The organism is Paenibacillus aceris (assembly GCF_017874035.1).
GTDB lineage: Bacteria > Bacillota > Bacilli > Paenibacillales > NBRC-103111 > Paenibacillus_E > Paenibacillus_E aceris.
On sequence record NZ_JAGGKV010000040.1, the window covers coordinates 1 to 40,441 of the forward strand.

Below are 40,441 nucleotides of genomic sequence, written 5' to 3' on the forward strand. Positions count from 1 at the left end.
AGTTTTCAAGGCGCAAACTACGCTTTGACTGTTTGGTGATGATGGCGGAGGGGACCCACGCGTTCCCATCTCGAACACGACCGTTAAGCCCTCCAACGTCGATGGTACTTGAACCGCAGGGTTCTGGGAGAGTAGAACGTTGCCAAGCAGTTCGCCCCTTGTGGGTATTTTTTGCCCCCGATCGCGCGCTGCGCCTGGGGGAAGTTAGGCCCGTTGGTCAAGTGGTTAAGACACCTCCCTTTCACGGAGGTAACAGGGGTTCGAGTCCCCTACGGGTCACTATTATTGCCTTAATATCATGAACGCTTAGCTCAGCTGGGAGAGCATTACCTTGACAGGGTAAGGGTCGGCGGTTCGATCCCGTCAGCGTTCACCATTTAAACTGCTTTTTTCTAACGCGGAGCCGTGGTGTAGAGGCCTAACATGCCTGCCTGTCACGCAGGAGACCGCGGGTTCGAATCCCGTCGGCTCCGCCATTTTCACCAAAATCAAACAAGGCTCGGTAGCTCAGTCGGTAGAGCAGAGGACTGAAAATCCTCGTGTCGGCGGTTCGATTCCGTCCCGAGCCACCATTTTTACAACATCATATGCCGTTGTAGCTCAACTGGTAGAGCAACTGACTTGTAATCAGTAGGTTGGGGGTTCAAGTCCTCTCGACGGCACCACGCGCGTATGGCGGAATTGGCAGACGCACTAGACTTAGGATCTAGCGGGCGACCGTGGGGGTTCAAGTCCCTCTACGCGCATCACGCAAAAAGGTAAAACCATAAATGGTTTTACCTTTTTTTTCGTTTCATTGCGCAAGAAGAAAGCTCATTTCCCCGATATATCAAAGGAAATGAGCATTTGGATTTTTGCTAAATAAGGGGAACGACAGACCCCTATTTACCCATTTAGAGTAAATAGGGCCACATTTCCACTGAATCAAGATCCCGTAGTTCACCTTCAGAACGCGAACTCCCGTATTTCTCCGAAATAGCGTCCTGCAGCTGTTCCCGTAAGTCAATTGCTTCCACCAATCGAATACTCGCTATTGCTTTTGATTCAAGGCTGCCCCTACAAGGAGGCGTCCGTGGAGATTTTGGCAAGTTTCTGAATCACTTGATCCACTTTATGAATATGCTGCGACATTCTATCCGCTGCAAGGGTTTCATCCTGGGCATCGATGGCATCTACAATGTCACGATGCTCTTGAAGAAGCTTTTCAGCGGATGCACGTTCAGCGAAAAACCATAGACGGCGAGAAGCCTTCATGCTCACCTGCAGGCGTTCTGTTAAAGACTCCATCATTCCGATCATGAGGGAATTGTGGGAGGCTTTGGCGATTTCCAGGTGAAAGCGAATGTCGGCTTGCTCGCTTTCTTCCTCGTTGCCCAGCGCCTTTTCCATCGTCTGAAGAATGTCCCGAAGTGCCGCGACATTGGCATCCGTCCGCCGGCTTGCGGCAAGTGATGCGCAGCCGGCCTCGATGAATCTTCGCACTTCCTGCACCTCTTGCAGCGACTCGCTTTGATCGAAGAGGGACGTGCTGTCCACGGGCAGCGGATTGCTGACGAACGTGCCCCCGCCGTGTCTGATATCGACCCACCCGATCGCTTTAAGCGCGCTTAAAGCTTCACGGATCGTCGAACGCCCGACCTGAAAGCTCGCGGCGAGCTCAACAACGGTCGGCAGCTTGGAACCTGGCGCATAGGTTCCCGTCTCAATTTGCATTTTGATCTGCCCCATTACGATTTCCGAGCCCTTCTGCGGCCGTATCTGCTGAAATGCCATGCTAATTCCCCCATAAAAGATCTATACATCTATTCAATCATAAGCTAAAATATAAGAAAAGTCATCTGATCACATGATCACTTATAGAGTAAACATGAATAGTCCCGTGGGAGGCTGCTATGCTGGATAATCAAATTAGACAAAAACTGTTCAATATTGTAGGCGAAGCTTATTTCAAAGATGATATGGAGTCGCTCGTTACCCATTCTTACGATGGAACACCAATGCTCCAATCGCTGCCGGACGGCGTCATTTATCCAAAGGATACGGCGCAGGTTTCCGCGATTATGAAAGTGCTGAACGAGCACCGCATTCCGTTGATCAGCAGGGGCTCCGGCACGAATCTTTGCGGCGGAACGGTTCCCGTTCAAGGCGGCATTGTGATGGTGATGCACCGGATGAACGCAATCCTTGATATTGATATGCAGAATCTGACGGCGACCGTGCAGCCGGGTATCATTACGAAGCAATTCATCGAGCACATTGAGAGTCTGGGCTTATTTTATCCGCCTGATCCAAGCTCTATGGCTATCTCAACTATTGGCGGGAATATAGCGGAGTGCTCCGGAGGTCTTCGCGGTCTAAAATACGGCACGACTAAAGACTATGTGATCGGGTTGGAATGTGTATTGGCCAATGGCGAAATCATGCGCACAGGCGGCAAGCTGATGAAGGACGTGGCCGGGTATGATTTGACGAAGCTGCTGATCGGCTCGGAGGGTACGCTGGCGGTTATTACGGAAGCTACACTCAAGCTGATTCCGCCGCCAAAGTATAAGAAAACGATGCTGGCTATGTACAAAGATTTATACGGCGCAGCCCGCACGGTCTCCAAAATCATTGAAAGCCGCATCATCCCGGCAACGCTGGAATTCATGGATAATCCGACGATCCGCGTGGTGGACGACTTTGCGAAGTTAGGTCTTCCGCTGGATATGGCGGCGATCCTCCTGATTGAACAGGATGGCGATATGGAAATGGTAGAGCGGGACATTGCCCGCATTTCGGAAATTTGCCGCGAAGAGCAGGCAGATGAAGTCAGCATCGCGAGCAATCAAGAGGAAGCGCTGAAGCTTTTGACCGCTAGACGCAGCGCCTTCACTGCCCTTGCGCGTCTGCGTCCGACAACGATTCTGGAGGATGCCACCGTACCGCGCTCCAAAATTGCCGACATGGTGCTGGAGATTAACCGAATCGCGGAGAAGCATGGTGTACAGATTTGCACCTTTGGGCATGCGGGAGACGGCAATCTTCACCCGACAGCAACCACCGATGCAAGAGATCATGATGAAATCCACCGAGTGGAAGCCGCTTTTGAAGAAATTTTTGAAGCCGCAATCCAGTTGGGAGGCACGATTACCGGTGAGCACGGTGTTGGGCTGGTTAAAGCCCCTTTCTTGGAATGGAAAGTAGGAAGCAGCGGCATCGCGATGATGAAAGGGATTAAAGACGTGTTCGACCCTCATCATTTACTGAATCCAGGTAAAATGTTTGCCAAAGAATCCAGACGCAGGGTGGTGATCGACCGTGGCTAAAGGGGCAACTCTCCAGGAAACGCTAATTCAGAAGCTCGATTATAATCAATTGACGAACTGCATGCGCTGTGGCTTCTGCCTTCCTGTGTGTCCGACGTTTAAGGAAACAGGCATCGAGGCTGAATCTCCTCGCGGACGCATTTCACTTATGAAAGCAGCCGTGGATGGCATCATGGAACCGGGAATTTCCTTCGAGGATCAAATGAATCACTGCTTGGGCTGCCGCGCGTGTGAGCCGGCTTGTCCAGCGGATGTGAAATACGGGCAATTAATTGAGCAGGCCCGCGATGCGGTTGAAACCCATACGAAGCAGCATAGATGGTGGGTACGCGGCGTGCGCAAGGTGGTTTTCAAAGAGCTGTTCCCATCACAGCATAAAATGCGACTGCTGGGCTCAGGGATGCATTTTTATAAAAAATCAGGCTTGCAATCCGTTGTTCGAAAAACAGGCGTTGTCGGCTTATTTTCCAAGCAGCTGTCTGATATGGAGAAAATTCTCCCAGATGCTTCCGGAAAGGGTATTACACAGCTTCTCGGCACCTTCATCCCGGCCAAAGGCCAAAAGATTGCTACTGTCGGCATGTTCAGGGGCTGTTTGATGGATGTGATGTTCACCGAAACGAATATTAAAACCGTCAAGCTGCTGTCCGAAGCAGGCTTTGACGTTGTCATTCCGGAGACTCAGAACTGCTGCGGCGCCCTTCATGCGCACAGCGGTGAAAGCGATCAGGCCAAAATGTTGGCCAAGAACAACATCCGCGCTTTCCAAGAAGCCGGAGTAGACTATATTGTATCAAATGCCGGTGGTTGTGGCGCGATTCTTGTCGAGTACGATCATTTGCTGCATGATGAGCCGGAATGGAAGGAATCTGCGGGTTGGTTCGCTGCGCGGGTGAAAGATATTTCAACTATTTTGGTAGAAAAGGGACGTCCGCTTCAGTTCGTAGAAAACCAAGCCGGTACGGCCTCTACCCGTGTGACGTATCAAGATTCCTGCCATTTGCGCAATGTAATGAAAGGCAGCAATTCGTCCAGACAATTGTTGAAAGAAGTAGGCAATGTCACCTTTGTCGAAATGAAAGACGCGGGCTCTTGTTGCGGATCAGCCGGTATTTATAATGTGACGCAGCCAGAAATGGCGAATCAAATTCTTGAAGGTAAAATGGTTAATGTGAATGCCACCGAAGCCAGTTACCTAGTGACCAGCAACCCCGGCTGCTTACTGCAAATGAAGCTAGGGATTGATAAGCATGGGCAAAAAGGTCAAATGGAAGCCGTCCATATTGCCGACTTTTTGTATGATCGTGTAGTAAAAAATTAAAGGAATGCTTTACCTGCCAAGCAGGCTGATCTCGTTAGAGGCGGCTTGCTTTTTTGTCCTTTCATGCCGCTGTTTCTGCATTTTTTTGGTAAGATAGAAGGAATGGATATAGACTCGGTATTTCGGGCTGAGTGAGGGCCGTGGAGGGTAATCTATGTCATTAAAGGAAATGCTGTAGAGTGAACTTTTTATGCTTCATTTACGTTAGTAGTTGGGGGGATGTCTGCATGAACATTCTAGTTACCGGGGGAGCCGGTTTTATTGGATCGCATATCGTTGATGACTTGGTTCAGGCTGGGCATCATGTGCATATATTGGATAATTTGTCTACAGGGCTTAAAGAGAATGTCAATGCGAGCGCCGTTTTTCACCATGGGGATTTACTGGATCACAGGCTTGCCGAAGTGTTCGCAGCTGCGCAGCCGGAGGTTGTCATACACCACGCGGCGCAAATCGATGTTCAGACCTCGCTTACGAATCCCTTAGTGGATGCCAAAATCAACATTTTGGGGACCATTGCCCTGCTGGAACAATGCCGTGAGCATGGCGTGAGGAAGTTGATTTACGCATCCTCTGCTGCGGTGTATGGGACTCCGCAATATTTGAGCATAGACGAAGCTCATCCGGTCAGGCCGTTATCCTTCTATGGTATATCCAAGCATACGCCGGAACATTACATAGAAAACTTTGCTTTTCTTTATGGTATGGACTTTACAATCCTACGGTATGCGAATGTATATGGTGTTAGGCAGGACCCTAAAGGAGAGGGCGGGGTCGTCGCCGTTTTTGTAGACAAGCTTCTGGGAGGCAGGCAACCAGTCATTTATGGCAATGGGGAACAAACGCGGGATTTCATTTATGTCAAAGACATCGTAAGCGCAAATAGGGCCGCCTTGGACAAAGGCAGCCGTGGAATTTACAATATTAGTTGCAATGAACAAACAAGTGTAAACGATCTTTTGAAGGAAATGTGTTCGATTTGCGGCAGCAGCTTTAACCCTTCCTACGAGCCTGCCCGCACCGGCGACATCGTTCACAGTCGGTTGGATAATCGCGCAGCGCTTAAGGCACTCGGGTGGAGTCCCGCTTTCACGCTTAGGGACGGCTTGGGAGCAACCATTGCCTACTATAAAATGCAGTATCAAGCAGGATTTTAGTACACTTTTTTCGTGTACCCATCCGGAGCATCCATATGTATAAAATTCAACTTGCGAGCCTCTCTTCCGGGAGAGCTCTCTTTATGTAATGAGAGGGAAAAAACGGTTAATCCCTTCTTCTGTTCCTTTTGAAGCTTTTCCACGTTCGCCTTCATCCAGGTATCTTTCTTCCAATTGGCCCGCCAGTCTTCCCAAAGGAAGGCGTCGATAAGAGCGGCCGAATAATCCAGCGTTTCAAAGCCTCGATTTTGTATGATGGAGAGCTGTGGGTACTGTTTGCTCACGCTCTGGAGGAGGGTCACATAGGCTTCTCTCGTTTGCGTTTGGGCCGTTTTCTCTTTGATATAATCATCAATATCGCCAACGGTATCCAGGAAAACGCCATTCATCCCCTTGTCCGCTATTGAGGTTTGAATTTCAGCTAAGAGCACTTCACGATAATGTGCATGCCTCAAATCCATTAAATAAGAGTTCCATTGTGGAAAATGGACGCGCTCACCCTTTTGCCAGTAGTAATCTTGTGACTGAAGATTTTTTGAACGCAGCTTGTTCCAGGCAGGCGTCTCCATGACGCTGAGGTAACCGATGACAAGGGTACCCTTCGATTGGATATCCTTGATTTGTTCCCTGGTGAAGAGTTGAGGTTCAATAATAATAAGATCCTTCGTCTTTAATTTGGCTATGGCCTGCACAGTAGGATTCCCATAGTAAAGCGAGTAATTTTTCACATGTTGAAAAGGGCCGTTAGCCTGTGCATGCTGTTTGAACAAAAACGAGAACAGCGTGATAGAAACGACTATCGCTGTCGTGAATGACCAAGTCTTGCCCATCGTTTATACTGTCCTTCCTTAATATCCAAATTTGCTTACATTATATGATAAAAAATGACAGAGATATAGATAAAGTTGACGTAACAGAGCAATGCTATATTATGCGCGCCAATCGTTAGGAGCTGACATCTATGAATCACTTAGCCATTGTGGACGATGATTTCGTACTGCTCAATTTTTTGAAAGAGCTATTCGAAGCCAAAGGGCTGCATGTCTCGGCTTTCGAAGATCCCGTTCAGGCATTGCCAGCTATCAAAGAAATAGAGCCGGATGTCGTGTTAGCGGATGTGCTTATGCCTGAGATGAACGGATTTGATTTTTGCCGAGCACTCCGTTCGGACAAAGCCTTTACGAGAACACCGATATTTCTGATGAGTGCAAAGCATTCGATCGGTGAATTGTCGAAATCGATGATGGCCGGAGCGGACGATTACTTTATTAAGCCTTTTCAAACGGATGATATTTATACGCAAATGCTGCAAACCTATACGAAAAAAAATAATCCGATCGTGATTAAACCCAGCGATGGTTAGTTTGGAGGAAGCCTGATTGATTTTTCGTCAAAACCGAAGGTGGATCGCGTGGCTTGAGCTTGCGGTTATTTTAGCTACTCTCATTGTCATCTCCTTGGTTTATCGATTGGATTGGTTATCCTGGTCGCTAAATCCGTTTATGTTTGTAATTCTTTACTTCTCTCTTCGGTATGGGAATCGGATCGGGATTGCGACGGCAGTGGGGGCAAGTCTGCTGCATATCGTCACGTACATACAGGTGAATGGCGACTTATATGGGCTGTTTGATCGTTGGGATCAGGCAAAATGGTTCATTTGCTATTGGGGAATTGCTTTGTTTGTCGGTCATGTTTCCTCTGATCTGCGATTCCGGTACAACATTCTTGCTGATGAATATGAGGAAAACAAGCAGCAGCTAGCAAAAGTGGAGGGGAGCTACAACGATCTTCATGTCGTGAAGAAGGCTTTGGAAACAAAAGTAATAGGAGCCCAGGAAAGCTTGTTTACTCTTTATAAAATTGCCAAGGCACTGGATTCCGAGGATTCGGAAATCATTTTCACAGATGCGGTCAGGCTCTGCAAAGATCTTATTCAAGCAGGCTCTATCGTGATTTATCGAATGAATCCCAGCGGAGATGTCCTTCGGCTGAAAGTGTATTACGGCTCGGAACCCCAATACCCGGCTACCGTGTTTCTGGATAAACCGTCGCTGTACGCCCGTGTTCGCGAGGAGAAAAGCATTCAAATGCGCCTTGAAAGCGAGCCCTTGGATGTCCCCCTCTTTGCAGGCCCGCTGCTCGATCAGAATAACCGGATTGTGGCGATCATCGGCTTGAATGGCTTGGATTTCGTTAATACGAACAAGTATACGCTTGATTTGTTCCGGCTTATTCTGACCTGGATGGGCGAGAGCTGTGTGAGAGCTTTTGAGAAAGAGGAGAAGCTGAATGAGAAGCGCTACTTCCCGGGCACGAAAGTGATGGTGCCGGAGCATTTCTACGCCAAGCTTAATGAAGAAACCTTGCGTGCATCGGACTTCGACCAGAAATTCTTGCTTTTGCACCTGCCCATAGATTTGGGGGAGATGGAGGAGTCCGCTGCACTGCTGGAAATCAATGAGATTACGCGGCTCATGCTTCGTGATGAAGATGCCATATCGTATGATGCCTTCAGAGGTGAATTGCTGTTTCTTCTTCCCGCGACCTCCCCGGAGCTTGCTGCTCTCATTGAAGACAGGATCCGCGATCGCTTTAACAGGGGGGCCTAGCCATGCGAGTTTCGAGACATGCTCGACACTTCGATGTTTCTTCAGGTGCATGGCTGGCGGCAGTGGGAAGTCTCGTTTTCTCCGCATTGGATGTGCTGCAAATGATCCATTTTAAGCTGTACTCCATTTGTTTACTGCTTCATCTTCTCCTAGTCTTCATCCACTTTGTCCTGCTAAAATTTGTTAGCCTCCGCACCGAAGACCGGATCAGCGTAGCGTGGGTGCAAACGTTAATGCTTTTTTTTCCGGGCGTCGGATTTGCAGTGGGAGCATTCATCTGGATGGGCCTGCTGTTGTTTCGCTTTCGGGATGATTTTTATGAGGAGTATGAGCAGTATGTCTATCACACCCCTCACTCTCTAGAAAGCTATCGCATCAATATAGTGGAAGAGTCGAATCGGATTCCTGTCCGCGAAGTTTTAATGTCCGGCGATCATGCCGGCAAGAAAGAAGCATTGTTCACGCTATTGGAATACGAAGGCCATAACAAAGTGGAACTGTTTCATGAAGCTCTACGCAATGACGATCCCGAAGTGGTGCATTACGCCGCGACGAGCCTGAACTATTTGAACGAGCAATATATACGGAGTATCAAAAAGTGGACGCAGCTCTTGCAGCAGAACGATAAATCTCTGGAGGCATGGCGGGAGCTGTTCGATTCGTATCGTTATTATTTGGAAAGCCAGTTATTAACGGAAGAGCTCGCATTTGAAGTTAGACAGACATTTAAAGCTTGGATTGCCAGAGGCAGCCTTCAATTCCCGTATGAGCCCAGGTTTACCGCAGAGCTGTGCTATTTGGCGCGTATGGAGAAGGACTATATGACGGCAATCCGTTTGGCCGAGCAGCTGTCTGATGTGAAAGGCTGTCAGTATTTGATTTATCTTACCAAGGCAGAATACATGTATGCAGAAGGAAAGCTGGAGAGTTTATGCCAATTTGCCCAATTGTGGTGGAATAGCGATGTAGAAGTTCCGCAAGAACATTTGCCTGCCATCCAGTTTTGGAAGGAGATGAAGGAACAAGGTGTCCCGCAAGCTGATCATTTTTTCATTCGTTACCGCTAGTATGCTGATGCTCGGCATTGCTTTGCAAACGGTTCGGATCGTGGATGTGTTTCCTTTATCTCGTTCGAGGTACTTGTTCAAAGAAGCGGCATTTTCAACCAAAAGTTCGGCTAATGCCGAGGCTTCAGGCGCAGAGCTTGCGCTGTTCATCTACACGAATCCCAATGATTCAGAAGGTATCAAAGTCAAAGAGAACCTGGAGCATGCGCTGGAGCTTGCCAAGCTGCACTCGGAAACGATAGCCGCCGACGATATCCTTACGATAAAACCGGGGCCATGGACAGCTCTTCTGTTAACAGGTGAGGATATTAGCGAGTTGAATCAGGAGACGATACGCTCATATGTTCGGCAAGGCGGCCGACTGCTTGCTTACACACGCTTCTACGCACCTGAATGGAATGATCTGCTCGGGATTGCGAGCAATAAAGGCTATTTTACAGGCGCAAATCAAGGCATCACCGTAAATAAAACCGTATTCCCCGGATATCCGGATCTGCCTGAGACGAATGTGCTATTTTCCAACAATATGCTGGATGTAGAACTGAGGCCCCAAGCACAAATTTATTTATCCGCCCAAAAGAGTCCTCTGCTGTGGACATTCACTTACGGGCAGGGAAAAGTTGTTTACTGGAACTCGACATCCAACGTGCAGAAAGAAGGCCGGGGCTTGATGGTTCAATCCATTGGTCTTGCTCTAGACAGCCTCGTGACCTCACAGGTAGCGTCCAGAAGTTTAAATATTGACGATTTTCCTTCGCCTGTGCCACAGGTGGATAATCCGCTCATTCATAAAGAATTCGGCCTAAGCACGCCGGCTTTCTATGAGCGCATTTGGTGGGAAGACATGGTCCGCTTCTCGAAATTATACGGGTGGAAATACACGGGACTGATGATTGGTACTTATCAAAATCAAACCCGCCCTCCGCTTCCTTCCTTGCTGGAAAATACGCCGAAGCTCATCCCCTATTTCGGCTCCAAGCTGCTTAGCCTTGGCGGTGAGATTGGGCTGCATGGATACAACCATCAATCGCTTGTTACTGCGGATGAGCCGATTAAAAGTGAGCTCGGATACATCCCTTGGCCAAATAAAGCGGCAATGGTGGAAAGCCTGCAGCGGTTGACAGAGCTGTCCAGCAGCTTATTTCCCGGACACGAATTGAAGACGTATGTGCCGCCATCAAACGTCATGAATAGAACGGGCAAGCATGCGTTAGCTGAGGCGGTCACCTCGGTAGACATTATTTCTTCTCTTTACACGGTTGGGGGAGAAAAGGGGTTCCTTGAACAGGAGTTTGGGGTCGACAAGGAGTTGCCGCAGTTTACGAATTTTCCTCGTATCTCTTCGGGGTACGTCATTGATGAAGGGCAGAAGTTTTTCATTAATGATGCCATCGCCAATTTCGGCATGGTGAATCATTTTGTTCATCCAGATGACGCGCTCGATATTAATCGGTCTGGTGGAAAAGGATGGAAGTATTTGAGCCAGCACTTCGAGAGCTGGATGTCGTGGCTACATAAAACGTATACCTATCTAGAACCACTAACGGTTCGCGATGCGGTCAAAAAGTTCAGTCTCTATGAAGCGGGTACGGTTAACGTTCATTACGGCAGCGAGGCCATTACCATTACAACGAAAGATCAATTGATACCCATGCATTACACCGTAAGGGTGCCGAATCATCAGACTCCGGAGATCCCCAAAGAAGCGGGACATCTTACAAGCTTGGATGCCGCGGAAGGCTTATGGCATTTGGAAGCCCTCCAGCCGACAGTGAATATACAGTTGAAGGAAAGTAAGCCATGAAAATTGCCTTGATCGTAGAAGGGAGCTATCCCTATGTTTCGGGGGGCGTAGCCAGTTGGATTCAGATGCTCGTTTCCTCCATGCCCCAGCATGAGTTTGAAATCATCGCCATCTCATCTTCCCGCAAGGATACTGCAAACTACAAATACAAGCTTCCGCCCAATCTCTCCGGTATTCACGATGTGTTCATTATGGACTACCAGAAACTGGGGGAGGGCAGGGCTCCGCGTTTGTCGGAATCTGAGGCCGAAGCGTGTTTAGATTGGTTCGGTTTCCAGCGGGACTCGGAGCAAGCTCTTCCGCTTATGGCCGATCAAGCGAAGCTCGGTAACCCTGTTTCTTTTATGAAAAGCGAGAGCTTTTGGAACTTCCTAGTCTCCGCCTACGAGACGGAAATGCCGGATCATTCGTTTAATAGCTATTTCTGGACGTGGAGATCGATGTATTTGCCAGCGATTTACTTGCTGCAGCAAGCTTATCCGGAGGCGGACCTGTATCATGCCGTTTCGACCGGATATGCGGGCTTGATCGGCACCTATTTGCGGATGAAGCACAGGAAGCCGTTCCTGCTGACTGAACATGGCGTCTACGCCAGGGAGCGGGAGGAAGAAATATTGAAATCGGCCTGGGTGGATCCGCCTTTTAAGAAACGATGGATCGATTACTTTTACCATATGTCGCAAGGGGCTTACCGTACGTCTGACCGCACGATTGCGCTGTATGGCGGCACTCATCGCATTCAGCTGGAGCTTGGCGCTCCTAAGGACAAGGCCTTGGTGATACCTAACGGCGTTGATTATCAGCGGCTTTCGCTGCTGCCCCGTAAGGCGAACAACGACGGTGATCGGATCGTTTTTGGCGCCTTGGTTCGTCTTGTACCGATTAAGGATATCAAAACGCTGCTCTACGCAGCGAGACTGGCTAGTTCGGAGATTGCCAACATGAGCCTGATGATTATGGGACCGACAGACGAAGATCCTGACTATTATCAGGAGTGCTTAGCCTTAACGCGCAATCTTCAGCTTGAGGAAATCGTGGCTTTTACCGGCAAAGTTGATATTGAAGACTATTTGCCTCATATTGATGCTCTCATTTTAAGCAGCATCAGCGAAGGTCAGCCCCTGGCGGTACTTGAAGGGATGGCTGCAGGAGTTCCATGGATATGTACGGAAGTCGGCAGCTGCCGGGAGCTGCTTGAAGGGAAGGATGAACACGATGCGGGCATTGCAGGGTATATCGTACCTCCGGTGAATCCGAAAGCGATGGCTGACATGATGGTGAAGATGCATGCACTTCCGGATGAACGGACTTATATGGGCCATGTGGGCCGCAGGCGTGTAGCTTCCTATTATCAAATTAATCATTTTATTGATGCTTATAAGCAGTTATACGACGAGGTGGCAACCTAATGGCGGGAATCGGATTTACTCTCCAAAAGCTGTTCCGTGACGACTATCTGTCGCTGCGTGTCCGCGCTTATGCGTATGCTTCCTTCATAGCGGCTGGTCCTTGGATACTGTCCGTTGGGAGCATTGCCTTCATTAATGTTATACTTGTTCATTTTGCGAATGTAGAGGACAACCAGCGCCAATTGTTTATCGTCACCGTTTCGTACTGCTTTATTTTTTCCCAAATGCTTTCAGGGGGCTGGCAGCTATGCGTAACGAGGTATTTGGCCGACCATTTTTTCCACAATCGGTTGGAGGTCGTTACGCCCACCTATATAGGCATCTCCAGAATCATTTTTGGCATTTCACTGCTTGCGGCTGTCATTTTCTATTGGTCCTCGCCATTGTCCATCCTGTATAAGGTGATGAGCGTTCTCTTATTTTTCATGTGCGGGCAGATCTGGCTGGCGATGGTTTTCTTAACCGCGGCAAAAGATTACAAGATGATTGCGATTGCTTTCTTGGCTGGAGCTGCGGTATCCATAGGGAGTGTCTTTGTCCTGCTTCATTACCCGATCAGCTTCACCCAGTATAGGCAGTCCACGAATATATTGCTGGGGTTTAGCTGCGGCATGTTGCTCACGATGGCAATATTGGTTTTTGTGCTGCTGCGTGCCTTTCCTGCGAGGACGGCGGTCAACCCTTATGGCTTTTTACAATATGTAGATAAATATCCTTCTCTCCTGTGGACGGGATTTCTCTACAACATTGGCGTCTGGACGCATAATATGATCATTTGGCTTGGGTCGTCCGGCGTGCGGATCGAGGAAACATTTCGCTACAGTCCGATTTACGATACCTCGGTATTTTTAGCGAATCTTACGGTTATTCCATCACTCGTTTTGTTTGTCGTTTCCGTAGAAACGGAGTTCTATGATAAATATAAAACGTTCTACGGATACGTGACTAACGGCGGAACGCTAGAGATGATACAAAAAGCCAAAAAGCGTATGGTGGAGGTGCTCTGGCGGGAGTTGTACCGATTGACTAAGCTGCAGGGCATTCTGACCGTGTTTATCATCCTTATCAGCGAGATGCTGCTGGAACTGGTCGGCCTGCAAAAAACGGTGATCGACATTTTCAAGCTGTGCGCTTTGGGGGCTCTGTTAAATGCGATTATGCTTATCCACATTCTGCTGATGCTCTATTTTGAGGATCGCAAAGGCGCAGTCATCACGGGTGGGATTTACTTTGGTCTTAATGTGCTGCTGACGGCCGGCTTGCTGCCCTTGGGCTTTGATTATTATGGCTTTAGCTATTTTCTGGCCGGGCTTGCTGCTTACGGCTGGAGCGGGTATCGGCTGCTGATCTTTTTGAAGCGGATTGAGGTGCATACGTTTATCTCGCAAAGCATCATCTACAAGGAGAAGTCAGGTTTCTTCGCTCGTTTAAGTGAAAAAGTGTACCTGCAGCGGTATTTCAAATAATGTTATCTGATCGATTTCCGGGCGGCCGCAGGCGTCATGCCCAGCACTCTTTTGAACATCGCGTGGAAATGGGGTAAGCTTTCGAACCCGCATATTTCTGCGATATGTCGAATATTGACATCACTTTCGCCAAGCAGCTGCTTCGCCCGAATGATACGCTTCGTCATGATATAGGCGGTGATGTTCATGCCAATCAACTGCTTAAAGACGCGGCTGAAATGCGCCGGCGAGACGGCGGCTTGCTTGGAAAGCGTAGCGAGCCCGATGTCCTCGCAAAAATGCTGATCGATAAAGAGCAGAATCTCTCTCATCCAAACAGGACCGACAAGAGTGTCCCCCGCGGGCAGCATGGAACCGGAGCCTACATCCCGCTGTAAAAAAAGCAGCAGCTGAAGCAGCTGCAAGAAGATCGCCTGGCGGTGGCCAGGGCTCGACTGTCTGAGCTCTTGCTGGATCGACTCCAAATGGAGCTCCAGATACTGACGCTGTGGGAGCAGCAGCTCCAATTTGTAATGGCGGACCCTTGCTGCATGCTCGAAGCTCTTCAAATAGGAGAACGAGTCGCCGAGCTGCGGCGCTTGGATCATACCGGGACTAAAATATACCGCGGTAGACGTTACAGGTGTTTCCTTGTCAGGGTTGGCTCGGTGGATGGTATTTCCGGGGATAAGGAACAGATCGCCCTGCTTCATGTCGTAAAAGGTGTGATCGATGAAAAACGTACCTTTGCCGCGGTACACATAGACAATTTCATACCACTCATGAAAATGGTCAGGAAGCTCGCTTTGCGAGCTTTTTGTGTTTTTATAGGCAAACGAGAAAGGAAAGGCATCGTTCGTATCGAAAATTTTACGTACAGGATGCATACGGCATCTCCTTCACAGGTAAGAGTTCCCTAATGATATCAAAAAAACGTACAAATATGCTAGATATCGATATTTCTTATGCCGAAAATGCTGTTAAAATAAAAAGAAAGCGATAACAAAACAGGTTATAGATAAGGAGATATGCCATGCGAATCGATGCACACCAACATTATTGGAAAATTGATCGAGGTGACTATGGATGGATTGGCCCGGAGCTGCCGGTCTTGTATCGTGATTTTATGCCTAGCGATTTATGGCCTCATCTGAAGCAGCATCACTTGGATCGGACGATTGTTGTCCAAGCAGCGCAGACATTGGAAGAAACGAATTATCTCCTGTCCTTAAGCGAGAAATCAGAAACAATTGCAGGTGTTGTAGGTTGGCTTGATTTGCATGATCCTGAGTGCATGCTCCAATATAAAGAATTCAAAAAACATCCCAAGTACGTGGGCTTCAGAGTCATGATTCAAGAAATGACGGATGCAAGCCGGATACTAGAGCCTCATTTTGTTGAAGCGCTGCGATATTTTGCCGAGGAGGACGTTCCCGTTGATTTGCTTGTAAAATCTGAGCAACTAGCGCCGGTAGTTGAGCTATTGGACCAAGTTCCGAGATTGCGAGCGGTGATCGATCATATCGCGAAGCCAAAGATTGCAGATGGGGTAATTGAACCCTGGAAAAGTCAGATGACGGCTATCGCGAAGCACTCGAACGTATACTGTAAGCTTTCGGGTATGGTGACGGAAGCGAATCATACAAGCTGGGTTAAAGAAGATTTTATCGTGTACATCCAGCATGTTCTGGAAGTATTCGGAACGGAGCGGGTTCTATTCGGGAGCGATTGGCCGGTCTGCTTGTTAGCTGCTGATTATGACGAAGTCGTAGGTGTACTGACGCATGCTTTGCCGGAAACTTGGACTGAGCACGACAAAGACCGTCTATTTGGACTAAACGCGAAGGAGTTTTATAAACTATGAAATATCGTAAATTGGGCAAAACAGGACTGGACGTCTCCGTACTGAGTTTCGGCGCCTCCTCGCTGGGCTCCGTCTTCCGTGAAACCAACGAGGAAGAAAGCATCCGAACGGTTCACACAGCTGTTGATCTAGGCATTAATCTGATGGATGTGTCCCCTTATTACGGTTTAACCAAAGCTGAAACGGTATTGGGCAAAGCCATTGCCCAACTGGACAGGAGTCGCTTTATTTTGTCGACGAAGGCCGGGCGTTACGGCGATGCCGAGTTCGACTTCTCGAAGGAGCGGATTATTCGCAGCGTCGATGAAAGCTTAATACGGCTTCAAACGGATTATATCGATATTTTATATTTGCATGATATTGAATTCGCAGCTTTTGATGAGGTGGCTGAGGGGGCCTTCCCTGCACTCGATGCTTTGAAGCAATCGGGAAAAATCCGCTATTTCGGCGTATCCGGGTTACCGCTGACTGTATTTGAGAAGTCGCTGGCTGTAAAAGAGTTTGATTCTGTTTTGTCCTACTGTCACTATGCTTTGAATGACACATCCTTGCTGAATGTAGTGCCACTGTTGGAGCAGCATAGGGTTGGACTGGTGAACGCATCGCCGTTATCCATGGGACTGTTGAGCACCAGACCTGCTGCTGCCTGGCATCCGGCACCGGCTGACATTCAGCGGCTCTGCAAGGAGGCGGCGGAACACTGCGCAAGCAAAGGCGCAGATATTGCGAAGCTGGCGGTGCAATATGCAACGGCAAACGAACGAATTCCAACGACACTCGTCAGCACGGCCAGTCCGGAGAACATCAGTAAGAACATCGCATGGACCGATGAACCTATGGATACCGGGCTGCTGCAAGAGGTGCTGGATATTTTGGAACCCATTCACAACAAGTCCTGGATTAGCGGCAGACCTGAATATAACGAGAAGACCTACGTATAAGGAGGGACTAGGATGAAAGCGATCGTATGTGAACAGATTGAGCAGTTTATTTTTGCAGAAATGCAGGAGCCTACTGTAAAAGCGGGCGAAGCCATCGTTCGTATTAAAAGAGTCGGCATCTGCGGAACGGATTTACATGCTTATAAAGGGAACCAGCCATTTTTCAGCTACCCGCGTGTGCTTGGTCATGAACTCTCCGGTTATGTCGAGGAAGTTGGCGAAGAGGTTTCGGGATTGCAGGCAGGCGACCAGGTTAGTGTCGTCCCGTATATGCATTGCGGAACATGCATTGCTTGCCGTAATGGCAATACGAACTGCTGCACGGATATGAAAGTACTTGGCGTACATATTGATGGGGGAATGCGAGAGCTGGTTTCCATACCTGCCAGCCATCTCATTAAAACCGATGGGTTGACGCTGGATCAAGCAGCGATGCTGGAGCCGCTTAGCATCGGAGCTCACGCTGTGCGCAGATCGGGGCTTCGCGCTGGAGAAACTGCGCTCGTCATCGGAGCGGGGCCGATCGGATTAGGCGTCATGATCCTGGCGAAGCAGGCCGGCGCGACCGTCATCGCGATGGATATCAATGACGAGCGGTTGACATTTTGCCGCAAATGGGCAGGCGTCGATCAGACCGTGAATGCGCTGCAGCAGCCGAAGGAGCAGCTCGCTGAGCTAACGAACGGCGATATGCCCACAGTGGTCTTCGATGCGACCGGTAACGCGCGGTCCATGACGGACTCCTTCGGACTTGTCGCGCATGGCGGCAAACTTGTGTACGTTGGCCTCGTGAAGGCGGATATCACGTTCCATGATCCTGATTTTCATAAACGGGAGCTGACGCTAATGGGAAGCCGCAACGCAACAATGGAGGATTTCGACACCGTGCGTGCCGCCATGCAATCGGGGGTCATCGACATCGAAAGCTACATTACGCATCGTGCTTCTTTCGAGGACATGATCGGCGAGTTTGAGACTTGGCTGAAGCCGGAGTCGAAAGTGATTAAAGCGATCGTTTGTTTGTAATTCTTTTGATTGTACAAAGTACAATCATTTACGCCCAAATAAGCTGAAAACAGCGGACTTCAGCCAAAACATTGTACAAAGTGCAACATAGTCAAGGGTTGAGGGGAAATACAGCCATCATGATGCAAACATATTAAGACCGCCAGGCAGATGCCTAGGCGGTCTTCTTGCCTTCAGGCCGCCCCCTCGGGATTCTCCAGCTTGGCAATAAAGGCTGCGGCTGCTGTCGACAGCGGCATATTGCGTAAAGTTATAATGCCGATTTTTGTGGAGGGGATCGCAACGTCTAAGTTCACCTCAAACAAGCTTCCCTCAGCGAGCTCCCTTGCGACGAATTCCTTCGTTACGAAGGAAACGCCAAAGCCGATCTTCGCAAACTCAATCAGCAAATCTACGCTGCCCAGCTCGATTTCCGGTTCCAGCAGCAAGCCATGATCGCTGAACAGTCGTGTTACGAATTTGCGTGAGGAACTATTGCTGGAAAATAAAATGATCGGGTAGGTCAGCAGATCGGTGAGGGTTACCTTTTCCAGCGTAAGTTCCCGGTATTTTGGCCCCGTAACAAAGCAGTCTTGGATCGTGATACCTTCACGCACCTGCAGTTGGTCATCATGAATAGGGGTTCGCACGATGCCAATGTCGATTTTGCCTTCCTTCAAATGTTTCACGATTTCCGGTGTCGTACCATGCACTAAATTAATCTGTACATGAGGATACTGCTCATGAAACGCTTCCAGGAAAGGAAGAAGATAGTGCTTGCACAAGGAATCACTGCCGCCAATCTTAATCTCCCCGCTTGAGAAATTACGAAGCTCACTCAGCTTTTCCTCGGCAAGGGAAATGAAGTTGTACGCCTGCTCGATGTAGGAGTACAGCACAGAGCCTTCCTTCGTAAGCTCCACACCTTTGGACGTTCGGGCAAAAAGCTGAAGCCCCAGGCATTCCTCCAACAGCTTGATGGAATGGGAGACGCTCGGCTGTGTAATGTACAGCTCTTTGGCGGCCCTCGACAACGAACCGGACTTCGCGGTCAAGTAAAATACTTTATACAGCTCAAAATTCACCATATAGACACCTTCTATAGCGAGTATCGAAACTATCAATTATTTTAATGCACTAACTATCTTTATAATAAAGAGTATCCGCAACAAAAATCAACCAATGATGGAGGCGATCCTCTTTTGAATCAGACAACTGTTGGTATTGAAGAGTTAAGCATCAACGCAATTCGCACGCTGACGATTGACGCTGTCGAGAAAGCCGCGATGGGTCATCCCGGCATGCCGATGGGGGCAGCGCCTATGGCGTATGCCCTGTGGACACAGCATCTCAAACATAATCCTGCCGATGCCAAATGGGTGGACCGCGATCGCTTCGTGCTTTCAGCCGGACACGGCTCGATGTTGCTGTACAGCCTGCTGCACTTGAGCGGCTATGGCTTAACATTGGAAGACATCAAAGAATTTCGTCAATGGGGCAGCCTTACGCCTGGACATCCGGAATACGGTCACACAGTTGGTGTAGAAGCTACTACGGGCCCGCTTGGCCAAGGCGTGGCGATGGCTGTCGGTATGGCGATGGCTGAAGCGCATCAAGCTGCAGTTTATAATAAACCGAATTTCCCGATTGTCGATCATTACACATATGCGATTTGTGGCGATGGCGATTTGATGGAAGGTGTTTCCTCTGAAGCTGCTTCGATGGCAGGCCACTTAAAATTGGGTAAGCTAATTGTGCTTTATGATTCCAACGACATTTCACTTGACGGAGATTTGAACATGTCGTTCTCCGAGAATGTTCGGACACGGATGGAATCTTACGGCTGGCAGTACCTGCGCGTAGAGGAGCAAAACAACATCGAGGCGATTTCCGCCGCGATCGCAGCAGGTAAGGCGGACACAAGCCGTCCGACGCTGATTGAGATCAAAACAACGATCGGCTATGGTTCCCCGAACAAAGCCGGCAAAGGCGGCCACGGCGGCACGCACGGCTCGCCGCTTGGCAAAGAAGAGCTGCTCCTGACGAAGCAGGCGCTGGGCTGGCCTCTTGAGCCGGATTTCTACGTACCGGCTGAGGTTTACGAGCACTTTGCCCACTTCAAGCAATTGGGCGCAGAAGCCCAAACAAGCTGGGAGCTCCTATGGAGCGGCTACCAGCAGGCTTACCCCGAGCTCGCTCAGCAGTTCGAGCTCGCAAGCAGCGGCAAACTCCCGGCGGATTGGAACGCCGATGTGCCGCGGTTTACACCGGAGAGCGGCGCTATCTCAACGCGCACCGCATCCGGCAAAGTGCTTAACGGCCTGGCGAAGCGGGTTCCTCAGCTAGTGGGCGGCTCTGCCGACCTGGCGAGTTCCAACTTCACCATGCTTAACGACGCTGCGGCATTCAGCGCCGCGGACTACAGCGGCCGCAATTTCTGGTTCGGCGTCCGGGAATTCGCCATGGGCGCAGCGCTGAACGGCATGCTGCTGCACGGCGGACTGCGGGCCTTCGGCGGAACGTTCCTCGTGTTCAGCGATTACTTGCGCGGCGCGATCCGCTTGTCCGCGCTCATGAAACTTCCTGTTGCGTACGTGTTCACGCACGACAGCATCGCTGTCGGCGAGGATGGCCCTACGCATCAACCGATCGAGCAGATCCCGTCCCTGCGGATGATTCCGGATCTGACGCTGTTCCGTCCTGCGGACGCGAACGAAACGGCAGCGGCTTGGGAGTATGTCATGCAAGCGAAAGAAGGCCCGTTCGTCTTTGCGTTGTCCCGCCAAAATTTGCCGGTGCTGCCTGGCACGGAGGAGCTTGCTTTTGCCCATATTCACCAAGGCGCTTACGTACTGGCTGAGGCCGCTCCTGGAGCAGTGCCGGATGTACAGCTCATTGCAACAGGCTCCGAGGTCAGTTTAGCACTTGACGTGAAGAAGCAGTTGGAGCAATATGGAATTGGAGCAAATGTCATTTCCATGCCGAGCCGTGAGCTGTTTGAGCAGCAATCTTTGGACATGCAGCAGGCGATTCTTCATCCGAATGCGAAAGCAAATGTCGTCATTGAGATGGCATATCCTGCTGGATGGGAAGAGATTACGGGAGGCAAAGGCTTTGTCGTGGGCATCCGTAAGTTCGGGGCATCCGCGAAGGCAGATCGCGTAATTCGTGAATATGGTTTTACCGCAGAAGCAATCGTACAACAAATCAGACAGAAGTACTTCCAAGATTAACCCGCAAAGGGAGAAAAGGTAGGGAATCAGGATGAAATTGTTTATCGACACAGCCAATGTAGACGAAATTCGTAAAGCTCACGCGTTAGGTGTTGTTGCAGGCGTAACGACCAATCCTTCACTCATTGCCAAAGAAGGCAGAGATTTCTTTGAAACTGTGAAAGAAATCATCTCCATTGTCGGCGATGTTCCGATTAGCGCTGAAGTTGTTTCCTTGAAAGCAGATGAAATGGTCGAGCAAGGCAAAAAGCTAGCTAAACTTAGCCCGAATGTCGTCATCAAACTGCCAATGACGTTAGATGGTCTTCAAGCAACTAGCGTGTTCAGATCATTGGGAATTCCAACGAATGTCACTTTGATCTTCTCCTCGACGCAAGCTTTGCTTGCTGCGCGCGCAGGCGCAACATATGTCTCGCCGTTTATCGGACGTTTGGACGATATTAACCAAATCGGGATGAACCTGATCAAGGAAATCAGCCAAATTTTCCAAGTGCATGACATTAAATCCGAAATTATCGCTGCCAGCGTACGTCACTCCGCACACGTGATTGAAGCCGCGCTCGCAGGGTCCCATATTGCAACAGTGCCTTACAAAGTCATCGAGTCCATGAGCAAACATCCGCTTACTGACGCGGGTATTGAGAAGTTTTTGGCCGATTGGGAAGGCGCTAATCAAAAAACGTTCTAATAGCTTTCGAGTTAAGAGATTCGCTTTGTATAAAGCGGGTCTTTTTTCTCAATTTAAGCTATAGTAATTGTAGGATTGCTATTTTATTTCATCTATAAAAGGAGACAGTTTCAAATGATTATTAGCGATTTGAAGCATTTCGAACAAGAGCGTCATTTGTGGCCGCCGGCGATAGGGCGGGGAATCGATTATATTTTGAATCGCAATCTGGGCGAGGCTGAGGCTGGGAGATACGACTTGGAAGGCGATAACGGCCATTTGATGTTTGCCAATGTGCAGGAGGTTGTCACCCGTCCAGCTGAGGAACAGCTGCCGGAATCGCATGTTGTGTACACGGACATTCAGTTTCTGGTCAGCGGCGAAGAGAAGATTTGTTTCTACAAGCTGCATCCTGATGCGAAAGTGATCGATAACAAATTCGATACGCATGATATCGCTTTCTACGAAACGGATCCTGCCCAGCACGAGACAGGCATTCTTTTGAAACCAGGCATGTTCGCGGTATGCTTCCCGTCGGATATTCACCGGCCGAACTGCTCCATTACCGAGGCGAGCGCTAACAAGAAGATCGTGATTAAAGTACATAAAGATTTGCTGCAGCTTTAAAACAGGCAGCGGTGGCGAACCTGCGGTTTCAGATCAGCACTGGGGCTATCTCAGAGGTCAAGAATGACTTCAGAGATGGTCTCTTTCTGTTTGATGGCTAACAAATGTTATCCGAAAGGGAACTATGATCCGCTATTGCCAGGAAATCGAGACTTCGGCTAGTTAGAGGGAACTATGGTCCACTATTCTACGATTTGGCTCATATATAGGCCATTTTAATTGAAATAAGGCCCTGTAGTGCCCCTTGGATTCGAAATTCGCCACATTTAGCTCAAATAGCGTCCTGTAGTTCCCCCCGAACAACAGGCAACTCTAACTCTGGTAGGTCGAAGGGGCATCACCACCATCTTGTCATCTTTCATCTTGTCATCCTCGCCATCTCCGCCATCCCTGCCATCTTGTCATCTTGTCATCTAGTCGTCCTCGCCATCTCGCACCCCGGCCATCCCCACCGTCCAAACCAAAAAAGGGCCGCCTAAGTCATCAAAGATAACTTTAGGCAGCCCTTCATCTTATTAAGCCTTACCTGGAATCATTCTAGCTTCTTTCCACTTACCAAACCGATAATAGAGCAGATTCAGCGTAACCGCTACACTGAAGCTCACCGGGAAGCTCCACCAGATAACATCAAATCCATACTTGTGGGAGAGCACTGTAGCGAGAGGGATACGGACCAGCAGCAGCGCTATGAAAGCTACGAGAAGCGGGAATACCACCGACCCTGCAGAACGGACAACACCTGCCACGACGTTAAATACGCCAAAAATGATAAATGACCACAGCGTTAAATTGTTGATGTGCACGCCAAGCGCGATCGCTTTCCCTTCCGGCGGGAGGAACAGAGAGACGACCTCGCGGTTGAACATTGTCAGCGCGGCGACGATCAAGCCTGTCATTACAATGTTGACGCCGACACCTGTCCACGTAATGCGGTTTACTCTGTCCCACTTGCCGGCGCCGATGTTTTGGGCGGCCATGGAGGTGACAGCACCTCCAATCGCCATTGCAGGCATTTGCACATAGCTGGATATTTGCATCGCGATGCCGAAGGCAGCCGTTGATTCAGATCCATACGAATTCACCAGATGAACAAGCAGTAAATTGCTGACGGATACGACGACCATGTTTAACCCCATAGGGACGCCTTTTTGAATCAAGGTGCGAATGATTAGCCAATCGATGCGCAGCAGCGGAATATCTTCTTTGGTAATCCGCAGAAAATATTTTTTGCGATACAAATACATAATGAGCAGCACGAAGCTGATTAGCTGAGCTACAAAGGTGGCTACGGCTGAGCCGGCAATGCCCATTTTAGGAAAAGGACCGATCCCGTCTATCAAAATAGGATTCAGGATGACATCGAGTATCGCAGATAACAGTAAGAAATAAAAAGGCGTCTTAGCATCTCCTGAACCGCGCAATATCGCCATAATCAGGTTGAAGCCGAACATAAACGGGACACCTGCGAAAATAATCCGAGTATAGGTAACCGCAAGGTCCTTCACATCTGGCGGCGTATTCATCCAAGTTAGGATGGTGTTTGAAAACAGCAATCCAAATGCGGCGACAATAATTGAAAGAAGGAAGAAGAAGACCGTGCTGGTACCGACTACTTTTTTGGCCTCTTGCGTCTTTTTCGCGCCGAGATTTTGACCGATCAATATGACAGCCGCCATGGCGAATCCAAAGATCGAACTCATTAGAAAGAACATGATGATGTTGGCATTCGAGGTCGCCGCCAGTGCGCCTTCGCCCAGATATTTGCCGATCCACACGGCATTGATAGAGCCATTAAGCGTTTGAAGCACGTTGCCTAGCAGAATCGGTAATGAAAATAAGATTAATGTTTTGGTAATCGGGCCTTCCGTTAGTGAAGGTTTTGCTTTCGTAGGTGTGTTTCCGCTTTCACGCATTGTTACCCTCCTGATGATTCTGACTTGCCCTAATCTCTTTTTCTTATATTACTATACCAGTTCCTTACTCTATCCTAAAATTTTACGCAAAACGGGTTACCCCACAAGTCTGCTTAAACAGCTTGCAGGATAACCCTTTTTAGATGAACGAATTCATCTGAATGGATAGGTTATTTCAAAATTCGGCGCTCCAGAATGAAAGGACCAAAAGGAATGAATGCGGCGATGAAAGCCCCCAGCACGCGCCAAACGGACCAACGGTGCAGAAGTGTAACCCAAGCAATGGATAAAAGATAGAGCACGAAGAGAAACCCGTGTGCCATACCTACGAACATGACGGCTTGAGGCAGGTTAAGGGCATATTTGAGCGGCATGGCAATGCCTAGCAGAATTAGAAATGAGATTCCTTCAGCCCAACCAACATAGCGCAGCGTGTTTAGAGATCGTTTTAGCAATACGTACAGCTCCCTTAGACTTAAGATTTGTCAATTCTACCCTATTTTAAAATAGAAATATGTATGGAGTATGAACAACATGTTTCAATTGGACACAATCTAGTTTTTTTAGTAGGATAGTAGAAATAGCTTAACATAGCTTAATAATAGCTTCATAGAGGTAGGGGGAAATCAGATGCTTCGTCTTGGTGAGAGAGTCATCTTCATTGAGGATTGTTTAGAACAGAACCTGCCAATTGGCGGATATGGATATATCATTGCTTACGACCGGAATAACGATAATATTTTCGATTACGTTATTCGAGTACCTAAAGACAATAAGCACTATTACGTACCTGCTTCGGATATAGAGCTCGAGGAAGTGCTTCTCCAGCAGGAAGCGGCTCAAATCGAGAAAGAAGCGTTGATTGATTTCGCGCTTGCCACGAAGAATGAAGAGTTATTCCGAAGAGTGATGAACGGCGAGGCAAGTCCAGAGCCGGAGAAAGAACGGGACAAAGAAGTGCAGTCCAGAGAAGATTTCATTAAACAAATCGGCCTGAAGGCTTGGATTTAATCGTTCTAAATGCCAAAAACCCGCTTAAACAGCGGGTTTTTTCTTTTTTCACTGAATGACTGTTGATAAAATCGGCAAATGATGGTACATTAATATCCGAACACAAAACTATTCTAGTATTCTAGTTCTGAGGTGCGCGAATGGATGCCAAGAAAAAATTAATTATGGAATCTGCCAAAAAATCATTTTCCCTTTTCGGGTACAAAGGTACGACGATGGATCAAATCGCCAAAATTGCCGGTGTCGGCAAAGCGACGATCTATACGTTTTTTGCCAATAAAGAAGTGCTTCTGCATGAGATCATTCAGTCGTTAATCGCAGAAATGAAGGCAGGTGCGGAGAAAGCACTCACAGAAGGAACTACGCCTTTTGAGAAAATCCATAGTGCGCTGTATGAAATTCTCGTTTTCCGCAAAGAGCATGAACTGCTGATTCAATTGTCACACGAGGTGCAGCAATTTGGCAGCCCCGTTACGATCGAAGCTATGTCCAGCATTGAGTCGGAAGTGGTTCAGTTCATAGCTGAACATATTGAGCGTGCGATACATAATGGCACGATGAAAAATTGCGAGCCGAAGATAACGGCTTTTGTTCTATTTAAGCTGTACGTGGCTCTCGTGTTCGATTGGGAGAAGCAGAATGAGCCATTGACCGACGAGAAGATTTTAAAGCTGCTGCAGATGTATTTTGGTAATTTCCTAAATCAGTAAGTTCTTTAATTTTATTATTTTGTGGAGGGATTTTTTTATGCGTTTTATTCGACCAATGGTTTATTTGGCTATGGCGGTCGTGATTGGCACAAGTGCCTTTTTGTTAACGGCCAAGTCAGCTACAAGTCAAACCGATGCCGTGAATCAAGTGCATCCTACGGCTTATATTGAAACGAACGAAGTGAGCGCCAGCTTTAAGGTTGGTGGCAGAATCACCGAAATCCTCGTGAAAGAAGGAGATGAGGTGAAAAAAGGGCAGGTGCTTGCCCGTCTGCAAAGCGCCGAGATTGAAGCGAAGGTTGCGCAAGCTAAAGCAGCAGTCGCACTCGCCAAAGGCAAAATTGCCGAGGCGCAAGGCGCGACGGCTACCGCGGTAGCGAAGAAGCAGCAGGGCATCGCGGGCGTGAACGTGACGGCGGATACCGCCGAGCAGCAGGTCGCACAGGCCCAAGCTGCGGTTAACGCCGCGCAAGCCAAGGTGGATGCGCTAAAGAACGGAGCTCGCCCGGAAGAGAAAAAGCAAGCCGAGATTCAATTCCAGGCGGCTTCTGAAGTGTATACGATCGCTGAGCAGAACTTGAATCGGATGAATGCGATGCTGGAACAAGGTCTTGTCTCGCAAGCGGACGTAGACAAAGTGAAGGTCAGCTACGAAGAAGCGAAGACCAAGCGCGATCTGGCGCAGCAGCAATTGAACATGGCGAACCAAGGCCCGCGGGAGGAAGAGATTCGCGGAGCGGAAGCTTTGCTTGAGCAAGCGCAAGCGTCATTGAAACTGGCTGAAGCTAACCGTGGGACCGTACAGGTGAGACAAGGCGATGTTGCTGCGGCTGATGCCGCTGTACAGCAAGCCAAGGGTGCGATCCAATCCGCGCAGTCCGGGGAACAACAAGCACAAGCCGCGCAGCTGGAAGCAGAGACTTATCTGAGTTATACCGAGCTGCTAGCTCCAACGGACGGTGTTGTGTTGTATCAATCCGCACAAGTCGGCGAGCTTGTAGGTTCAGGGTTTCCCGTATTTTCGATGGAATCGGCAGAGAAGCGTTGGGCTAAGTTTTACTTGCCGGAAACATCGATTGCCGGACTTAAAGCAGGAAACAAAATTAACATGACAATGGTATCAACCGGCGAGAATGTCGTAGGTACCGTTACGTCAGTAGCGGCAGCGCCTGATTTTGCCACTAAGAAAGCAACCCAAACCTCTGGAGAAACGGATATCCGTTCCTTTGGGATCAAAATTGAACTGAGCACATTGCCAGACACAGCCACAACCGGCATGACCCTGCAATGGAACGGTAAAACGGAAGGATGATGAAAGACATGGATCTTCGGATTGGCAAGCTGATAACGGAAGAATGGATGCACATTCTGAAGGACCGGCGTCTTTTTCTGATCTTGTTCTTCGTTCCGATTATGTATACCGTGCTCTTCGGTTCCATTTACGTCCACCACAAAGTGACGGAGATGGCGACGGTCGTTATCGATGAAGACCAAAGTCCGCTCAGCCGTCAGATCATTCAAGCTTTTGAGCAAAGTGAATCGTTTGCGATTAAGAAGGAATATCACTCGGAAGAAGATGTGAAGCGGGCTCTTGAGACGGGTGAAGCAAAGGTTGGTCTCATTATTCCTTCCAATTTTGAAGCGAAGTTGAAGCATGGCGAAACGCTGCCGCTTCTCACGCTCATCGACGGCAGCAATATGATGATTTCGAACTCGGCGACCAAAGGCGCCAACGAAGTGATCACTACGTTCAGTATGGGGTTCTCCCAGAAAAAGCTGCAGATGCAGCAAGGACTTCAGAATGAGCAGGTCATGAACACTCTTTCGCCGATACCTTTCCGGTATCGGATCATGTATAACTCTGCTTTTAACTATAGTGATTTTATGCTGTACGGTCTTGTTGGGGCTATTTTGCAGCAAGTGTTATTCCTTGGGATTGCTTTAACGATTACAAGAGAGAAAGATGCGGGTACATGGCAGCGTTTTGAGGCTTGGAAAAGAAACCCATGGCGCATCGCGTACGCGAAGACGGCCCCTTATTTCTTAATAAATCTTTTCAACACGTCCGTCACCTTTGTCATTGCCTTATATGCCTTTAGCGTACCGATGAGAGGCAGCTTGCTTGTTGGCTTGGTGATTATTCTTACCTTTACCTTTGCGGTCAGCGGAATCGGTTATCTCATCAGCTTGTTTTCGGGCAATCAGCTCGGGGCCACGCAAACCGCCATGCTTATCGCTGTGCCGTCCTTCATGCTTTCGGGCTTCACATGGCCGTACGAGGCGATGCCTAAAGCTCTGCAGGTAGTAAGCCATATGCTGCCGCTAACGTATTTCTTGGACGGCGTGCGCAACGTGTTCGTGAAAGGAAATGACTTTTCGGTCATATATCATGATTGCCTCGCACTTATTTTGACAGGAGCACTGACGTATTTCATCGCAATGCTGTTAACGCGGTTTGTTGTTTTTTCGAAAAAGAAAGCAGCCGCTAATCAGCCTGCGCTGCCGTCAGGCACTAATCTCACTGTATAACATGAAGGAAGGAAGCGATTTTTATGAAAAAAACGCTCATAAGTCTCTCTACAGCTCTGTTACTCCTTTCCAGCTCAGCCTTTGCTTACGCGGATTCGGTTCTGGATCCCGATCAAAATGTTTACGTGAACGAGGATGTCCTGGAGACAGTATCCTCCGTTAATTTGGACTACGTGCTGGATAAAGCGTTGAAAGATTCCCATAACCTTTCTATGCTAGCGCTAAAATATGCCGCCCAAGGCAGTAAGAAGGATGATCTTGAGCAGCAAATGGAAGGCATGGGCTCGGCGTCTTTTGCGCCTGGACACTTGCCAAGCACGCCTGAGGAGGTCACCAACACAGGAAATCCGCAGCTGCCGAATCTCACAGACCCAATCGGTATTGCCTGGACAGTGATGCAAAACAATGCCATGAACCAAATGATGCAGGGCATGGGTGCCCTGGCCGGCGGCATGAACAAGATCATTTCCTCTCAACGCGCGCAAATGAACACGGCAGCGCATCAACTAGGGACCGACCAGCGCAACTCTCTGCTGCAATCCGATGAAGCGAAAGCTGGCATCCGCCTGCAAACAATCGCGCAATATGTACAGCTGCTGGGCCAGAAAAAGCAGCTTGCGTTCATGAACGAGTACGAAGGTGTGATGGAGAAGGAGCTGATCCGAGCAACCCTGCTTTCGCAGCAAGGCTTGGCCTCTTCCGAGGATGTGCTGACGGCACAGAAAGCCATCAACAAACAGAAGGACGATACCGCCATTCTGCTGAACAATTACCGCTTAGGGATTGTCCAGCTTTCGACGGACATCGGAATTTCGTATGATCCTAACTTAGTGCTTCAAGATATCGCTTCTATTTCGGTTCAGCCCATTGCAGAAACGGACACCATGACTTTATTAAAATCTTCTTATCAAATGAAATCTTCCGGCAATAACATAGACGAAGCGGTGTGGGAAACGGTGCATACTGTGACCCAGAACACTTACGGTGACACGTATTTAGGCGTTAATGTGGCGATTAACGGTCAGAAGAACGAGCAAATGCAACTCGAACTGACCAAAAAAATTCAATCTACGTATAACGATGCCAAAAATGCGTATGCCGCAGTCCTTACCGAGCAGCGAAATCTGACTGACGTTCAAGCGGATTTGCAAAAAATGAAATTCCGCTATGAGGTGGGCGTTATCTCCAAGCATGATTTGAACAAGTTTCAGTTAAAAGTGAGTCAAAATGAAACAACGCTGGCCGCAGCCAAATTGAAGTATTATGTATTAAATGAAAAAGCGAAGGCCATGGACACAGGATTCATCCAATAAGTCATTTGCCAAAACTAGCCACAGCTCCTTAGTCGCAGAGGTTCTTCGGAACCTCTGCCGCAAAGGAACTGTGGTTTTTTCTGGATTGAGTTCACTAATTATCTGGGATATAATGAAAAGAATGACTAAATGCTGATCAAAGGGGTGTAGAAAACTTGAGCATTACCAGAAAAGATGTCGATCATGTCGCGAAGTTGGCTAGACTCGATCTAAGCGAGAATGAGAAAGAGCTATTTACCGGACAGCTTAATGCCATTTTAAAATATGCGGAGCAGTTGAACGGGTTGAATACCGAAGGAATAGCTCCAACGAGCCACGCTATGCCGTTAGTGAATGTGATGCGGGAAGACGTCGTTACGCCGTCGCTGCCGATTGAGAAAGTTATGGCGAACGCTCCCGATCAGGAAGACGGGCAATTTAAAGTTCCGGCTGTTTTAGAATAGAGAACCATATGAAAGGGTGTGCCTGTCGTTGTCTTTGTTTGATCTAAACCTACAACAAATTCACGCGAAGCTTCAAGGCAAAGAGATTACGGTTGCCGATCTCGTGGATCAATCCTATACAAGAATTGGGCAAGTGGAAAGCAAGGTTCGGGCTTTTCTTACATTAGATGAAGAGAATGCGAGACAAGCTGCGGCCAAATTGGACGAGCAGCTCGCGAGCGGTAGTACGCGTGGCGACCTATTCGGTCTTCCTATCGGGATCAAAGATAACATGGTCACCGAAGGCTTGAGAACAACGTGTGCTAGTAAGTTCTTGTCTAACTACAATCCGATCTATGATGCTACCGTTGTCAGTAAGCTGAAAGACGCGCAAACAGTCACTATCGGCAAGCTGAATATGGATGAGTTTGCGATGGGCGGATCCAACGAGAACTCCGCCTTTCATCCGACCCACAATCCGTGGAACACGGATTATGTCCCTGGCGGCTCCAGCGGTGGCTCCGCTGCAGCTGTAGCGGCAGGCGAGGTGTACTTCTCGCTGGGCTCCGACACCGGCGGCTCGATTCGCCAGCCGGCGGCTTATTGCGGTATCGTCGGGCTGAAGCCGACGTACGGCCTTGTGTCCCGCTATGGTCTTGTCGCGTTCGCGTCATCGCTCGACCAAATCGGACCGCTGACGAAGAACGTCGAAGACTCCGCCTACCTGCTCCAAGCTATCGCAGGCTATGATGCGAAGGACTCCACTTCTGCGAAAGTGGACATCCCTGACTACCTCAGCGCACTGACCGGAGATGTCAAAGGTTTGCGCATCGGCGTGCCGAAAGAATACATGGGCAAAGGGATCGACCCTGCCGTGAAAGAGAAAGTGCTGGAGGCGCTCAAAGTGCTTGAAGGTTTAGGCGCTGTGTGGGAAGAAGTGTCCCTGCCTCATTCCGAATATGCGGTTGCGACTTACTACTTGCTCGCTTCCTCTGAAGCGTCTTCGAACCTCGCTCGTTTTGACGGGATTCGTTATGGCGTCCGGTCAGACAACGCCAATAACCTGCTTGACTTGTACCATTTGTCCCGCAGCGAAGGTTTTGGCCCAGAGGTCAAGCGCCGGATTATGCTCGGAACGTATGCACTAAGCTCAGGCTACTACGACGCTTACTACTTGAAAGCACAACAAGTCCGCACATTGATCAAGCAGGACTTTGATCAAGTGTTTGAGAAATTCGATATCATCATCGGGCCAACGGCGCCTACGCCTGCTTTCAAAATCGGCGAGCAAAGCAACGACCCGCTCACGATGTATCTGAACGACATCATGACCATTCCGGTCAGCTTGGCGGGGATTCCTGCGATTAGCGTACCTTGCGGATTCGTGAACGAACTTCCGGTTGGCCTGCAAGTTATCGGCAAAGCGCTGGATGAAGCTACCCTACTGCGTGTAGCTCACGCTTTCGAGCAGCATACAGATCACCACAAGCAGCGCCCGCAATTGTAGGTTCATAGTTCATGAGTAACGAAGGAGGCATTTATTTTGTCGGCAACAGATACCCAATTTGAAACGGTCGTCGGTCTTGAGGTTCACGTTGAACTTCATACCGCATCCAAAATATTTTGCGGTTGTGCAACCTCATTCGGTGCACCTCCGAATACGAATACATGTCCCGTTTGTTTAGGTCACCCGGGCGTACTGCCCGTGTTGAACCGCCAAGCGGTGGAATATGCCATGAAAGCAGCGATGGCGTTGAATTGCACAATTTCTACACACAGCAAATTTGACCGTAAAAACTATTTTTACCCGGATTCACCGGACGCCTACCAAACGTCCCAGTATGACCAGCCGATCGGTTTGAACGGATGGGTCGATATTGAAGTGAACGGCGAAACCAAACGCATTGGCGTGACTCGCGTTCACTTGGAGGAAGATGCGGGCAAGTTAACGCACGTGGACGGCGGATATGCCTCACTCGTTGACTTGAATCGCGCCGGAACGCCACTTATCGAGATCGTCTCCGAGCCTGATCTCCGTTCGCCGGAGGAAGCTCGTGCCTACCTCGAGAAGCTAAGAGCAATCATGATCTACTGCGACGTGTCTGATGTGAAAATGGAGGAAGGTTCGATGCGCTGCGATGCGAACATCTCCTTGCGTCCATTCGGACAGGAGAAGTTCGGCACAAGAGCCGAGTTGAAGAACATGAACTCGTTCCGAGGCGTTCTGAAAGGGCTTGAGTACGAAGAATTCCGCCAAGCGGACATTCTCCGCAGCGGCGGTGAAGTCGAGCAGGAAACGCGACGCTGGGACGATGGACAGGGCAAGACGCTCTCCATGCGTGGCAAAGAGGATGCGCATGATTACCGTTATTTCCCGGATCCGGACCTCGTTAGCCTGTATATCGACGATGCGTGGAAAGCAAGCGTCAAAGCTTCGATCCCTGAGCTGCCGGATGCGCGCAAAGCGAGATACAGCAGCCAGTACGGTTTGCCGAGCTATGATGCGGACGTCATCACGTCTTCTATGAAGCTGGCTAACTTTTTCGAAGAGAGTCTCAACTATACGCAGGATGCCAAAGCTGTCTCGAACTGGATCATGGGCGATCTGCTCGGGTATTTGAATGCGAACAATCTTGAGCTTGCGGATGTCAAAGTGACAGGCAAGGGCTTGGGTGAAATGATCGGCCTGATCGAAAAAGGCACGATTTCCAACAAAATCGCCAAAACGGTATTCAAAGAAATGATCGAATCCGGTAAAGACCCGCAGAAGATCGTGGAAGAGCAAGGACTCGTTCAGATTAGCGACGAGGGCGCGATTAAAGCCGTTGTCCAGCAGGTTGTTGACAATAGTCCGCAATCGGTTGCCGATTTCAAAGCCGGTAAAGAGAAGGCCGTTGGCTTCTTGGTCGGACAAGTAATGAAAGAAACCAAAGGCAAAGCAAATCCGGGACTGGTTAACAAATTAATTCTGGAGTGCTTGAACAGCAAATGATAAAGTAAAGTGGTGAACCCTTCGTGGTCACCACTTTTTATTTATATTTGACTTCGATAAAGGAGGCTTCCTGCATGTCCATAAAACCGCTTTCATTGCATACTAATGAGGAAATTTTACATCTGTTAGCGTTACAAATCGCTTCATACCGCGTGGAAGCTGATCTGATCGGCTTCGAAGACATCCCTCCGTTGAAGGATGGCATTCCGTCCATTCGCGAGGCTGAGGAAACGTTCTATGGCTACTACGTTCATGAAGAGAATGAGAATAAATTGGTTGGCGCTATTTCGTACTCCACTAAAGGCTGCGTAGTTACGATCTGCCGGATGATGGTGCATCCTAATTTTTTTCGGCGCGGGATTGCTAGAGCGCTTTTGGAACATATACTACAAGAACAAGAGAAATGTGGCGCACAGCTGTTCGTTGTATCTACCGGCACGGCGAATTTACCGGCAGTCCAGCTGTATCAAAGCTTTGATTTTACAACGAAGCGGGTATTCACCGTTCCTCCCGGCGTATCTTTAACTACTTTTGAGCGGCCGGCGGCAATCCGATAACGCTTTTTACCATAAGATCCTTTAGAGGGGTTGACGTGTTACCATACATTTCCATGCCAAAAAAGAGGTGATTTTATCGTGAGTAATCCATGGGTCATAGATCAAATTCATATCACTATACGGCTAGTATTGGCACTATTTCTTGGAGGCTTAATCGGGTTTGAACGAGAGGTGAGCTCTCATGCAGCAGGGCTTCGTACGCATATTTTGGTCTGTGTGGGGTCAGCCTTGGTGATGCTGCTTTCCATGTATGGATTTAGCGCTTTTGTGAATGAAGTCAATGTTCGTCTCGATCCCTCGCGTTTGGCTGCGCAGGTGATCAGCGGTATCGGCTTCTTAGGCGCTGGGACGATTATTTTTAACGGGAGGTCCATTACAGGACTAACGACTGCGGCTTCCCTTTGGGTTGTGGCGGGGATTGGGCTTGCCGTTGGGGCTGGCTTTTATTATCCGGCCGTTTTGGCTTGCTTCATGGTACTTATTTCCTTGTGGATTCTGAACAAAGTGGAGCATAAATTTTTTAATGGGAAAAAAATACGCATACTCAAAATTCAAGCAGCTGACCAGCCGGGGACACTCGGTCTGATCACTACCCTATTAGGCAAAGAGAAAGTGGATATTCGCAAAATTACATTGGAAGAGCAAGAGAACCAGAATAAGCCGAATCACGTTCAAATTACATTTCATGTCACGATTCCTAAGCCTTCTATTATTGTCTCCGTGCTGGAAGGAATCAATCAAATCGAGGGAGTTAGCGGTGTTACTATGGAAAAAAGTAAAAGTTGAAGGGTTCCTTCCGCGAAAAGCGTCTAAGTTTTAAGACGAAATGGAAAGGGGGAAGGCGGGGCATGGACAATTTGACGGATGAGCAGCTAATCGATCGGGTCCGTCAAGGTCATTCCGATGCTTATCGTGTATTGGTAGAGCGGCACAAAAGCTATATTTATACACTTGTATACCGAATGGTAGGGCATAAGGAAACTGCTGAAGACTTAACCCAGGATGTGTTCGTCAAGCTTTTTCGTTCCTTATCTCATTTTCGTGGGGATGCGAAGTTTACGACTTGGTTATATCGCATGACGACGAATCTCGTAACAGATTTTAGGCGTTCGCAGAAGCGCAAGCCCTATGAAGCGCTGCTTGATAAAATGAAGGGTTGGTTTACGGACAGCAGGGAACAGCCGGAGGAAATCGCTCTTTTGAAAGACGAACAGGAACGAATGCAGGGTCTCTTATCTGAGCTTCCGGACAAGTACAGATTAATCATGTATCTGTATCATTATAAGCAGCTTTCCTACCAAGAGATGTCCCAAGCCACAGGACTTCCTGTCAAAACGCTCGAAACCAGGTTGTACCGGGGAAAAGCGATGCTCAAAGAAAAATGGTTGGAGGTGAACTCGCATGAAACCCAAACAGCAGGAAGACATCCGGCTCACGCAGCGCCTAAATAAGCTGTTAGACGAGCTGCCGCTACACGAACCAAGCCCCTTGCTGACGGACCGTATCATGCGTGCCGTCCAAACAAATGAGTTCTCTGCGCCGCAAGTCAATTCGCAAGTGCACCGACGGAAAGCTTGGATCAACGGCTTCGTGGCAACCGCAGCGACAGTGCTCCTATTCCAGTTGGGAATCATTCACAAAATCATGAACATCGATATGGGGATTATTCAAATCACAACGTATATTCAACATTTATCTGGTTTATTATGACGAGAAGAACGGAGGCTTTTCACATGCATATTCCAAAAGACGGCTCACATATCCCCCCGTATTCAACGGATACTTCCTATCCAAGCTATGCGCCTTATTATCCTATTCCAAGGAAGCGCAAATGGGTTGCAGGCGTGTTATCTTTTATCGTCCCTGGAACCGGTCATTTCTATTTAGGGCTCATGCAGCGCGGCTTATTCCTGATGATGCTGCTGATTCTCGATATCTTTATCATTACCTCGCTGGCTTCTCAGGACGATACAAGCGTTCCGGCAGTCACACTATTCGCCTTGTTTATTCCTGTGATTTATTTCTACAATCTCTTCGATGCTCTTCAAATCACGGATTATGTGAACCGGCGTAATGAACTGGGCGAGTTTGCAGGCTCCTATGAGCATGAGTTTCATGACCCATTGCAGAAGCTGATCAAAGGGACCAACATGGGTGTGCTTCTCGTTGTTGCCGGTGTTCTTTTCTTTCTTCTAAGTAACAAGCCGAAGTGGGTTACTGGACTCTTTGATTTTATGGGCTCGTATTTGGGTGCCATTGTTCTTGTTCTTGGAGGTTTGGCTCTTTACGTCCTGGATTCACGGAAAAATAAGCACTAACCCGCTCACGAATCCGCTAACCATGATTGACAAAAGGGAATGACCACACGTACAATATAATGTAAGGTTTTATTGACTAACAGCGGGTGGTGTGTAACATGGCAGCACAATTAGAACAGGCATTAGCTAAATTGAAAACAACAGGTGTTCGAATGACGCCTCAACGTCATGCGATTTTATCCTATTTGCTGGACTCCATGACGCATCCGACAGCAGATGATATTTACAAGTCCCTCGAATCCAAATTTCCTAACATGAGCGTAGCGACTGTTTACAATAATCTTAAAGTTTTTATTGAATCGGGACTCGTTCGGGAACTGACTTATGGAGACAGCTCGAGTCGCTTTGATGCGGATATGACCGATCATTACCATGCGGTTTGCGAAGTATGCGGCAAGATTGCGGACTTTGAATACCCGCCTCTTCATGATATTGAGAGTACCGCTGCAGGGCAAACAGGCTTTCAAGTTGGCGGTTATCGGTTAGAGGTCTATGGTGTCTGCCCGGATTGCTCAGGGGTTACCAGGCATTGACTTTCGCAGAATTCCTCATAACCTGTATCTATGTTGTATAATGAAACGTGATCGAACCTTTTCGCGCAAACGGAAGGTGAGAGCGCGTTTTTTCTTTTTATATCGCATAAAGGAAGTGAAAACTTGCAGCAGCGCAAAAGATCGTCGAAGAAAATCCTTCTTATTTGTTCACTGTTTTTCGGTATGTTCGCCGCGGGAGCAGCAACATTTCTGTGGCAGCAGTTCGCCCCTAACCGTACAAAAGTTGATACTGAATATCATGAACTAAGCAAGCCGGTCTTTTATCAAGGGAATTATTATAAAATAAGCGCGATTGGCGAAAAAGAGGGATTGAAGCTCCCGCTTGAACTTATTCAGGAGTGGATCGACCCCTCCATCATATATGAAAAAAGCAGCGATTCCGTCATCATCACAACCAAGGATAAAGTTTTGCGGCTGAAGACGACTGAGCTTTCAGCATTGATGAACGAGAAGCCGATCAGCCTGTCTTTTCCGGTTGAGAAGAAAGAGAATGAAATTTACGTGCCTATAGAGCCGCTGCGCCAACTGTATCCTTTTGAAATCAGAGAGTCCGAGAAGTCGGGAGCCGTCCTTTTATTTAAAAAAGGAGAAGTTCTCAAGTGGGGGAAACATGCGGATTCTGAAGAAGCTCAGCTGCGCACTTTTGCCTCGATCAAAGCACCGATTGTATCCAGTATCTCCGAAGGCGAGCAAGTAATGCTGCTTGGAGAAGAGGATGATTGGTATCGTGTTCAGCAGCAGACCGGGCAAATCGGATATGTGCGTAAGTCCGACATTACGATGGATCATGAAGAAACGATTCCCGTACAAGAGCAAACATCAACCTATGTGCCATGGCAGCCTCCTGCCGGTAAATTGAATTTGACTTGGGAGCATGTCATCACCAAGAATCCCGATACGACCAAGCTTGGCGATATGCCGGGTTTGCAGGTTGTCAGCCCTACTTGGTTCTCGCTGGCTGATGGAGAAGGACGCCTTAAGAACTTAGCCGATGCGGCTTATGTCAAATGGGCGCAAACCCGCAATTTACAGGTTTGGGCATTGTTCAGCAACGGTTTTGATCCTGATGTGACCAATAAAGTGCTGTCTACTTACGATCTCCGTATGAAGGTCATTAAGCAATTGCTTGGCTTTGCGCAAACGTATAAACTGCAAGGCATCAACATTGATTTTGAAAATGTATATCTCAAAGATAAAGATAATCTCGTTCAATTTGTCCGGGAAATGACTCCTTTTATGCATGAACAAGGTTTGGCCGTATCCATTGATGTGACACCCAAGTCAAGCAACGAAATGTGGTCGGTGTTTTATGACCGTCCAGCGCTTGCCGAAGTGGTTGATTACATGATGGTGATGGCCTATGACGAATATTGGGCCACTAGTCCCAAATCGGGCTCCGTATCCTCTTTGCCGTGGACAGAACGGTCTGTGACCCAGATTCTGAATGCGGATAAGGTCCCACCTTCTAAGCTGGTCCTAGGGGTGCCATATTATACGCGTCAATGGACAGAAGAGACGAAAAACGGTAAACTGACGGCCACCTCCAAAACATTAACCATGGAAGCCGCCCAGGCCATCATCAAAGATAGAAAGCTAACCCCAACGTTTCTGCCGGATACCGGACAAAACTACGTGGAGTACAAAGATGGTGAAAAGCTTATCCGGATTTGGCTGGAGGATGAAACCTCGATGAAAGCACGGCTTGATCTCGTCAAAAAGTACAATCTGGCTGGAGTGGCCACATGGAGAAGAGGCTTTGAGCAGTCATCGATGTGGAAAGTCATTCAGGACGGTTTACAGCCTGCAGCACCATAAAACCCCAAAAAAGCCGAACCCTGCAAAGAAAAAGGGAACGGCTTTTTTTACTTTCCTCTCAATGAGGCTTATGCTCATGATCTCTGTTCGGTTCGAGCGGAACGGCATGTCCGGCGGCTGTTTCGTTCTCAGCTGTATGCTGGTATTGAGGATCAACTGTGAGTATCGTTTTGCAGAACATACAGCGATCTGTTTTTCCTAGCATTTTGGTTCTTCTTCCACACTCCGGACAATCAAGGGCAATCGCTGAGGTGGACAGCATGCCCGCCCAGAAGTAAATACCCATACTAACCAACATGGAAATCATCCCGATAATCATAAAGATGACAGCTACAATCCGACCTGCTTTTCCCCAGTCAAAAACGACCCCCGCTAAACCTATAATCATTAGCAGCATGCCGCCCATTGTTAAAGCAAGACCCCACAAGCGGAATTCATTAACTTTACTTGATCTGAAACGCACGTGATGTTCCCCCCATAATTTAGCTATCAGTTTTGTATGATTTGTCACAGAATACAGCAGGAAACTCCTCTTGTGTTGTAGAAATAAGATATAAACAATTGGAGACAGGAGCTTTGGACACCCATGGGAATTGATAAAGAGCAGTTTTTGCTTAAGTTCCGAAATGACGAGCGGATCATTAGCGTCATGGCGGTTGATAATCCTAAGCAACTTCCCTCACTGACAGATGGCTTTGATACACTTCTGCTTATCGTAACGAACGACCTGAGCCTGAACAATCATACTACTAATTATATAAGAGACGATTCTCGGATACAAGAAAGGTGGGTAGATCCCTCCTCCATTGAACAATGGATACGTCAAGGTCACAACCGAAATATCCTTCACTGGCTGCTAAAAGGGGAGATACTTCTGGATCAGAATACGTATTTAGAAGGGCTGCGCCATCGCATACTTGAATTTCCGGCTGATCTGCGTGAGCATAAGCTTCTTGTTGAGTTCTCTCTTTTTCTGCGTAAATATCTTCAAAGCAAGGAATATATCCTTGATGAGCATTTGCTCGATGCGTACAATAATATTCTAGAAGCTCTGCATCACTGGGCTCGCATTGTCATCATTGAGGATGGCTATCACCCTGAAATTACCGTATGGAGGCAGATTCGTGCGATAAATCCAGGCGTGTATAAGTTGTATGAGGAATTGACGATGAGCAAAGAGACATTAAAACAACGAGTTCAGCTGGTATTGCTGGCCTGTGAATTTTCCGTTATGTCAAAAATGGAGAGATGCTGCGAGGCGTTTATTCAGATACTCAGAGAAAATGAAAAGGCTCTAAGTTCGGATGAACTTCAACAGCATGCGCAATTAATAGAAATAAAGACAGAGCTTCCTCTATTGCTGAATAAACTCGTCAAAAAAGGCTTGATTAAAGAAGTAGCTGTTCTCATCGATGATGAAACTTCAGACATCGAGCTGAGATATACAAGCGTATAACGGTAAAACCCAGTGAGAATCAGATGCCAATCTGGTTCTTTTTTTTATTTTAAATTAATTGCTTGACTTTGAATGCGATTCTATGATAAATTAACTCTCGCCGCTAAAAACGGGCCACATGATTAAGCTAATGAAGGACAAGGGTGTAAGCGAAGTAAGAAAAAAGAAAAATAAAAAAAGCTTGCATTGATTAGCTTGGATGTGATATATTATAAAAGTCGCCGCTAAACGGACGGCCTAGAAAAAGAAAGAAATTGATCTTTGAAAACTGAACAACGAGTGAGTAAGTACAGTCGAGTAATCGACTATAAATGAGATTGCAAAATCTCGCTAGCAAGTCAATGAGTACAATTAAGCTTTTCTATTATGGAGAGTTTGATCCTGGCTCAGGACG

38 protein-coding genes, 6 tRNA genes and 1 rRNA gene are annotated in these 40,441 nt (G+C 48.3%); 38 read left to right on the forward strand and 7 right to left on the reverse strand.

Features of this window, described 5'->3' with window-relative positions:
* Positions 1 to 31: 31 nt before the first annotated feature.
* The 7 genes from rrf (at position 32) to J2Z65_RS33940 (ending at position 746) form a co-directional block, all read left to right on the forward strand.
* A 5S ribosomal RNA gene (gene rrf, locus J2Z65_RS33910) occupies positions 32 to 148 on the forward strand.
* A 59-nt stretch (positions 149 to 207) separates the two neighbouring features.
* Positions 208 to 279: transfer RNA gene (locus J2Z65_RS33915), tRNA-Glu, on the forward strand.
* Between the two features lie 21 nt (positions 280 to 300).
* Positions 301 to 376, forward strand: a tRNA-Val gene (locus tag J2Z65_RS33920).
* Positions 377 to 399: 23 nt separating this feature from the next.
* A tRNA-Asp gene (locus J2Z65_RS33925) sits at positions 400 to 476 on the forward strand.
* A 20-nt stretch (positions 477 to 496) separates the two neighbouring features.
* Positions 497 to 572, forward strand: a tRNA-Phe gene (locus J2Z65_RS33930).
* A 17-nt stretch (positions 573 to 589) separates the two neighbouring features.
* Positions 590 to 665, forward strand: a tRNA-Thr gene (locus J2Z65_RS33935).
* Between the two features lies 1 nt (position 666).
* Positions 667 to 746, forward strand: a tRNA-Leu gene (locus tag J2Z65_RS33940).
* 310 nt (positions 747 to 1,056) lie between these two features.
* Here the strand turns inward: J2Z65_RS33940 and J2Z65_RS33945 are convergent.
* The gene (locus J2Z65_RS33945; protein ID WP_167067495.1) at positions 1,057 to 1,773 is read right to left on the reverse strand and encodes a FadR/GntR family transcriptional regulator; all 717 of its coding nucleotides are present in this window, start codon (positions 1,771 to 1,773) and stop codon (positions 1,057 to 1,059) included.
* A 119-nt stretch (positions 1,774 to 1,892) separates the two neighbouring features.
* On the opposite strand from J2Z65_RS33945, the gene J2Z65_RS33950 reads away from it, so the two are divergent.
* The 3 genes from J2Z65_RS33950 (at position 1,893) to J2Z65_RS33960 (ending at position 5,786) form a co-directional block, all read left to right on the forward strand.
* Positions 1,893 to 3,308: an FAD-linked oxidase C-terminal domain-containing protein gene (locus J2Z65_RS33950; protein WP_167067454.1), complete on the forward strand. Its 1,416-nt coding sequence runs from the start codon at positions 1,893 to 1,895 to the stop codon at positions 3,306 to 3,308.
* A gap of 61 nt (positions 3,309 to 3,369) precedes the next feature.
* Positions 3,370 to 4,629 (forward strand): (Fe-S)-binding protein, encoded by a 1,260-nt coding sequence (locus tag J2Z65_RS33955; RefSeq protein WP_167067508.1) that lies wholly within the window; start codon positions 3,370 to 3,372, stop codon positions 4,627 to 4,629.
* Positions 4,630 to 4,856: 227 nt separating this feature from the next.
* The gene (locus J2Z65_RS33960; protein ID WP_167067452.1) at positions 4,857 to 5,786 is read left to right on the forward strand and encodes an NAD-dependent epimerase/dehydratase family protein; all 930 of its coding nucleotides are present in this window, start codon (positions 4,857 to 4,859) and stop codon (positions 5,784 to 5,786) included.
* Here the strand turns inward: J2Z65_RS33960 and J2Z65_RS33965 are convergent.
* Positions 5,783 to 6,616 carry a glycoside hydrolase family 191 protein gene (locus J2Z65_RS33965; RefSeq protein WP_167067449.1) on the reverse strand — a complete coding sequence of 278 codons (834 nt, stop codon included), beginning with the start codon at positions 6,614 to 6,616 and terminating at the stop codon, positions 5,783 to 5,785. The genes J2Z65_RS33960 and J2Z65_RS33965 overlap by 4 nt on opposite strands.
* Before the next feature lie 131 nt (positions 6,617 to 6,747).
* Between J2Z65_RS33965 and J2Z65_RS33970 the strand changes: the two genes are divergently transcribed.
* From J2Z65_RS33970 to pelG, 6 genes are read left to right on the forward strand one after another with little or no spacing between them, the layout of a single operon-like run.
* Positions 6,748 to 7,149, forward strand: a complete 402-nt coding sequence (locus tag J2Z65_RS33970) for a response regulator (RefSeq protein WP_167067446.1) — start codon at positions 6,748 to 6,750, stop codon at positions 7,147 to 7,149.
* Positions 7,150 to 7,165: 16 nt separating this feature from the next.
* Complete coding sequence (locus J2Z65_RS33975) at positions 7,166 to 8,395, forward strand: hypothetical protein (RefSeq protein ID WP_167067443.1); 1,230 nt, start codon at positions 7,166 to 7,168, stop codon at positions 8,393 to 8,395.
* A 2-nt stretch (positions 8,396 to 8,397) separates the two neighbouring features.
* Positions 8,398 to 9,462, forward strand: coding sequence for a tetratricopeptide repeat protein (locus J2Z65_RS33980; protein ID WP_167067440.1), 1,065 nt, complete (start codon positions 8,398 to 8,400; stop codon positions 9,460 to 9,462).
* A complete protein-coding gene (locus J2Z65_RS33985) occupies positions 9,422 to 11,266 on the forward strand; it encodes a DUF2194 domain-containing protein (protein WP_167067437.1) in 1,845 nt (614 codons plus the stop codon). The genes J2Z65_RS33980 and J2Z65_RS33985 overlap by 41 nt, the downstream gene beginning before the upstream one ends.
* The gene (gene pelF / locus J2Z65_RS33990) at positions 11,263 to 12,675 is read left to right on the forward strand and encodes a GT4 family glycosyltransferase PelF (protein WP_167067434.1); all 1,413 of its coding nucleotides are present in this window, start codon (positions 11,263 to 11,265) and stop codon (positions 12,673 to 12,675) included. Before J2Z65_RS33985 ends, pelF begins: the two co-directional genes overlap by 4 nt.
* Positions 12,675 to 14,141 (forward strand): exopolysaccharide Pel transporter PelG, encoded by a 1,467-nt coding sequence (gene pelG, locus J2Z65_RS33995; RefSeq protein ID WP_167067431.1) that lies wholly within the window; start codon positions 12,675 to 12,677, stop codon positions 14,139 to 14,141. The genes pelF and pelG overlap by 1 nt, the downstream gene beginning before the upstream one ends.
* A 2-nt stretch (positions 14,142 to 14,143) precedes the next feature.
* Here the strand turns inward: pelG and J2Z65_RS34000 are convergent, their stop codons facing one another.
* Entirely contained in the window at positions 14,144 to 15,007 is an 864-nt protein-coding gene (locus tag J2Z65_RS34000; protein ID WP_167067428.1) for an AraC family transcriptional regulator, read from the reverse strand.
* 146 nt (positions 15,008 to 15,153) lie between these two features.
* Here J2Z65_RS34000 and J2Z65_RS34005 point away from each other — a divergent pair, with 146 nt between their 5' ends.
* From J2Z65_RS34005 to J2Z65_RS34015, 3 genes are read left to right on the forward strand one after another with little or no spacing between them, the layout of a single operon-like run.
* Positions 15,154 to 15,984 carry an amidohydrolase family protein gene (locus J2Z65_RS34005; RefSeq protein WP_167067425.1) on the forward strand — a complete coding sequence of 277 codons (831 nt, stop codon included), beginning with the start codon at positions 15,154 to 15,156 and terminating at the stop codon, positions 15,982 to 15,984.
* The gene (locus tag J2Z65_RS34010) at positions 15,981 to 16,925 is read left to right on the forward strand and encodes an aldo/keto reductase (RefSeq protein ID WP_167067422.1); all 945 of its coding nucleotides are present in this window, start codon (positions 15,981 to 15,983) and stop codon (positions 16,923 to 16,925) included. The genes J2Z65_RS34005 and J2Z65_RS34010 overlap by 4 nt, the downstream gene beginning before the upstream one ends.
* Positions 16,926 to 16,937: 12 nt before the next feature.
* Positions 16,938 to 17,951, forward strand: a complete 1,014-nt coding sequence (locus tag J2Z65_RS34015) for a zinc-binding alcohol dehydrogenase family protein (RefSeq protein ID WP_167067419.1) — start codon at positions 16,938 to 16,940, stop codon at positions 17,949 to 17,951.
* 173 nt (positions 17,952 to 18,124) lie between these two features.
* Here J2Z65_RS34015 and J2Z65_RS34020 read toward each other — a convergent pair whose 3' ends face one another.
* Entirely contained in the window at positions 18,125 to 19,018 is an 894-nt protein-coding gene (locus tag J2Z65_RS34020) for a LysR family transcriptional regulator (protein ID WP_167067416.1), read from the reverse strand.
* Between the two features lie 114 nt (positions 19,019 to 19,132).
* On the opposite strand from J2Z65_RS34020, the gene tkt reads away from it, so the two are divergent.
* From tkt to J2Z65_RS34035, 3 genes are all read left to right on the forward strand, one after another.
* Positions 19,133 to 21,163, forward strand: coding sequence for a transketolase (gene tkt / locus J2Z65_RS34025; RefSeq protein ID WP_167067413.1), 2,031 nt, complete (start codon positions 19,133 to 19,135; stop codon positions 21,161 to 21,163).
* 31 nt (positions 21,164 to 21,194) lie between these two features.
* Entirely contained in the window at positions 21,195 to 21,851 is a 657-nt protein-coding gene (gene fsa, locus J2Z65_RS34030; RefSeq protein WP_167067410.1) for a fructose-6-phosphate aldolase, read from the forward strand.
* A 114-nt stretch (positions 21,852 to 21,965) separates the two neighbouring features.
* The gene (locus J2Z65_RS34035) at positions 21,966 to 22,457 is read left to right on the forward strand and encodes a NanQ anomerase/TabA/YiaL family protein (protein WP_167067406.1); all 492 of its coding nucleotides are present in this window, start codon (positions 21,966 to 21,968) and stop codon (positions 22,455 to 22,457) included.
* 515 nt (positions 22,458 to 22,972) lie between these two features.
* On the opposite strand, the gene J2Z65_RS34040 is transcribed toward J2Z65_RS34035, so the two are convergent.
* Together J2Z65_RS34040 and J2Z65_RS34045 are read right to left on the reverse strand one after the other, a co-directional pair.
* A complete protein-coding gene (locus J2Z65_RS34040; protein WP_167067403.1) occupies positions 22,973 to 24,370 on the reverse strand; it encodes an MATE family efflux transporter in 1,398 nt (465 codons plus the stop codon).
* Positions 24,371 to 24,540: 170 nt separating this feature from the next.
* The gene (locus tag J2Z65_RS34045; protein ID WP_167067401.1) at positions 24,541 to 24,825 is read right to left on the reverse strand and encodes a DUF3817 domain-containing protein; all 285 of its coding nucleotides are present in this window, start codon (positions 24,823 to 24,825) and stop codon (positions 24,541 to 24,543) included.
* Between the two features lie 175 nt (positions 24,826 to 25,000).
* Here J2Z65_RS34045 and J2Z65_RS34050 point away from each other — a divergent pair, with 175 nt between their 5' ends.
* The 15 genes from J2Z65_RS34050 (at position 25,001) to J2Z65_RS34120 (ending at position 38,591) form a co-directional block, all read left to right on the forward strand.
* Complete coding sequence (locus J2Z65_RS34050) at positions 25,001 to 25,381, forward strand: ATPase (protein ID WP_167067398.1); 381 nt, start codon at positions 25,001 to 25,003, stop codon at positions 25,379 to 25,381.
* 140 nt (positions 25,382 to 25,521) lie between these two features.
* Complete coding sequence (locus tag J2Z65_RS34055) at positions 25,522 to 26,091, forward strand: TetR/AcrR family transcriptional regulator (protein WP_167067395.1); 570 nt, start codon at positions 25,522 to 25,524, stop codon at positions 26,089 to 26,091.
* 37 nt (positions 26,092 to 26,128) lie between these two features.
* Positions 26,129 to 27,403: an HlyD family secretion protein gene (locus J2Z65_RS34060; protein WP_167067392.1), complete on the forward strand. Its 1,275-nt coding sequence runs from the start codon at positions 26,129 to 26,131 to the stop codon at positions 27,401 to 27,403.
* Positions 27,404 to 27,411: 8 nt separating this feature from the next.
* Complete coding sequence (locus tag J2Z65_RS34065; protein WP_240160050.1) at positions 27,412 to 28,620, forward strand: ABC transporter permease; 1,209 nt, start codon at positions 27,412 to 27,414, stop codon at positions 28,618 to 28,620.
* A gap of 23 nt (positions 28,621 to 28,643) precedes the next feature.
* On the forward strand, positions 28,644 to 29,933 hold the full coding sequence (locus J2Z65_RS34070) for a TolC family protein (protein ID WP_167067389.1): 1,290 nt from the start codon (positions 28,644 to 28,646) through the stop codon (positions 29,931 to 29,933).
* Positions 29,934 to 30,088: 155 nt separating this feature from the next.
* Positions 30,089 to 30,376 (forward strand): Asp-tRNA(Asn)/Glu-tRNA(Gln) amidotransferase subunit GatC, encoded by a 288-nt coding sequence (gatC, locus tag J2Z65_RS34075; protein WP_127458260.1) that lies wholly within the window; start codon positions 30,089 to 30,091, stop codon positions 30,374 to 30,376.
* Positions 30,377 to 30,404: 28 nt separating this feature from the next.
* The gene (gene gatA, locus J2Z65_RS34080) at positions 30,405 to 31,862 is read left to right on the forward strand and encodes an Asp-tRNA(Asn)/Glu-tRNA(Gln) amidotransferase subunit GatA (protein WP_167067386.1); all 1,458 of its coding nucleotides are present in this window, start codon (positions 30,405 to 30,407) and stop codon (positions 31,860 to 31,862) included.
* Positions 31,863 to 31,895: 33 nt separating this feature from the next.
* Positions 31,896 to 33,347 (forward strand): Asp-tRNA(Asn)/Glu-tRNA(Gln) amidotransferase subunit GatB, encoded by a 1,452-nt coding sequence (gatB, locus tag J2Z65_RS34085; protein WP_167067502.1) that lies wholly within the window; start codon positions 31,896 to 31,898, stop codon positions 33,345 to 33,347.
* A gap of 74 nt (positions 33,348 to 33,421) precedes the next feature.
* Positions 33,422 to 33,904: a GNAT family N-acetyltransferase gene (locus J2Z65_RS34090; RefSeq protein ID WP_167067383.1), complete on the forward strand. Its 483-nt coding sequence runs from the start codon at positions 33,422 to 33,424 to the stop codon at positions 33,902 to 33,904.
* Between the two features lie 78 nt (positions 33,905 to 33,982).
* Entirely contained in the window at positions 33,983 to 34,690 is a 708-nt protein-coding gene (locus J2Z65_RS34095; RefSeq protein WP_167067380.1) for an MgtC/SapB family protein, read from the forward strand.
* Between the two features lie 62 nt (positions 34,691 to 34,752).
* Positions 34,753 to 35,355 carry an RNA polymerase sigma factor gene (locus J2Z65_RS34100; protein ID WP_167067377.1) on the forward strand — a complete coding sequence of 201 codons (603 nt, stop codon included), beginning with the start codon at positions 34,753 to 34,755 and terminating at the stop codon, positions 35,353 to 35,355.
* Entirely contained in the window at positions 35,306 to 35,614 is a 309-nt protein-coding gene (locus J2Z65_RS34105) for a hypothetical protein (RefSeq protein ID WP_167067374.1), read from the forward strand. The genes J2Z65_RS34100 and J2Z65_RS34105 overlap by 50 nt, the downstream gene beginning before the upstream one ends.
* Positions 35,615 to 35,637: 23 nt before the next feature.
* On the forward strand, positions 35,638 to 36,222 hold the full coding sequence (locus J2Z65_RS34110; RefSeq protein WP_167067372.1) for a DUF6677 family protein: 585 nt from the start codon (positions 35,638 to 35,640) through the stop codon (positions 36,220 to 36,222).
* A gap of 98 nt (positions 36,223 to 36,320) precedes the next feature.
* Entirely contained in the window at positions 36,321 to 36,755 is a 435-nt protein-coding gene (perR, locus tag J2Z65_RS34115; protein WP_167067369.1) for a peroxide-responsive transcriptional repressor PerR, read from the forward strand.
* 123 nt (positions 36,756 to 36,878) lie between these two features.
* The gene (locus J2Z65_RS34120) at positions 36,879 to 38,591 is read left to right on the forward strand and encodes a glycosyl hydrolase family 18 protein (protein WP_240160049.1); all 1,713 of its coding nucleotides are present in this window, start codon (positions 36,879 to 36,881) and stop codon (positions 38,589 to 38,591) included.
* A 58-nt stretch (positions 38,592 to 38,649) separates the two neighbouring features.
* Here J2Z65_RS34120 and J2Z65_RS34125 read toward each other — a convergent pair whose 3' ends face one another.
* Positions 38,650 to 39,054 carry a DUF2614 family zinc ribbon-containing protein gene (locus J2Z65_RS34125; RefSeq protein WP_167067366.1) on the reverse strand — a complete coding sequence of 135 codons (405 nt, stop codon included), beginning with the start codon at positions 39,052 to 39,054 and terminating at the stop codon, positions 38,650 to 38,652.
* A 123-nt stretch (positions 39,055 to 39,177) separates the two neighbouring features.
* Here J2Z65_RS34125 and J2Z65_RS34130 point away from each other — a divergent pair, with 123 nt between their 5' ends.
* A complete protein-coding gene (locus J2Z65_RS34130) occupies positions 39,178 to 40,047 on the forward strand; it encodes a nucleotidyltransferase-like protein (protein ID WP_167067364.1) in 870 nt (289 codons plus the stop codon).
* The last annotated feature ends 394 nt before the right edge of the window (positions 40,048 to 40,441 follow it).

Bases quoted from the DNA above. Each gene is read 5' to 3' on its own strand.
- J2Z65_RS34100 (WP_167067377.1), top strand. From the start codon at position 34,753: ATGGACAATTTGACGGATGAGCAGCTAATCGATCGGGTCCGTCAAGGT.
- J2Z65_RS33965 (WP_167067449.1), bottom strand. From the start codon at position 6,616: ATGGGCAAGACTTGGTCATTCACGACAGCGATAGTCGTTTCTATCACG.
- J2Z65_RS34010 (WP_167067422.1), top strand. From the start codon at position 15,981: ATGAAATATCGTAAATTGGGCAAAACAGGACTGGACGTCTCCGTACTG.
- J2Z65_RS34055 (WP_167067395.1), top strand. From the start codon at position 25,522: ATGGATGCCAAGAAAAAATTAATTATGGAATCTGCCAAAAAATCATTT.
- J2Z65_RS34060 (WP_167067392.1), top strand. From the start codon at position 26,129: ATGCGTTTTATTCGACCAATGGTTTATTTGGCTATGGCGGTCGTGATT.
- pelF (WP_167067434.1), top strand. From the start codon at position 11,263: ATGAAAATTGCCTTGATCGTAGAAGGGAGCTATCCCTATGTTTCGGGG.
- J2Z65_RS34000 (WP_167067428.1), bottom strand. From the start codon at position 15,007: ATGCATCCTGTACGTAAAATTTTCGATACGAACGATGCCTTTCCTTTC.
- fsa (WP_167067410.1), top strand. From the start codon at position 21,195: ATGAAATTGTTTATCGACACAGCCAATGTAGACGAAATTCGTAAAGCT.
- J2Z65_RS34065 (WP_240160050.1), top strand. From the start codon at position 27,412: ATGGATCTTCGGATTGGCAAGCTGATAACGGAAGAATGGATGCACATT.
- J2Z65_RS33960 (WP_167067452.1), top strand. From the start codon at position 4,857: ATGAACATTCTAGTTACCGGGGGAGCCGGTTTTATTGGATCGCATATC.
- pelG (WP_167067431.1), top strand. From the start codon at position 12,675: ATGGCGGGAATCGGATTTACTCTCCAAAAGCTGTTCCGTGACGACTAT.
- J2Z65_RS34130 (WP_167067364.1), top strand. From the start codon at position 39,178: ATGGGAATTGATAAAGAGCAGTTTTTGCTTAAGTTCCGAAATGACGAG.
- J2Z65_RS34090 (WP_167067383.1), top strand. From the start codon at position 33,422: ATGTCCATAAAACCGCTTTCATTGCATACTAATGAGGAAATTTTACAT.
- J2Z65_RS34005 (WP_167067425.1), top strand. From the start codon at position 15,154: ATGCGAATCGATGCACACCAACATTATTGGAAAATTGATCGAGGTGAC.
- J2Z65_RS34070 (WP_167067389.1), top strand. From the start codon at position 28,644: ATGAAAAAAACGCTCATAAGTCTCTCTACAGCTCTGTTACTCCTTTCC.
- J2Z65_RS33950 (WP_167067454.1), top strand. From the start codon at position 1,893: ATGCTGGATAATCAAATTAGACAAAAACTGTTCAATATTGTAGGCGAA.
- perR (WP_167067369.1), top strand. From the start codon at position 36,321: ATGGCAGCACAATTAGAACAGGCATTAGCTAAATTGAAAACAACAGGT.
- J2Z65_RS34105 (WP_167067374.1), top strand. From the start codon at position 35,306: ATGAAACCCAAACAGCAGGAAGACATCCGGCTCACGCAGCGCCTAAAT.
- J2Z65_RS34040 (WP_167067403.1), bottom strand. From the start codon at position 24,370: ATGCGTGAAAGCGGAAACACACCTACGAAAGCAAAACCTTCACTAACG.
- J2Z65_RS33980 (WP_167067440.1), top strand. From the start codon at position 8,398: ATGCGAGTTTCGAGACATGCTCGACACTTCGATGTTTCTTCAGGTGCA.
- J2Z65_RS34110 (WP_167067372.1), top strand. From the start codon at position 35,638: ATGCATATTCCAAAAGACGGCTCACATATCCCCCCGTATTCAACGGAT.
- J2Z65_RS33945 (WP_167067495.1), bottom strand. From the start codon at position 1,773: ATGGCATTTCAGCAGATACGGCCGCAGAAGGGCTCGGAAATCGTAATG.
- J2Z65_RS34050 (WP_167067398.1), top strand. From the start codon at position 25,001: ATGCTTCGTCTTGGTGAGAGAGTCATCTTCATTGAGGATTGTTTAGAA.
- J2Z65_RS34015 (WP_167067419.1), top strand. From the start codon at position 16,938: ATGAAAGCGATCGTATGTGAACAGATTGAGCAGTTTATTTTTGCAGAA.
- J2Z65_RS33970 (WP_167067446.1), top strand. From the start codon at position 6,748: ATGAATCACTTAGCCATTGTGGACGATGATTTCGTACTGCTCAATTTT.
- J2Z65_RS33955 (WP_167067508.1), top strand. From the start codon at position 3,370: ATGCGCTGTGGCTTCTGCCTTCCTGTGTGTCCGACGTTTAAGGAAACA.
- J2Z65_RS34020 (WP_167067416.1), bottom strand. From the start codon at position 19,018: ATGGTGAATTTTGAGCTGTATAAAGTATTTTACTTGACCGCGAAGTCC.
- J2Z65_RS34035 (WP_167067406.1), top strand. From the start codon at position 21,966: ATGATTATTAGCGATTTGAAGCATTTCGAACAAGAGCGTCATTTGTGG.